This is a genomic window from Pseudomonas putida, from assembly GCF_050989985.1.
Taxonomy (GTDB): domain Bacteria; phylum Pseudomonadota; class Gammaproteobacteria; order Pseudomonadales; family Pseudomonadaceae; genus Aquipseudomonas; species Aquipseudomonas putida_AI.
The window spans coordinates 4,502,860-4,558,563 of the sequence record NZ_CP158815.1; the positions used below are offsets into that span (position 1 = coordinate 4,502,860).

Genomic DNA, 55,704 nt, shown 5'->3' on the forward strand with positions numbered 1-55,704 from the left:
CCCCGCCCGGTTCAGGCGGTTGAGCAACTCGGTCATGTCCTGCTCCAGCGCCTGGGCACCGTCGGGTGGCAGCGCGGCGAAGGCCTTGTGCACCGGGCCGTACCAGGTGCGGAAGGTGTCGATGAAATGCCCGGCATCGCGATAGCGGAAGGTGAACAGCTTGCGCGTCACCTGGACCAGGAAATCACGCTCGTCGAACTGTGAGTGCAGCCAGGCTTCGGTGCCCCACTGCGAAGGTGGCTGGGCGCCGGGTGGCGGTGGCATGTGTTTGCCCAGTGTCTTGAACATCTGTCCTACGAAGCCTTCAGGCGTCCAGTTGGCCAGGCCGATCCGCCCTCCGGGCCGGCAGACCCGCGCCAGCTCGGCGGCAGCCTTGGGCTGGTCCGGGGTGAACATCACGCCGAAGGTCGACAGCACGGCATCGAAGCTGGCATCGGCGAATGGCAGCGCTTCGGCATCGGCTACCTGGAACGTGACGTTGAGGCGTTCGGCTTTCGCCCGCTCCTGGCCGCGCTCCAGCAGTGCGCCGACATAATCGGTCGAGGTCACCAGGCAGCCCCGGCGAGCGGCGGCCAATGTGGCATTGCCGTTGCCGGCGGCGACATCGAGCACCTGCTCATCGCACAGCAGGTCGCAGGCCTCGGCCAGTTGCTCGCCAACGATCTGCAGGGTGGTACCGATCACGGCGTAATCACCGCTGGCCCAGGCGGCCATTTGACGGTTTTTCAAGGCATTGAGATCAATGGGTGTACTCATGAATTCCGCTCCGTTGCGGGTTGGAATGCCGCCCGGCTTATTCTGCCGTGGTCGGGTCGATGATGGACGTGACCTGTGACACGCGGTTGGCCGGGAACCCGCTCTGCCGGGCATGTTCCTGGATCTGTGCTTCGCTCGGTGCGATGTACACGCAGTACAACTTGTCACCGGTGACATAGCTTTGCAGCCACTGTACTTCCGGCAACTCGCGCAGTGTCCTGCAGGACTTTTGCGCAGCGGCTTTCAAATCCCTTTCTGACAGTGTTCCAGCACCTGGAATCTCGCGCTCAATGACGAACTTGGGCATGACAACCTCTCATTCTTGTTATTGATGACAGGGCCGTCAGTGACCCTGTGGGCAAACTATCGCGCTGGTGCACCCCCTGCGTCCTGCCCGATCGTCGCTCAGGCCTGTCCGATCGTCCGGAGATTTCATGCCGGGCCGCGACAGGCTCACAATCAAGCTCACAATCAGAACCATGACCCAGCATTTGCGCACGGGAAATCACCATGGATGCCCTGTCACAGACCCTTCGCGTCGTGCGCCTGTCCGGCGCCATTTTCATCAATGCGCGGTTCACCGCGCCCTGGTGCTACCAGTCGCCGAGGGCCGACACCGCCGCCCCCTTTCTGGAGCCGAACGCCGAGCAGGTGGTGATCTTTCACCTGATCACCGAAGGCGAGTGCTACGTCGAACTGGGCGACGATCCGCCCCTGCTACTGACCGCAGGCGACGTCGTGCTTTTCCCCCAGGGCGACGGGCATCGCATGACCTCCAAACCGGGACTGCCCCCCGCCACCGGCGGACGGCTGGATAAAATCCTCGCCCGGCGCCCGCAGCAGTTGCGATATGGCGGCGGTGGCGCGGTCACCCGCCTGGTGTGCGGCTACATGGCTTGCGATTCGCGGCTGGCCGGCATGTTGCTGGCGGGATTGCCGCCGGTGGTGCGCGTCAATGTGCGTGGTTCGAGTGCCGGGATCTGGCTCGAGTCGTCGGTCCGCTATGCCCTGGCCGAAGCCCGCTCGCCAAGGCCCGGCGGCGAAGGCGTGCTGGCGAAACTGGCCGAGGTGCTGTTCATCGAAGTGCTGCGCCTGTACATGCACGAACACGGCAAGGGCCGTACCGGCTGGCTGGCGGGGGTCGGTGACCGCATCGTCGGCGCCGCCCTCAACGCGTTGCACAACAAACCCTGCCATTGCTGGACGCTGGATGAGCTGGCACGCACGGCCGGCACCTCCAGATCGGTATTGGCCGAACGCTTCCAGCAATTGGTGGGGGTGTCACCGATGCAGTACCTGACGCAATGGCGCATGTTGCTGGCAGCCAACCTGTTGCGCAGCAGCAACAGTTCATTGCTGCGCATCGCCGAGGAAGTGGGTTACCAGACGGATACAGCCTTCAGCCGGGCGTTTCGCCGCGAGTACGGAACGCCCCCGGCGGCATGGCGGCGTACGCAGGCGGCGGCCGTACATTGAGCCCCTGTAGGAGCTGCCGCAGGCTGCGATCTTTTGATTTTGTTTTTTAAGAGCAAGATCAAAAGATCGCAGCCTGCGGCAGCTCCTACACAGAGCGATTTATGCCGCGGGAGCGGTGGCCTTGGCCTCTTCCAGCAACTGCTGGATCATCTTCTCCTGATCATCGTAACGGCCTTCACCGAAGTGGGTGAAGCGGACCTGACCCTTGGCGTCGATCAGGTAGTGTGCCGGCCAGTACTGGTTATCGAAGTTGCGCCAGATCATGTAGTTGTTGTCGATCGCCACCGGGTAGGTGATGCCGTACTCCTTCACCTTGGCCTTGACGTTATCGATGATGCGTTCGAAGCCGTACTCAGGGGTGTGCACGCCAATCACCACCAGGCCGTCCTTCTCGTATTTCTTCGCCCAGTCCTTCACGTAAGGCAGGGTGTGCTTGCAGTTGATGCAGTCGAAGGTCCAGAAATCCACCAGCACCACTTTGCCCTTGAGCGACTCGTTGGTCAGGGCCGGCGAGTTGATCCACTCCACGGCGCCCGACAGCGACGGCATGGCCTCCGAGGTCTCGGCCTTGGCCTTGCTGACGAAGTAGTCGACGACTTTAGGCACGGTTTCCAGCACGCCTTTCTCGACCTTGCCTACGGTTTCCGACGAGGTACTGGCCAACAGCAGGTTATCGGCACCCGTGGAAATCACCGCTGCACCGGCCAGCACCGCAACACCTGCGCCGCGACGCAGCCAGCCGGTGACCGGAATCGACGGTTTCAGGCGGTTGACCAGGCCACGACCGGCGAAGATCAGGACGCCCAGGGACAACGCGCTACCCAGGCCGTAGGCCACCAGCAACAGGCTGGTACCGGCGTTCGCACCTTGCAGCATGGCACCGGTGAGGATCACGCCAAGGATCGGCCCGGCGCACGGCGCCCAGAGCAAACCGGTGGCGACGCCGATCAACAGCGAACCCAGGGGACCCGAGACCTTGCGGCTGTTGGGATCGATACGGTTGCCCAGCGCCACGAACGGCCGCGCCAGCCAGTCGCCGACCCGGGCGGAAATCAGCGACAGGGCGAACAACACCATCACGATCAGGGCTACATGGCGGCCGGCGTTGCTGGCTTGAATCACCCACTCGCTGCTGACCACGGCCAGGCTGGAGATGAGGGCGAAGGTCAGGGCCATGCCACCGAGGGTTAGCAGGATCGACGAGCGCTTGCGGTCGGCGCCGGCGAACAGGAACGGCACCACCGGCAGGATGCACGGGCTGAGGACGGTCAAAATGCCGCCCAGGAAAGCGATGAGAAACATGGGATCACCTTGAATAAAGAGGGAGGCAATTCACACCGTCCCCCTGTAGGAGCGAGCCTGCTCGCGAAAGCGGTCTGACTGTCACATTGATGCCGGCTGACACTCAGCCATCGCGAGCAGGCTCGCTCCCACAGTGGATTGTTGGTGTTTATGAAATCGTGTTCGGCGCTTAGGCGCTTTGCTCATCCAGCCACTTGCCCTGCGGCGTATGGCTGGAGCCGTTCTCGGCCAGCAAGGCATCGGCGCCCTGCTTCGCCACCGGCGTCAGTTGGAAGCAGGTGCTGCTGCCACAGGCGTTTTGCTCGACAGCGGCGTTGGCATGGGCCGCGGCACCGGCGACGGAGAAGGCAATGGCGGTCAGGAACCGGCTGACGTTGATCATGGTGTTATTCCTCGCTTCAAAAGGGTTGTGATCGAAGGACTCAGTTGTCCGAGCCGCAGTTGTCGGCAATTTTCCGGTAGTCCAGGACCTGGGTTTTGTTGTGCGAATCCAGGTAGGTCAACTGCGCATCCACCACCCCGCAGGAAGCTGAAGAGTCTTGTTTGAGCGACACCACTTTCTTGATGTCCAGTTGCGTGCCGTAGTCGTAGGTCTTGGCGCTGACATCGGCTTCGGCACGGGCCGACAGGGTGCAGATGTTCAGGGCGGCAAACAGGCAGGCGGCGTAGATGGCTTTGGTGTTCATGGCGGATTCCTCAAGGCTTGGACAGGTCAGTGTGTGTTTGGGCCGAGGCGGTTGGGTTTGCCTCGATGGGACCTATTTAAAGCTCGCGAGGTATCCCGCATGTGTCGGGAAACTGCCTGTGTAAATCGGTACGTATCAGAACCGGGCCTGGATACAGAGCGATACAAACCGCCGGAAATTTCGCGTTTTTTTGTCCATGTGTATCCTTGGGCAAGCCGGATACACTGCAATACAAACGCTTGAAGGCATGTAGTCCAAGGCTCGATAGACTGTGCGCCATCCCCCATTTTCAGAGGCAGCCCCATGGAACACGTTGATCACATCCTCATCGTCGACGATGACCGCGAGATCCGCGAACTGGTGGGTAACTATCTGAAGAAAAACGGCCTGCGTACCACGGTTGTGGCAGATGGTCGGCAGATGCGCACCTTCCTCGAATCCACCCCGGTGGACCTCATCGTGATGGACATCATGATGCCGGGCGACGACGGCCTGACGCTGTGCCGCGAATTGCGCTCGGGCAAGCACAAGGCCACGCCGATCCTGATGCTCACCGCGCGCAACGATGAAACCGACCGCATCATCGGCCTGGAAATGGGCGCCGACGATTACCTGGTCAAGCCATTCGCCGCCCGCGAACTGCTGGCGCGCATCAACGCCGTGCTGCGCCGCACGCGGATGCTGCCACCGAACCTGGTGGTCACCGAAACCAGCCGGTTGCTGGCCTTCGGACGATGGAAGCTGGATACCTCGGCCCGGCACCTGCTCGACAGCGACGGCACCATGGTCGCCCTCAGCGGCGCGGAATATCGCCTGCTGCGGGTATTCCTCGACCACCCGCAACGGGTGCTCAACCGCGATCAATTGCTCAACCTGACCCAGGGCCGCGATGCCGATCTGTTCGACCGCTCCATCGACCTGCTGGTGAGCCGCCTGCGCCAGCGCCTGCTGGACGATGCCCGGGAACCGGCCTACATCAAGACCGTGCGCAGCGAGGGTTACGTGTTTTCTCTGCCGGTAGAAGTCGTGGGGGCGCCAGCATGAACCTCTCGCTGCGCTGGCCCCGCACCCTGGCCTCACGACTGTCGCTGATTTTCCTGGTCTGCCTGCTTCTCGCCCAGGCGCTGTCCTTCGGCGCGCAGTATTACGAGCGCTACGAAACCGCGAAAAACACCATGCTGGGCAACCTCGAAACCGACGTCTCGACCTCCATCGCCATCCTTGACCGCTTGCCTGCCGAGGAACGCATGAGCTGGCTGCGTCAGTTGCAGCGCAACAACTACGGTTATCTGTTGAGTGCCGGCGAAAGCGGTACGCCGATGACCATGGACATGCCCGATGCCCCCATTGCCATGGGCTCGATCATGGACGCCCTGGGCAAGGAACATGCGCTGACCTTCACTGATATTCCGGGGCCGAGAAAACACTTTCAGGTGCATCTGAAACTGTCCGACGGCAGCCCGCTGACCATCGACGTGTGGCCCGCCATGATGCCGTTGTCGCCCTGGTTGCCCATGGTATTGCTCGGGCAACTGGCGCTGATGATCTTCTGCACCTGGCTGGCCGTGCGCATCGCCGTCCGCCCGCTGACCCGTCTGGTCGACGCCGTGGACAACCTCGATCCCAACGCTCACCCGGTACGTCTGGACGAGAAAGGCCCGACCGAAGTCGCCCACGCGGCCAAGGCCTTCAACGCCATGCAAATGCGGATCGCCGCCTACCTGAAAGAACGCATGCAATTGCTGGCGGCGATCTCCCACGACCTGCAGACGCCGATCACCCGAATGAAACTGCGCGCCGAATTCATGGACGACTCGGTGGAGAAAGACAAACTCTGGACCGACCTGAGCGAGATCGAGCACCTGGTACGCGAAGGCGTGGCCTATGCCCGCAGCGTCCATGGCGCCACCGAAGAAAGTCGCCGCACCGACCTGGATTCCTTCCTCGACAGCCTGGTGTTCGATTATCAGGACATGGGCAAGGAGGTTCAGTTGAACGGCAAGAGCACCACCGTCATCGACACTCGCCCCCATGCCTTGCGCCGGGTGCTGGTGAACCTGACAGACAACGCCCTCAAATTCGCCGGCGCCGCCGAGTTGCTGGTCGAGAAAAAGAACGATGGCAGCGTGTCGGTGAAAGTCATGGACCGCGGTCCCGGCATTGCCGAAGAGGAACTGGCCCAGGTCATGCAGCCGTTCTACCGCGTGGAAAACTCGCGCAACCGCAGCACCGGCGGCACCGGCCTGGGCCTGGCGATCGCGCAACAACTGGCGTTGGCGATCGGGGGATCGCTGACCTTGAGCAATCGTGAAGGCGGCGGGTTGTGCGCCGAGCTCAAGCTGAAACCGTAAAAAACCTGACACCCACGATTCACTGTAGGAGCGAGCCTGCTCGCGATGAACCTGAGAACGCCGCGGGGTGACAGGCCTCTAGCGTCATCGTTGACGACCATCGCGAGCAAGCTCGCTCCCACAGATGAAAAACCTGTGCCGCCATTTTTTGCATATACGCTTAGTAAAACCCTGCAACCGGGATACTGAGTGTATGGATGACAACAGAAGACCCATCAAGGCGCGCTCTACAGGCTGGGCCAAACGCACCACCGAGCTGTTGGTCAAACGCGACATTTCACCCAACCAGATCTCCGTCGCCAGCATCTTCTTTGCCCTGGCCGGCGCGATTGCCCTGAACCTCAGCAGCGGCGTCGCGGGCTCGGTCTGCTGTGCCATCGCCATTCAACTGCGCCTGCTGTGCAATCTGTTCGACGGCATGGTGGCAGTCGAGGGCGGCAAGCAATCGGCCATTGGCAGTCTGTACAACGAATTCCCCGACCGTATCGCCGACAGCCTGCTGATCGTCGGTCTCGGCTATGCCCTGTATCAGCCCGAACTCGGCTGGTTTGCCGCGCTGGCCGCCGCACTCACAGCCTATGTCCGGGTGTTCGGCGGCTCCATCGGCCTGAAACAGAACTTCATGGGGCCAATGGCCAAGCAACACCGCATGGCGGTGATGACGGTTGGCCTGTTGCTCAATGCCGTCGAGTTTCACCTGCGTGGCAGCCACTACCTGTTGTTGCTGACCCTGGTCATCATTGCCATCGGCGCGGCCGCCACGTGCTTCACCCGCACGATGGCCATCGCCAGGCAACTGCAGGAGGCTGGCCATGTGGATCAGTAATGCCCTGATTGCGGTACTGCGATTCGTGATCGGCGTCACCGCCCGCTGGGAAGGCCCGCCGGACCTCACGCGCCAGCGCATCTACTTCGCCAACCACACCAGCCACATGGACACCCTGGCGATCATGGCCGCCCTGCCCCCCGAAGCCCGGGTCAATGTGAAGCCGGTCGCCGCCGCCGACTACTGGGGCAAGAACCGGTTTCTTTCGTACATCTCGCAGCAAGGCCTCAATGCGGTGCTGATCGAACGCAATCCGGCGCCCGGCAGCAATGTGCTGGAGCCGATTTTCGATGTGGTGCGCGCCGGCCATTCGATCATCATCTTCCCCGAGGGCACGCGCTCCAGTCAGGCACTGCCGGGGGAATTCAAATCCGGATTGTTTCGCCTCGGCGAGACCTTTCCCGATGTCGACCTGGTGCCCATCTACCTGGAAAACCTGCATCGCTCCATGCCCAAGGGCAAACACGTCCCGCTGCCGATCATCTGCACGATCCGTATCGGCAACCCGCTGCCACGGGTGGCGGGCGAGGACAAACAGGTGTTCCTGGAGCGGGCGCGTGACGCCATCGTGAGGCTGTCGAAATGAGTCTTGAACAAAAATTCCTGTGGTTCTTTGCCGCCATCGCCTGCCTGCTGGCCGTCGCCTCGGTGATTGGCCGGGTATTGGCCAGGCGAGCCACCACCGAGGGTTCGATCTCGACCATCGAAAACCTCAACCAGCGCGTGAATGCCTGGTGGGGCATGGTGATCATCTTTTTCGTGTCCTGGCTGCTGGGGCCGAATGCGACGGTGGTGCTGTTCGGCTTCATTTCCCTGTTCGCGCTCCGGGAGTTCATCACCCTGACTCCGACGACACTGGGCGATCACAACGCGCTGTTCTGCGCGTTCTTTATCCTGATTCCGCTGCAATACCTGCTGATCGGCACCCATTGGTACTCGATGTTCACCTTGCTGGTTCCGGTGTATGCCTTCCTCCTGCTGCCGGCGATTGCAGTGCTGAGCCAGGACACCGAGGCCTTCCTCGAACGCACGGCCAAGATCCAGTGGGGCGTGATGATCTGCGTCTACTGCATCAGCCACGCGCCGGCCCTGCTGCTCCTGGATCTGCAGGGGTTCAGCGGACAGAACGCGCTGCTGCTGTTCTACCTGGTGTTCGTCGTGCAGATGAGCGATGTCTTGCAGTACGTCTTCGGCAAACTATTCGGCAAGCACAAGGTCGCGCCCCTGGTGAGCCCGTCTAAAACCGTGGAAGGCCTGGTGGGTGGCGGGCTGTCCGCCACGCTGATCGGCGGCTGCATGTACTGGATGACGCCCTTCAATTTCTGGCAGTCGCTGCTGTTGTCGCTGGTGATCGTGGTGATGGGGTTTCTGGGCGGGCTGGTGATGTCGGCGATCAAGCGCAGCCTGAGTGCCAAGGACTGGGGGACCATGATCAAGGGGCATGGCGGGATGCTGGACCGGATGGATTCGATTTGCTTTGCCGCGCCGATCTTTTTTCACCTGACGCGGTATTTCTTTTCCGCCTGACCTGCAAATGATGATCCCCTGTAGGAGCGAGCCTGCTCGCGATTGCGGTATGTCAGCCAAATCATCTCTGGCAGATAGACCATCGCGAGCAGGCTCGCTCCTACAGGGGGCTGTGGTGGTCAGGGAAATTCCACCACCCTTTCTTTAGATGACAAACCGCGAAACCAGCGCATTCAGCGCCACCGCCAGGCTCGACAGCTCGTGGGTGGCGGCGCTGGTCTGGTTGGCGCCGGCGGCGGACTGGGTGGCGAGATCGCGAATGTTCACCAGGTTGCGGTCCACTTCGCGAGACACCTGAGCCTGCTCCTCCGATGCACTGGCGATCACCAGGTTACGTTCGTTGATCAGATGGATCGATTGGGTGATCTGCTCCAGTGCCACACCCGCGGCACGGGCCATTTCCAGGGTGCTTTGGGTGCGCTCGTTACTCTGCTGCATCGAAGCCACCGCTTCACCGGTGCCATTCTGAATACCGGCGACCATCTTCTCGATTTCCTGGGTCGACTGCGCCGTGCGATGGGCCAGTGCCCGAACCTCGTCCGCCACCACCGCAAAACCCCGTCCGGCCTCACCGGCACGGGCGGCTTCGATAGCAGCGTTCAGCGCCAGCAGGTTGGTTTGTTCGGCGATGGCGCGGATCACGTCCAGCACTTTGCCGATATCACGGCCCTGGGCTGCCAGGCCTTCGATCAACAGCGAGGTGCTATGCACATCGTGGGTCATGGTCTGGATTGCGTCGACGGTTTCCACCACGCGATCGCGGCCTTCGCGGGCGGCCTGGGTCGACTGGTTCGACGCTTCCGACGTCGACACCGCGTTGCGCGCCACTTCCTCTACGGCGGCAGTCATTTCGTTGACGGCGGTGGCCGCCTGTTCGATTTCATTGTTCTGCTGTTGCAGGCCTCGGGAGGCGTCTTGAGTCACCGCACTGAGTTCTTCGGCGGCGGCGCCCAGTTGCGTGGCGGAACCGGCAATCTGCTCGATGGTTTTGCGCAGGTTGTCTTGCATGGTGGACAAGGCGCCGAGCAAGCGGGCCGGCTCGTCCTTGCCATCGACCTCAATGGTTTTGGTCAAGTTGCCGCCCGCGATGGTTTGCGCGGCCTGCACTGCACGGTTCAAGGGCGTGACGATGCTGCGGGTCAGCAGCCAGGCCAGCAGCACAGTCATCAGCGCCGCCACCACGGCCACCGCGATGATTCCGTTCACGGCGGTGTTGTAGTTCTCTTCGGCGACAACCCCGGCGGCCTTGGCGCCGTCGGTGTTGTATGCCACCAGCCGGCCCAGTTGCTCGCCCATCAGGTCGGTGCCGTCCTTGATCCGGGTGTTGATCAAGGTGCGCATCTCGTCAATTTTGTTCTGGCGTGACAAGTCCAGCATTTCGCGCTGGGCCTGCATGTAGCTATCCAGGGTCGCGCTGAAAACCTTGTACAGCGCCGCCTCATCCGGGCCCGCCGGCAACTCGGCATAGCTGGCCTGGGCCTTGCGCGCCTTGTCGGTCAGCACACCGATACGGGTTTCGGCTTCCTGCAAACTGGCCGGATCGCGGTTGACCAGAATCCGGAAAGAAAGGATGCGCATGCGCAGGATGTTTTCGGTGACGTTACCCAGGAAGCCGACGCTGGGCAGCTGGGTGCTGCCCATGTCGATCGAGGACTGGCGAATGATCGACATGCGGTTGACCGCAAACACCCCCAGCACGATGACCAGCAGTGCAATGAAGGCAAAACCCAGGAATGCGCGAGGCGCGATGCTCAGATTACGCAGTGACATAGGATGACTCTCGGGTGATTGAGGCGACGAGCATCCTTGCCGAGATCACTGAAGAGCTGGCGTGGGCGCGCAGCTTTTCAGCCTGGCGCCACGGTCGTAACTGCCTGTGCGCGCCTGTTAGTTGTATCGGCCAGGCTTTAGATTTTTTGCGGGGTCTGAGCAAATAAATTTCAATGGGTTACGGGTGTTTCGTGGGCGATACAGATGGAACAAACGTACACATTTTCCTGCGTCACTGAGAACCACTGTGGGAGCGAGCCTGCTCGCGAAGGCGTTGTGTCAGGCGACATAGATGCTGAATGTTCAGGCCTCTTCGCGAGCAGGCTCGCTCCCACAGGGGATGTGTCGCATCAACTGACTGCGCCCACCACTTGCTCCCGGTGAAGCTGTCGCAACAACGCCAAGCCGTTATCGAAGAATTCCTGCGCCCCACTCGCCCCTGCCTCCTGCGCCAACCCTTGCAGCTGCGCGCGCCCATCCAGCCCAGGAAACTCATCAATACGCTGCAACAACCGCCACGCCAGCGGCGTCAGTGCGGAAAACTTCACACTCCAGTCTTCAGCCCGACGCACAAGCAGCAACGTCGGTTGCTCCGGCGCCTCGTCCGGCTGGTAATCCGGTCCGACCAACTGCACCGGCCAGGCATACGCCAACGGCCAGGCCAAGGGCGAAACCTGTAACGGGCGATCCAGCAACAGGTTGGCGTCGCCGGGTGGCAATGGCTCGGCTTCGGATTGCTGCAAAGCCATTTCCACCCATTCGTAGTGCGCCAGTTCCACCATGAATGGCGGCCACGAACCCTCGGCCAGTGCCTCGGGTTGGGAGGCGAGAAACTCGACGAATTCCTCGGCGATTTCACCGAATTTCGGGGTGTGGGCGCGATAGTCGCGCAGGAAGATCCGCACCAGTGCGCGCCAGCGTTTGTCGCCGAGAATCTGCACCAGCACCGGAAAGGTGCCGCTGATCAAGGTCGACAGGTTGGCAAACACCAGGTCGCGATACACCTGGGCCCGCTTCGGGTCCATTTCCACTGGCGGCGCGCAATGCTCGGGATCGCGCAGGTACAGGCCCATGTTGCTTTGCTGGTCAAACAGCGAGCGCTTGGCCACGGTCCACCTCCTGGGTCTGCAAGCGGCGAATGGTCTGCAATTCGGCGACCAGATCGGAAAACGCCGGGAAGTTGAAATCCCGCTCCAGCAGGGTCGGTTGCACGCCGAACCGGGCATAGGCCTCGGCCAGCAACTTCCACACCGCCGGTTTGACCGATGCGCCATGGGTGTCGATTTTCAGGGTGTCGGACTCATCGAAGTGCCCGGCGATGTGCATGGCCACCACACGGTTCGCGTCGATACCGGCCAGGAAGGTGCGCGGATCGAAACCATGGTTGATCGAGTTGACGTAAACGTTGTTGACGTCCAGCAACAAGTCGCAGTCGGCTTCGCGCAGCACGGCATTGGTGAAGGTCACTTCGTCCATGTCCTGCTGCGGCGCGGCATAGTAAGAAACGTTTTCCACCGCCAGGCGCCGACCGAGAATGTCCTGGGCCTGACGGATGCGCGCGGCGACGTGGTGCACCGCTTCTTCGGTAAAGGGCAGCGGCAACAGATCGTAGAGATGACCGTCATCGCTGCAGTAACTCAGGTGCTCGCTGTACAGCGGCACGTTGTAGTGATCGAGGAACGCCCGCACTTCGCGCAAGAACCCGACATCCAGCGGCGACGGCCCACCCAGGGACAGCGACAGGCCGTGGCAGGACAACGGATAGCGCTCGGCCAGCGAACGCAATGCCGCGCCATGGGCACCGCCGATGCCGATCCAGTTCTCCGGGGCGACTTCCAGAAAGTCGAAATGGCCAACCGGGGCGGCCTGGAGGTCTTTCATTAAACCGCGACGCAAGCCGAGCCCGGCACTGGCCTTGGCGTATGGGATGGGAGTCTGCATGGTGTCGATCTCAAGGGTTGTCAGAACGTGCTCACAGTTAACCGAAGCGGTGTATCGGCTCTGTGTTGCGCGTCGACGGAAAACGGCAGGACTTGTATCGGCAACGGGTCTGTACACATTGGGGTACAAACCCGTTGGAAAAGGCATTACGCCAGGTCGTACTTCTCACGCACCAGATGGCCGATACCCATGCGATCAAGCACGTTCATCGGGCACAGGAAGGTCACGCGCACGGTGCCCGGCAGGCGGCTGATGTCGATGGAGCCGGTGATGGTCGCGCGGTTGAGCACTTCGTCATACGGCAGGCCGGTGACGGCGGCGGCGCGCTGCAAGCCGTTCTCCACTGCCAGGTTAAGGTTTTCGCCGCTGCCGATGAAGGTGATCGGGCCACTCTGCTCGATCTCGTGCTGGCCCCAACGCTCGCCCAGTGCGCGAACGCTGGCCCGCTGTTGGGCATTCATGGGGCGCGCCATCGGTGGCAGGTCGTCGAGGTTTTGCAGGAGGATCGGGCCTTCCAGCGTGAGGTTCTTCACCACCTCCACCACCACTTCGGTTTCCCCGGAGCAGTCGGTGGCGTGCCCGGCGATCTCGCCGTTGCCCTGCTGGGCATGCATGTCGCCCATGTACACCCCGGCGCCCGGGACTTTCACCGGGCAGATCAACACGCAACCTTCGCGGATCGAGTTTGTGTCCATGTGGCCGTCGGTCTTGGCCGCGTGCAGCTCTTCGCGGGTCATGCCGAAACGGTGCGGGGCGTTGATCAGGTACTGGCCGAAATCGGCGCAGTTATGCGAGTCGGGCAAGTCGCGGGACGGCATGGTGCCGATGTTGCCGAGGAACGGCCGCATGTGCGCGGCAACGCCGGGGATGTCGGCGCGGGCCAGGGACAGGATCGAGTGCTGGGCCGCGAACTCCGGCAGTGCCGACATTTCGGACGCCTTGCCGGCCAGTTGATTGGCGATGTCCTGATTGACTGTCAGGCTGACCTGGTTCTGCGCATCGAACACGATCACATACCCGTGGCTGAAGCGGAACGCGCTGACTTCGGCGCCACAGTGGTTGCAGCGAATCGCATCCTCGCCAATGCCTTCGACATGGCTGGCCGGGTGTTCGGTACCGCACTTGGAGCAGAACTTGGCAACGAACGGGTCGCCGTTGTAGCGCCCCTCGACGAAGGCCATGACCCCGGACGAAGTGGCCAGCGACGTGACCCGCATGCTTTTGATCTTGATCGCCACCGCATCGCCAATTTCCGCGCCGGCGACGTACACCGGCTGCGTCACTTCATGGCCGCCTTCGAAGGCCGGGGTGATCATCGGTCCCCAGCAGCCTGGCGGTGTGCCGGTGATCAGGGTGCCGCCATCGGCCAACGGGCCGAGCATCGGCTGGCTCGGGCCGATGATGCCGTGGGTGTAGTGATCGACTCGCAGGCGATCGACCGGCGTGGCGTTGAGCGTGGATTCAGGAACAAGCGTTGTCATTATGGTCCCCTTGACCGCATCAGGCGCGGAACAGAGTCAGGAGCGAACGGCCGCCGGCGAAGGCGTCCAGGAAAAGGGTTCTGGCCGCCACGGTTCAGGGCGCCAGAACGGCCTGAACAGTTCATCGCAGGTTTGTGTCTGGTCTGTGTTCTGAGGGGGTCGGTAATTGCCGGGGACTGTATCGGGAGGGCTGTTAGATACATTGGGATACATGCAAATCTTGTGGGCGCCAATGATCCCTGTGGGAGCGGGCTTGCCCGCGATGGCGTTGTGTCAGACAACAAATATGCTGGATCTAGCGGCCTCATCGCGGGCAAGCCCGCTCCCACAGGGACTTTCGTCGTTCCAAGCAGCGCCGTTTAGCCCCCGAACTAAACTTACTGCACGCAGGACGTGCCTTTCGCCCTGCCCATTCACACGACCACCGCCCAGCGGCGAATACCCAAGCAATGCCTCTGGACCGTGATCCTCTTGAAGGAGCACACGTGATGGACGAGGCCAGACTCAATGACTTCATGGGCAAACTGGTCAATGACATGGGCGGCGCGGCGATGCTGGCCAATGTCATCCTTGGCGAAGAGCTTGGCCTGTACCGGGCCATGGCCGACAGCCAGTTGATCAGCCCCGAAGCTCTCGCCGAAAAGACCGGCTGCAACGCCCGGCTGGTGCGCGAGTGGCTCAGCGCCCATGCCGCCTCCGGCTATATGGAACACTCAGGCGGCCAGTTTCGCCTTCCCGAAGAACAGGCCCTGGCCCTGGCCATCGAAGACTCGCCGGTCTACATCGCGGCGGGTGTCGGGGTGGTCGCGGCGCTTTTCCATGACAAGGACAAACTGGTCAAAGCCATGCGCGGCGACGGCGGCCTGCCCTGGGGCGATCACCATCCATGCATGTTCAGCGGCACCGAACGGTTCTTCCGCCCCGGCTACAAGGCACACCTGATCAGTGAATGGCTACCCGCACTCGACGGTGTGGTGGCAAAACTTACAGCGGGAGCCAAGGTAGCGGACATCGGCTGCGGACACGGCGCCTCCACGGTGATCATGGCCCAGGCGTTTCCGGAATCACGGTTCGTCGGTTTCGACTACCACGCCCCTTCCGTCACCGTCGCTACCCAGCGGGCCGAGGAAGGCGGTGTCTCCGGGCGCGCGCGATTCTTCCAGGGCACGGCGAAAAGTTACCCCGGCGACGACTATGACCTGATTTGCTACTTCGATTGCCTGCACGACATGGGCGATCCGGTAGGGGCGGCCAAACATGCCTACGAGTCGCTGAAACCGGACGGCACGGTATTGCTGGTGGAACCCTTCGCCAACGATGCCCTCGACGACAACATCAATCCGGTGGGCCGGCTGTTCTATGCGGCCTCGACATTCATCTGCACACCCAACTCGCTGTCCCAGGAAGTTGGTCTCGGCCTCGGCGCCCAGGCCGGCGAGGCGCGATTGCGCAAGGTGTTCACCGAGGCGGGATTCAGCACATTCCGTCGGGCCACGGAGACGCCGTTCAACCTGATTCTGGAAGCTCGTAAGTAGGCATCGCATTCCGTCTGTAGGAGCGAGCTTGCTCGCGATGGTGTATCAGATAGATTGATTTTGACTGACACACCATCGCGAGCAAGCTCGCTCCTACAGGGTCCACGGAGTGTTGAAGATGATCGACAGCCTCATCCACGAACAGCTCGACCGCCTCCGGCAACTCATGGCCGACGAGCCGTTCGCGGTCCTGACCGGCGCGGGTATCAGTACCCCGTCAGGCATTCCCGACTATCGCGACAACCAGGGCGTACGCCGTGGCCGGCAGCCGATGATGTACCAGGAATTTCTCTCGGCACCCGAATCCCGGCGGCGCTATTGGGCACGGGCGATGCTCGGCTGGCCGCGAGTGCGCCAGGCCCGGCCGAATGTCGCCCACGACACCCTCGCCCGCCTGCAAAGCACCCGCCGGATCAGCGCCTTGATCACCCAGAACGTCGACACCCTGCACGACCAGGCCGGCAGCCATGACGTGATCGAACTGCACGGCAGCCTGCACCGGGTGTTGTGCCTGGACTGCGGCCAACGCAGCGAACGCGATTCGATCCAGCAATTGATGGAAGCGCAGAATCCATACCTGGCCGGTGTCGACGCGGTGCAGGCGCCGGACGGCGATACGTTGCTGGATGCCGCTTTCGAAGCGCGCTTTCAGGTCCCGCAGTGCCCGCACTGTACGGGCCAGCGCATGAAGCCGGACGTGGTGTTCTTTGGCGAGAACGTTGCCCAGCCAACCGCGGCAAAAGCCATGGCTTCGGTGGAAAAGGCCGCGGGGTTGCTGGTGGTCGGCTCGTCGCTGATGGCGTATTCGGCGTTTCGCCTGTGCCGGGCGGTGGTGGATCAGGGCAAGCCGCTGCTGGCGATCAACTTGGGCAAGACTCGGGCGGACGAGATTCTGGATCTAAAGATCGAAGGGTCGTGCGAACAGCTTTTGCCGCTGTTGGCGCAACGCCTCAACAACTGACGGAACCCAACCCCCTGTAGGAGCGAGCCTGCTCGCGATGAAGCCGGCACGTCTGGCATAAGTATCGACTGACCCACCGCCATCGCGAGCAGGCTCGCTCCCACAGTGGATGGTGATCAGGTCATGAAAGTTGCTGGCCGAAATTCTCTTCTTTCAGCACATCAAACAACGCCTGCGCCGCCGCCGACAGCTCTGCCCCCGGCAAGGTCAGCACACCAATGGCCCGCTCCACCACCGGATCGCGCAGGGTGATGCAGCGCGCCCCCAGTTCGCGCATCTGCCCGGCGCACAAGGCCGGCACCGCGCTCACGCCCAATCCGCTGGCGACCATGCGCCCGACGGTCGCCAATTGATGGCTTTCAAACTCCACCGGCAGTTTCATGCCCCGGGCCTGCAAGTGTTCTTCCAGCATCACCCGCAACGTCGATGGCCGCTGCAAAGTAATGAACGGTTCCCTGAGCAAGGCCTGCCAATCGATTTCATCCCGCTCGACCAGCGGCGAATCCTGAGGCACCACGGCCACGAACCGGTCGATGTACAGCGGGGTAAAGTGCAGCGATGTACTCTGGGTCGGCTCGAACGCCACGCCCAGTTCCACCTGGCGGTCGCGGACCATTTCCAGCACCTGCTCGTTGATCACGTCGTTGACCGTGACATTCACGTTCGGATAGCGGGCGCGGAAGGTCTTGAGCATCGGCGGCAGCAGGTTGCCGGCAAAAGATGGCATCGCCGCCAGGGTCACGCGGCCGCGTTGCAAGGTGAAACGCTGGCGCAATTCATCCTCGGCGTTATCCCAGTCGGCAATCAAGCGGCGCGCCAGCGGCACCAGGGCTTCGCCCTCGGCGGTCAGCGCGACATTGCGCGTGTTGCGGGTGAACAAGCGCCCGCCAAGGCCGTCCTCCAGCGCCTTGATGGTCAGGCTCAAGGCCGATTGCGACAGGTGAAGGCGCTCGCAAGCCACGGCGAAACTCAGGCTCTGGGCCACGGCGAGGAAGGCACGGATCTGCTTAACGGTCATACACGACCTCTTCAGGCTAACTACATTAATTCGACATCACACAGGCCCACTGTAGGAGCTGCCACAGGCTGCGATCTTTTGATCTTGATCTTCAGCGATCTCGATGCAGTCAAAAACAAGATCAAAAGATCGCAGCCTTCGGCAGCTCCTACAGGAGTGAATTCGCTCAGACCAGCATTGGTCGCTACATTATTGAGTATTACCAATCAATCAACCTTAAAAATCAACTTAACAAATAAATCCGACAGCGAGACACTCAACCCCATACGGCTAGCCAGCCGCCCACAAAGAATAAAAGAGGTGCATATGGCAGGTTTCGACAAGCGCGTGAGTTCCTACGAGGAAGCACTGGCAGGTCTTGAAGACGGCATGACCGTGATCGCTGGCGGCTTCGGCCTGTGCGGCATTCCGGAAAACCTGATTGCCGAGATCAAGCGCAAGGGCACTCGCAACCTCACCGTGGTCTCCAACAACTGCGGCGTCGATGGTTTCGGCCTGGGCGTACTGCTGACAGACCGCCAGATCAGCAAGGTGGTGGCCTCCTACGTCGGCGAGAACAAGCTGTTCGAAGAGCAACTGCTCAAGGGCGAAATCGAAGTCATCCTGACCCCGCAAGGCACCCTCGCCGAAAAAATGCGCGCAGGCGGCGCCGGTATCCCGGCCTTCTTTACCGCCACCGGCGTCGGCACCCCGGTTGCCGAAGGCAAGGAAGTGCGCGAATTCCATGGCCGCAAGTACCTGATGGAAGAATCCATCACCGGCGACTTCGCCATCGTCAAAGGCTGGAAAGCCGACCATTTCGGTAACGTCATCTACCGCCACACCGCCCAGAACTTCAACCCGCTGGCCGCCACCGCCGGCAAGATCACCGTGGTCGAAGTCGAAGAAATCGTCGAACCCGGCGAGCTGGACCCGGCGCAGATCCACACCCCTGGCATCTACGTCGACCGGATCATCTGCGGCACGTTCGAGAAGCGCATCGAACAGCGCACCGTACGCAAGTGATCCCCTGCCCCCGGACCGAATGAAGGAATAACAACAATGGCACTTTCCCGCGAACAAATGGCTCAACGCGTCGCCCGTGAAATGCAGGACGGCTTCTACGTGAACCTGGGCATCGGCATTCCGACCCTGGTTGCCAACTACATCCCCGAAGGCATGGAAGTCATGCTGCAGTCGGAAAACGGCCTGCTGGGCATGGGTCCGTTTCCTACCGAAGAAACCATCGATGCCGACATGATCAACGCCGGCAAGCAAACCGTGACCGCGCGCATCGGCGCGTCGATCTTCTCCTCGGCCGAGTCCTTCGCGATGATTCGCGGCGGCCATGTCGACCTGACCGTGCTGGGCGCCTTTGAAGTGGATGTGCAAGGCAACATCGCTTCGTGGATGATTCCCGGCAAGCTGGTCAAGGGCATGGGCGGTGCGATGGACCTGGTGGCCGGCGCCGACAACATCATCGTGATCATGACCCACGCGTCCAAGGACGGTGAGTCCAAGCTCCTGTCCCAGTGCAGCCTGCCGCTGACCGGCGCCGGCTGCATCAAGCGCGTGCTGACGGACCTGGCCTACCTGGAAATCGAAAATGGCGCATTTGTCCTCAAGGAACGCGCACCTGGCGTCAGCGTTGAAGAGATCGTCGCCAAAACCGCCGGTAAACTGATCGTCCCGGACCACGTTCCGGAAATGCAGTTCGCTGACCAGTGAGGAATCATTCCATGCAAGAAGTCGTCATTGTTGCCGCCACGCGTACCGCGATCGGCAGCTTCCAGGGTGCCCTGGCCAATGTGTCCGCCGTGGACCTGGGCGCAGCGGTTATCCGTCAGTTGTTGGCGCAAACCGGTCTGAACCCTGCCGAAGTCGATGAAGTCATCATGGGCCAGGTATTGACCGCCGGCGCCGGGCAGAACCCTGCCCGCCAGGCCTCGATCAAGGCCGGCCTGCCTGTCGCCGTTCCGGCCATGACCCTGAACAAGGTCTGCGGCTCGGGCCTCAAGGCCCTGCACCTGGCCACCCAGGCGATCCGTTGCGGCGACGCCGACGTGATCATCGCCGGCGGCCAGGAAAGCATGAGCCTGGCCAACTACGTGATCCCCGGCGCCCGCACCGGCCTACGCATGGGTCACTCGCAAATCGTCGACACCATGATCAGCGACGGCCTGTGGGATGCGTTCAACGATTACCACATGGGCATCACCGCCGAGAACCTGGTGGATAAGTACGGCATCAGTCGCGAACAGCAGGACGCCTTCGCCGCCGCCTCGCAGCAGAAAGCCACGGCCGCCATCGAAGCCGGGCGGTTTGTCGAGGAGATCACGCCGATCCTGATCCCGCAGCGCAAGGGCGACCCGTTGTCCTTCGCCACCGACGAGCAACCACGGGCCGGCACCACCGCCGAATCCCTGGGCAAGCTCAAGCCGGCCTTTAAAAAGGACGGTTCGGTGACCGCCGGCAACGCTTCGTCGCTGAACGACGGTGCCGCCGCGGTGATCCTGATGAGCGCCGAAAAAGCCAAGGCCCTGGGCCTGCCGGTACTGGCAAAAATCGCCGCCTACGCCAACGCGGGCGTGGACCCGGCGATCATGGGCATCGGCCCGGTGTCGGCGACCCGCCGCTGCCTCGACAAGGCTGGCTGGTCCATCGATCAGCTGGACCTGATCGAAGCCAACGAAGCCTTCGCCGCACAATCGCTGGCCGTGGCCAAGGACCTGGAATGGGACTTGAACAAGGTCAACGTCAACGGCGGCGCCATCGCCCTGGGCCACCCGATCGGTGCCTCGGGCTGCCGCGTGCTGGTGACCTTGCTGCATGAAATGATCAAGCGCGACGCCAAGAAAGGCCTGGCTACCCTGTGCATTGGTGGTGGTCAGGGCGTGGCCCTGGCGATCGAACGAGCGTAAAGCGTTCAACAGACTGCGCGGGGACCCACGAAGAGCCGCGCAGGCTGGAAAAACACCCGGTGTAACTTCGGTTACACCGGGTTATTTTTTGTTCTCCTGTAGGAGCGAGCATGCTCGCGATGGAGGTTCGGATAAAGCGGGCTGTCAGGCAGCACGCGTTATCGTTGGCGTCCATCGCGAGCATGCTCGCTCCTACAGGGTGCAGATGTCGTTTCAGGCAAACTTCACCAGATTCAACGCCGGCAACGGCCCTCCCGGAAACTGCACCAGCCGCCCGCCGACATTCAACGACCCCAGATCAACGCCGAAGAACCCCAGGCGCTCGATCAACGCCGCCACTTCAACCTTGGCCTGTGCCGAATCCCCCGAAAAGAACAGCACCCTGCGACCGCCCTCCGCCGCCGGATCGCCATCGACCAGATGCGCCTGAAGGTGATTGAACGCCTTCACCACCCGCGCCCCCGGCACCCACTCGGCAAACACTTCACTGGACACCCGGCCCTGCAGATCCACCGCCTTGAACAGCGGCGCCTCGATCGGGTTGTTCGCATCGATCACGATCTGCCCGCCGAAATCCGGCAACCCGGCCAGCGCGGTCGGCAACTTCGACCAGTTCACCGCGACCAGCACGATGGCTTGCGCTGCGGCTTCTTCGCGGGTGCCGGCCCGTGCGGTCGGCCCCAATTCGGCGACCAGATCAGCCAGGGACTGCGGCCCGCGGCTGTTGGCGATGACCACTTCAATGCCCTGGCGCGACAGTGCCCGGGCGAAGGCTGCACCGATGGCGCCGGCGCCGATGATTCCAATCGTACTCATGCTGCTTTCCTCGGTTGATCAGGCGGTAAAGCCGCCGTCGGCAATGATGTCGGCGGCCGTGACGAACGCCGCGTCAGGGCTGGCCAGAAAGGCCACGACGCTGGCGATGTCTTCGGGTTTGCCATAACGGCCGATGGCGATGCCGGGGCCGACGATTTCGCTGACGGGACCGCCGTCCGGGTTCATGTCGGTGTCGGTCGGGCCCGGGTGAACCGTGTTGACGGTGATGCCCTTGGGTCCCAGATCACGGGCCAGGCTGCGGTTGAAACCGGCGATGGCGCCCTTGGTCAGGGTGTAGAGCGACGCGGTGGGGAACGCGGCGTAATGGGTCATCGACGAACCGATGTGAATGATCCGCCCTCCCGCCTTCATGGTGCGCGCCGCTTCCTGGGTGGCGACAAACACACCGGTGACGTTGACCGCGATCATGCGTTGGTAGTCATCGAAGCTGATGTCTTCGATCGGCCCGCCAAGGGCAATGCCGGCGTTGTTGACCAGGATGTCGAGGCTGCCGAACGCTTCGAGGGTGCGCGTCACCGCCCCGCGCACCGCCACCGGATCACCAGCGTCGGCGGCAATCGCCAGGGCGCGGCCGCCAGCGGCTTCGATGGCCTGTACCACCTCGAAGGCTTTGGCCGGCGATGCGCTGAAGGTCAGCACGACGCTGGCACCGTCGGCGGCCAGGCGCTTGGCAATGGCCGCACCGATGGAACGGGAACCGCCGGTGACCAATGCGGTTTTGCCGGCAAGGGGAAGATGAGACGTCATGGTGCTTTTCACTCCGTGGGTTGGGGATGGAGTGAATACTGCACTTGCCATTGGCACGTGATTAGTCGGTAATGGCTTGAATGATTTTCAAGCATTACTAGCAGGTAGCGTCATGGAAACCCTCGCCAACCTCGAATCCTTTGTGCGTAGCGCCGAAACCGGGAGCTTTTCCGCAGCCGCCCGTTTGCTCGCCCTGACCCCGGCCGCCGTCAGCCGCAACGTGGCGGCCCTCGAGCGCAATATCGGCGTGCGCCTGTTCCAGCGCTCGACCCGCAAGTTGTCCCTGACCGAGGCCGGCGAAAGCTTCCTGGCCAACATCGGCGGCAATCTGGAGGCGTTGCAGGCGGCGATCAATGCGGTCACCACCGACCAGGGCGAACCGGCTGGAGTACTCAAGGTCAGCCTGGCGCCCACCTTCGGCATCGGCCAGATCCTGCCGTTGCTGCCGGCATTCCTGGCGCGCTACCCGCTGATCCGCCCGGAATGGCATTTCGAGAACCGCGCCGTGGACCTGATCGCCGAAGGTTACGACGCCGCCATCGGCGGTGGTTTCGAACTGACGCCGGGGGTCATCTCCAGAACCCTGGCGCCAGCGCAGGTGGTGGCGGTGGCATCCCCGGCCTATCTGGCTTCAACCACCGCACCTGCCAGTCCGGCGGATTTGTCCCGGCATCAAGGCATCGTGATGCGCGGCACCCGCACCGGGCGCATTCGCCAGTGGCTCATGCGCGATGCTGCGGGCAATGAAATGCCGGCCAACATGAACGAAAACATCGTGCTCAACGATCCGGCGGCCATGCGCGAAGCCGCGGTTCTTGGGCTGGGGGTGACGTTGCTGGTGCTGTCCGATGTCTTGCCGAACATCCAGCGCGGCGAGCTGGTGCGCCTGTTGCCTGACTGGCATGGGGATGCGGGGGTGATTTCGTTGTACTACCCGAGCCGGACGTTGATGCCGGCCAAGACCCGGGTGTTTATTGAGTTTGTGGTTGAGGCGTTTCAGAGGGGGACCGCGTAATCGTTCATCGCGAGCAGGCTCGCTCCTACAGGGAAATGCATTCCAACTGTGGGAGCGAGCCTGCTCGCGAAGAGGCCGGTACATTCACCCAAAAAGCTGCAGGATCAACCAGCTGTTAGCCCCGCTGATCACCACAAAAAGCCCCCAGGCCAACACCCGCGTCGGCAGCCAATTCACAAAGGGCCCCATCAGTTTCTGATCATTGGTCATGCGAATCAGCGGATACAGCGCAAACGGCAACTGCAGGCTCAGCACCACCTGGCTCAACACCAACAGCTTGCCCACCGCATCGTCACCCATCAGCCACACGCCAATGAATGCCGGGATCAGCGCCAGCCCACGGGTGATCAGGCGCCGTTGCCAGCACGGCAAGCGCAGGTTCAGGAAGCCTTCCATGATCACCTGGCCGGCAATGGTGCCGGTGAAGGTCGAGCTCTGCCCCGACGCCAGCAACGCAACGCCAAACAGCACACTGGCCAACGCGCCACCCACCAGCGGATCGAGCAAGTGATAGGCGTCCTGGATGTCGACCACGTCGGTATGCCCGCTCTGGTGAAACGCAGCGGCAGCGAGGATCAGGATCGCCGCGTTGACCAGCAGCGCCAGGGCCAGGGAGCCGATGGTGTCGATACGCGCCAGCTTCACCGCGTCCTGCTTGCTCGCCTGATCCTTGCCGATCAACCGTGTCTGCACGATCGAGGTGTGCAGGTAGAGGTTATGCGGCATCACCGTGGCGCCGAGAATGCCGATGGCCAGGTACAGCGGCGCGGCATCGGCGATGGCGGACAATGACGGGCTGAAGCCCTGGGCCACATCCGGCCAGTAGGGTTTGATCAGCAGCAGTTCGACGAAGAAACACGCGCCGATGGTCGCCACCAGCACCAGCATGATCGCCTCCAGACGGCGGAAGCCACGGTTTTGCAGGGCCAGGACCAACAAGGTGTCGAACGCCGTGAGGGCAATGCCGAAAGTCAGCGAACACCCCAGCAACAAATGGAACGCCAGGGCACAACCCAGCACTTCGGCCAGGTCGGTGGCGATGATCGAGATCTCCGCCAGCACCCATTGGGTGCGTGCCGTTCCCGTGCTGTAGCGTTCGCGGCACAGCTGCGCCAGATCACGCCCGGTGGCAATGCCCAACCGCGAGCACAGACACTGCACCACCATCCCCGCCAGGCTGGCCAGCAGCACCACGAACAACAGGCTGTAGCCAAACCGCGACCCGGCCTCGATGGCCGTCGCCCAGTTGCCCGGGTCCATGTAGCCGATGGACACCAGCAAGCCGGGGCCGGCGAAGCGCAGGACACGTTTGAAAAATGACGCACGGGGATCGACGGCGACGCTGCCCGCGACTTCGGGCGGGCAGAACGGCGCGGTACCGACTTTGGGCAAACTGAAATTCACGCGATGGTCCGTCAGCAGGTGGGAAGGTGCCCAGCTTAGACGTTCCGAAGCACGCGCAACACCTGTAGGAGCGAGCCCTGCTCGCGATGAACGTCAACGATGACGCGGGCTGCCTGGATGACTGCGTTGCCAGGACGTTTTTCGCGAGCGAGCTCGCTCCTACAAGAGGGCTTTTTTGTATACAAAAATTGTATTCAACAAAGACAATCCTGTTAATGTTTCAGCCTGACACAAGTTGGAGACGTTCCCGTGCTGATGCTCAAACTGCTGGTGATTCCAGGATTCCTGCTGCTGATTTCCCTGGCGGGCAAACGCTGGGGGCCGAGCGTGGCGGGCTGGTTGTCGGGATTGCCGGTGGTGGTCGGGCCGATTCTGTTCTTCCTCGCCATCGAACAGGGCGAACTGTTTGCGGCGCAATCGGCATTGGCGGCGCTGTCGGCGATGTTCGCGATGATTTCTTTCTGCGTGACCTATGCCCAGGTCGCGCAACGCACGGGATGGCCGCTGGCGTTGAGCGTTTCGCTGTCGGTGTGGGCGCTGGTCGCCGTGGTGCTGTCGCTGATCCCGCCATCGCTAACGGTCTCGGTAATTGCCGCCGCCACCGCCCTCCTGGCCTCGCCCTACCTGTTTCCCTCGGTGCAGCCGATCGTTTCCGGCCCCGCGCCGAAGTCCGACAAACTGCTGCTGCGCATGATTGCCGGCGCCCTGCTGACCCTGGCCGTCACCTTGCTCGCCAGTACCGTGGGCGACCGCTGGAGCGGACTGCTTGCGGTGTTCCCGGTGCTGGGCAGCGTGATGGCGGTGTTCTCCCAGCAAACCCGCGGCCCGGCCTTTACCGCGGCGCTGCTGCGGGCGACCGCCACTGGCATGTATTCGTTCTCGGCGTTCTGCCTGGTATTGGCATTGACCCTGCCCAGCATGGGGATGAGCGCGTTTGTCGTCAGTGTCGCGGTGTCGGTGGCGATGCTGGGCGTGACCAAACGCCTGCTTAAAAGCACTGCCAATAGCAGCGCAACACGTTCGATACCTTCGCACGAATAGCCCAACAACTCCGTACGTCATTCGAACAGGTTTCCCTCAACATCAGCCTCAGTTCACAACCCCTACCGACTGAGGCCTTCACCATGAAATTCTTTTTCCACCCTTCGCCCAACCCAATGAAAGTCGCCCTGCTGCTCGAAGAACTGCAAACGCCTTACGAGCTGATTGGCGTCGACACCTTCAAGGGCGAGCAGCATCTGCCGGCCTTCCTGGCCATCAATCCGAACGCCAAGGTACCGGCGCTGGTCGATGGCGACGCCACGGTCTTCGACTCCCAGGCGATCCTGCTGCACCTGGCGCAAAAACATCAGCGCTTCCTTCCGACCAGCGCCGCCGGCAATGCCGAACTGCTGTCGTGGCTGATGTTCATCGCCACCGGCCTGTCGCCGTTCTCCGGCCAGGCCGTGCACTTCCTGCATCACGCACCCGAAGACCTGCCGTACGCCAAGAACCGTTACTTCAAGGAAGTCGAACGCCATTACCGTGTGCTCGACCAGCGTCTGGCCGACCATCAATACCTGGCAGGCGACACCTACAGCATCGCCGACATGGCCCTCTGGGGCTGGGCCAACTACGCGCCGTACATCCTCGGCGAGAACGGCCTGGCGGCCTACCCTAACGTCAAGCGGCTGTTCGATGAGATCAGCGCCCGCCCGGCCGCCCAGCGCGCTCTGGGCCTGAAAGAGAAACTGGTGCTGAAGGCCGAATTCGACGAAGAAACCCGTCGCAACCTGTTCCCGCAAAACCAGGCCTAATCGCCGATTACCCTGTTCAGAGGTGATGAAATGAGTGATCAAGTCGCGTTTATCGTTTACCTGCCGTCCAGACCGGAACGCTTCGCCGAAACCAGGGAACGCCTGCTGGACGTCGTGCACCAGATGTCGGCCGAGCCGGACTTCGTCAACACCTGGGTACACCAGCTCCAGGATGATCCAAACACCCTGGTGTTGTACGAAACCTGGAACTGCAGCAAGGAAGACTTCATCACTCGTCACCTGAACAAGCCGTATCGCCAGGAATACGAACGGTTGCTGCCGGAGCTGCTGGCCAGCGAACGCCGGATCGAGTTCCTGGAGGTGATCAAGAGCTATCCGGTACGGCGGGAAGTGTGATCGCACAAGCTCTTGCGGCGAGGGATGTCCCTCGTCGCGAGGGCTGCATGTGTTTTTGAAGTCCTACAAGGTCTGACAAGCATCGAAAATCGAGGATTTGTCCCACGGGATTTTCGGGTTGGGCGTCGGAAGCGGGCTGTTTACGATTCGGTCCGTTGTTCGCTCCGGGGGCGCTTCATCCACCCGGAGGCGACAGCCCGCCACATCCTCATTAGACTGATGCACATTGATCCTGGAGGTCACCATGAGCACCCCGCTTTCCCCACTGGTTTCCGAGTTCGAAACTGAAGAACAGGCCGCCAGCTATGACCGCTGGTTCCGCGCCAAGGTACAGGCTTCGCTGGATGATCCGCGCCCGAGCATCCCGCACGATCAAGTGATGGCTGAAATGCGCGCCCTTCTCGAGGCAAAGCGCAACAAGCGCAATGGTTGAATGGCGGCCCGAAGCTCGGGCCGAACTACGGAAAATCCTCAGTTACATTCGCGATCTCAACCCAGAAGCAGCTATTGAGCTGTTCCAGAGCATTGAGACTTCTACAACAGCACTGCTCGAACACCCCTATCTCTATCGACTCGGTCGGGTACCCGGAACCAGGGAAATCGTGGTTCATCCCAACTATCTGGTGATTTACCAAGTGACGGATCGAATCGAGATTGTGAGTGTTGTGCACGCAAGACAGGAATATCCCTCGACCTGAGCATCAATGACCGTCCGTTAGCCCACACTGGAATGCCTTCCAGCCTCCATGGGATGATCGCGCCCCACCGCGCAACCATCCCTGGAGATTCCGAATGTCACTGTTGAGTAAAAAAGCCGTCGCCCTGCTGCTGGCGGCAGCTGCCACTTTTGGAGCTCTGAATGCGCACGCGGCCACGGCCAAGAAAGAGGCGCCGGTGCAAAAGGTCTCGATGCTCGACGGCAAGTTCACCTTCACGCTGCCCAAGGGCTTCGTTGCCAATGCGCTGCCGAGCAACAATGGCGCGAGCGGCACCATGTACGCCAACGAGACCACCAAGACCGTGATCATCGCCGCGCAGAACAGTCTGCCGGAGGGCACCACGGTCAAGGACAATGACGGCGCATTCCTTGATGGCACCGCGGCCGACTTCGACGCCGCACAACGCAAGGCGTTGCCGGACTACAACAAACTCAGCGAAAAGAGCCTGACCCTCAAAAGCAGCGGCCTGGGCGTGCGTCAGGTGGACAGCACCGCCACTCAGGGTGGCGGCATGACCCTCAACACCACCCTGATGGCCGCGTCCGGCAGCCACATGACGGTGATTCAGGTGATTTCCCGTCCCGGCGACATGGCGGCCCACGAAACACTGATCAAGCAGATCGTCAGCGGCAAATAAGCTTCAGGGATTGAGGCGTTGCAACCAGGCGCTCAAGTCCTGCAATTCTTCGGCACTGATGTTATGGCCGACACCCTGATAGGCGTGAAACTCAGGTTCCAGTGACACGCTCTGCAACAGGCTGTTGGCCTCGGTGCCGTCGCTGTACGGCAGGCGTTTGTCCGCCGTGCCATGACCGATGAAAATCGCCAGCGACTGGCGTTTTTCATCCGGCTTCAGCTCGGACCTGAGCACCGGCAGAATCCGCCCGCTCAAGGCCGCGATCCCGCCCACCGCCTCGGGATGGCGCAGGGCGACTTCGTAGGACATGATCGCGCCCTGGCTGAACCCCACCAGATACACCTTGTCCGGTTCGGTGTGATATTTCTGCGCGGCCTTCGCGATGAAATCCAACAGCAACTGGCCACTGCTCTTCAGATCATCGGTCTCACCGTTGTAGGCGCCTTCGCCCTTCTTGCGAAACCACTGGTAACTGCCCTCCTCCATCACCATCGGCGCCCGCACCGACAGGTAGGTGTATGACGCGGGCAATTCATCCTTCATGCCGAACAGGTCCTGCTCGTTACTGCCGTAACCATGCAGGAAAATCACCAGGGGCTGATCGTGGGAATCGGGGGTGGCCTGCTCCAGATACTTGAGCGGCAGATCGGTTTGCAGCGGGGTTTGAGCGTGGACAGCGGCGGATGCCAGCAAGGTGAGCAGAGCAAGAAATTTCAGCATGAGTCTTCCTTCACAGAGCGCAGGATTCGAGGTGAGCCTAACATCTCTTTCCGGCCAGACGCGCCCCCTGTAGGAGCTGCCGCAGGCTGCGATCTTTTGATCTTTACTCTTGAAAGATCGCAGCCTCGTTGCACTCGACAGCTCCTACAGGGATTCAGCGTCAGTCGTTGATCAGCTTGCCAGCCCGAATCGGCTCGCGCCCCGCCACCTTCGCCTGCCAGGTTCCCGGCTGGGTATAACGCCCGCGATCAATGGCAAACAGCACACCGCTGGTCCCGGCGCGCACGGTGGTGACCTTGTCGTTCAGCGGGTCGACCACCTCGAACAGAGCATCGCCCTTCTCCACCCACTCTCCGGCCTCGCGCAGGAAACTGACCACGCCATGATGAGGTGCGAACAGGTACTGGGTGCCCTCGAACGGCATGCCTTCGCAGCACTCCGCGGGGGCCGCCGGCCAGGTGCCCGTGATGAATCCCTGCTCGGCAAGAAAACCCAGAATCGCTTCGCAATTGGCCTGCGCCTGGTCGACCCGGGTGTCGCCCATGCTCCCCAGCTCCAGGGTGGTCGCCAGGTTGGCCGGTGGGATTGCCGCATCGGGGAAGGCTCGGGCCAGACGCAGCCATGGCGAGGAACAGGATTCGTCGAAAGAACTGCCGCCGGAATCTTCACACAGCAGTGCCACGCCGGCCTTCAGGCGCGCCGCCAGGGATTGCCATTGCGGCCAATGCTGGGGCAAGGCGTAGATATGAATCGCTGCATCGAAGTCGCAATGCAGATCGAGGGTGATATCGGCATCGCAGGCATGGCGCAGCAGCAGGCGATGCATGGCTTCCAGCTGTGAAGCCGGTGCCGGCAGGTCGTCGAGTACCTGGCCCATGGTCTTACGGATCAGCGCGATATTGGCCTCGGCATCGTTGCCCAGGCGATCACCGATCAACTGCGCCACCGGCGCGCTGAGCTCGACGAACGCACGATTGAAATTCTTGCCGCTGCCCAGCTCGAAACGGCCCATGTGGCTGCCTTGCAGGTGCTGATCGAGGCCGATGGGATTGGCCACCGGCACCAATTCGATCACACCCTGCAAATGGCCCTGGCTCTCCAGTTCGGCCAGGCGCTTTTTCAGTTCCCAGGCGGTACGCATGCCCGGCAGCTCATCGGCGTGCAGGCTGGCCTGGATGTAGACCTTGCGAGTGCCTGTGCCGTAGCGAAACACACTCAGCGTGCGCTCGGTGCCGAGGTGACTCCAGGGAAGCGGGTGGTCGATGCGTTGCATGGGGGAACTCCTGAATACTGGAAAACGGCGAGATCACCTGTGGGAGCGAGCCTGCTCGCGATAGCGCTTTGTCAGGCACTGATGCACTGACTGATCAATCGCCATCGCGAGCAGGCTCGCTCCCACAGGACTCTCTTTTCAATAGATATCAAGCATAAAAAAAGTGGCCACCGCGTCAACGGGGCCACCTTTTTCTACAGCGTATTAATGGCCGTACACGTCAAAGTTGAAGTACTTGTCCTGCACTTGCTTGTACTTGCCATTGGCGCGGATTTCGGTGATGGCGGTGTTGAATTTGTCCGCCAGCTCCTTGTCGCCCTTGCGCACTGCAATGCCGGCGCCGCCGCCGAAGTATTTCGGATCTTCATAGGTCGGGCCTACGAAAGCGAAGCCTTTGCCCGCGTCGGTCTTCAGGAAACCTTCGTCCAGGTTGACCGAGTCTGCCAGCAGCGCGTCGATGCGACCGGAAACCATGTCCAGGTTGGCTTCCTGCTGGGAGCCGTAACGCACCAGCTCGATACCGGCCGGCACCAGTACGTCGGTGGCGAAGCGGTCGTGGGTACTGGCGCGCAGCACACCGACTTTCTTGCCCTTGAGTTCGGTCAGCGGGTCCTTGATATCGGAGCCTTCCTTCATCACGAAGCGCGCCGGGGTGTGGTAGTACTTGATGGTGAAATCGACGTTCTTCTTGCGATCGTCAGTGATGGTCATGGACGACAGGATGGCGTCGATTTTCTTGACCTTCAGTGCCGGGATCAGGCCATCGAACTCTTGCTCGACCCAGGTGCACTTCACTTTCATCTGCTCGCACAGCGCGTCGCCGATATCGACGTCGAAACCGGTGAGTTTGCCGTCAGGGGTTTTCATCGAGAACGGCGGGTAACCGGCTTCGATACCGATGCGGATCGGCTTGGTGTCGTCGGCCACGGCGGTCAGGGACAACATCGACAGTGCCAGGGCACCGAACATCACTAGCTTCTTCATTTATAACTCCTGTGTGCGGAGGCTCTTATTAGCAGCTTCGATTGGCAGCTTTCGGTCATTCGCTTGTGGCGAGTAAGGACCGAAGTGGCCGGCAGTCTAGAGCGGCTTGTGCGGTGGCACAAGATTTCGCCAGCGTAGGCGCTGAACAGACTGGCTGGTGGCGCCCCCGGTTTTGCGGCACATTGAGCGCCCATCTGCAGGCACAAGAGTAGCGTGATGACCGAACTCAACCTTATCCAGCATCACCCCGCCGAAGGGCCGGGTGCCATTGCCGACTGGGCAGCCTCCCGCGGCGTGACGCTGAACGTGTTTCGCGCCGACCTCGGCCAGCTACCGCCCGTCAGCGCGGCGCCAGCGATTCTGTTGGGCGGGCCTTATGAGTCCAACGCCGGGCCGGCATGGCTGGAAGCCGAACGCCAGTGGCTGGCGGGCAGCCTGGAGCAAGGTGCGGCGGTGTTTGCCATCTGCCTCGGCGCGCAATTGCTGGCGCTGAGCCTGGGCGGCAACGTGCGGCGCATGGAGCGGACTGAAACCGGCTGGACCGAGGTGTCGTTCACCGATGGTCGGCAGCTTCGGGTCCTGGAGTGGCATGAAGACGCCTTCGACCTGCCGCCGGGTGCGCAATTGCTGGCCAGTAGCGGGCAGTGTGAACAGCAGATGTATTGCGTCGGGCCGACGCGGGTGGGGTTGCAGTTTCATCCGGAGTGGAATGCCGAATCCGTGGCGGTGCTGAATCAGCACTTTGCCGAGGAGTCGCCGCTGCCCCGGGGGGAGCAGGACAGTGCTGCATATGCTGCTGTTTTTGAATGGTTGCAGGTGACGCTGGATGAGTGGTGGACTGTTTCTAACTCGTCACTGATGCTTTTCGTGGCGAGGGAGCTTGCTCCCGTCCGGCTGCAAAGCAGTCGTAGCTCCCGCCATTGAGACGCATCTGTATGAATGCACAGGGCTGCTTCGCAACCCGGCGGGAGCAAGCTCCCTCGCCACAGTTGATCCGGGTTAATTGAAGATCAACACTCGCAACCAACCACAGCCTTGGCCGGCTTTTGCAGTGACACACTCAACTCAAACCCCTCATCCAGCCACCCGGTCACGCCGCCGATCATTTCCTTGACCGGGTAACCCAGCGCCGCCAGTTTCACCGCGGCCTTGTTCGCGCCGTTGCAGTGCGGGCCTGCGCAATAGACCACGAACAGGCTGCTTTTCGGGTAATCCGCCAGCGCCTGGGCAGTGAGCATGCGCCCCGGAATGTTGATGGCGCCGGGCACATGCCCGCGTTCGAAGGCCAGTGGGCCACGTACGTCGACCAGGACAAAATCGACCTCGCCCGCCAGTTGGCTGCCGTGGACGTCGGAACAGTCGGTTTCGAATGTCAGGCGGTTGCTGAAGTGCATCAGGGCGATGGCCGACGGGGCGGCGGGGATTTCGCGGACCAGACTGGTCATGGGGTTTTCTCCGAATCTTTGGTGTGAGTATCGAGGGGTGTGAACAGACTTTATCTGCCCGCCTCTTGCCGCTACAGTGGCGGACAAGACACTCACCGGGAACTTTCCGCCAAATGCAACCTGCCCCTGGATTGGTCGCCATCCTGGCCTACGACGGCCTCTGTACCTTTGAGTTCGGCATCGCCGTCGAGGTCTTCGGCCTGGCGCGGCCGGAGTTTGAGTTTCCCTGGTACGAACACCAGATCGTCGCGGTCGACCAGGGCCCGATGCGCGCCATGGGCGGCATCCAGGTACTGGCCGACGGTGGCCTGGAACTGCTCGCAGAAGCCCGGACCATCATCATTCCCGGCTGGCGCGATCGCAACGCGGCGGTGCCCGAGGCGCTGATCAAAGCCTTGCGCCAGGCCCATGCCCGGGGCGCGCGGTTATTGTCGATCTGTTCGGGGGTCTTCGTGCTGGCGGCCACCGGCCTGCTCGACGGCCACGGCGCCACGACGCACTGGCGCTACGCCACGGAACTGGCCGAGCGCTTCCCCAACATTCTGGTGGACCCGGACGTGCTGTATGTCGATTCGGGCCAGTTGATCACGTCCGCCGGCAGCGCCGCCGGCATCGATGCCTGCCTGCATCTGGTGGCGCGGGACTTCGGCACCCAGGTGGCCAATGCCGTGGCCCGGCGGCTGGTGATGTCGCCGCAACGCACCGGTGGCCAGGCGCAGTTCATTCCAACGCCGGTCAGTCCCACGCCACGCAGCGATCTGTCCCGCGTCATGCAGTGGGCACGGGAGCGCCTGCATGAACCCCTGGAGGTACGCGATCTGGCCAGCGAAGCGGCGATGAGCGAGCGCACCTTCCTGCGGCGCTTCACCGAAGCCAGCGGCCAGTCGCCCAAGACCTGGCTGCAACACGAACGCCTGGGCCGCGCCCGGGAGCTGCTGGAAAGCACCCACCAGAACACCGAGCAGATTGCCCAGCATTGCGGTTATCGGTCGGTGGAAAGTTTCCGGGTGGCGTTTCGTACTGTGGTCGGGGTGCCGCCGTCGGTGTATCGGGAGCGGTTTGGGCGTGGGGTCAAGGTCATTTCCTGAGTCGCCCTTGAGGGCCTCATCGCGAGCAAGCTCGGCTCCTACAGGATCACTGCCAAACCTGTGGGAGCGAGCTTGCTCGCGATGGGGCCAGTCGGAACAATCAATGACTCAAGGCTTACGCAGCAGATAGGTATCCATGATCCACCCATTGGCCAACCGCGCCGCCTTGCGCACCCGCTCGATCTCATCCGCCACATCCCCAAGCCGGCCGCTGATCAGGATCTCGTCCGGCGTGCCCAGGTAGGCCCCCCAGTAAATCTCGGTGTCCTTGTCCGCCACATGGTGATAGGAATCCTGCGCGTCGAGCATCACCACCAGGCAATCCGCATCGCTCACCTGCCCCGCCGCCAGTCGCCGGCCGGTGGTGATTTCCACCGAGCGCCCGATCTGGTTGAGCGGCACCTTGTGCTGCGCGGCAAGGGCCTGGACGCTGGTGATGCCGGGGATCACCTCGAACTCGAAGGCACAGGTGCCTGACGCCAGAATCGCCTGCAGGATGCGAATGGTGCTGTCGTACAGCGCCGGATCGCCCCACACCAGGAAACCGCCGCACTGGCCATCGGCCAATTGCTCGTTGATCAGTTGCTCAAAGGTGCGCTGCTTGGCCAAGTTCAAGTCATCAACGCTGGACGTGTAGTCCACATCCCCACGCTCGCGCTCCGGACTCTGGGCTTCGACGAAGCGGTAGTCGTGACCTGCGATGTAGCGCTCGCAGATTTCACGGCGCAGATCGATCAGTTTGTCCTTGCTCTGGCCCTTGTCCATGAGGAAAAACACGTCGGCCTGATTCAGCGCCTTCACCGCCTGCATGGTGATGTAGTCGGGATTGCCGGCGCCAATGCCGATGACCAGGATTTTTTTCATCAAAGCGTTCCTTCGGGTTTAGTGCCCAGGCGTAGCCGCCAGCAACCATTGAACTGCAGTTCGATGGCCGACAACGGCTCCACATCAATCAGATTAAACGCCGAACTGTGCAGCACATGGGTCAGCGCGGCGCGGATGATAAACGGATGGGTGACGGCGACGACATGCCCGGGCGTCGATTGCAGTGTCGTCAGCCAGGCGTCCACTCGCGCGATGACCTGCGTGACCGACTCGCCATTGTGGGGTGCAGCATCCTGGTCGACGAGCCAGTACTGGAGTTGTTCGGGTTCGTTCTTTTGCAGGTCTTTGATACGCACGCCCTTCCAGCGCCCGAAATCGCAATCCCTGAGCGCCTCGACAATCTCCATGTCACTGCCGAACAGCTCGGCGGTCTGCCGCGTGCGCAGTTCCGGCGCGCTCAACAGCCTTGGAGAACCCTCGAACCGAGCGCGGCGCGAACCCGTGGCCGACTGCCAATCCATCTCCAATGGCTCGTTTGTAGGAAATCTCGCCAATTTTTGTGCGACGGTTCGAGCGTGGCAGATCAGGGTCAAACGGGTCGCCTGCACGAAAGTTCTCTCTGTTGATCACGGTGAAAAACGGCGTCGGGCCGCGCAATAGTGGGCAATTGTGCCGGAACACAGGGATCAGGGGGTGTTTTGTTTCAGCCAATGACCCGCACGCCTTCAGGCATTTCTTTACACAACAACAGCTTTGTCCGACAGCCATTTAGGCCAAGGCCTACAAGGTCAATCGACATCCGCGTAGCCCTTCGCCGCAAGAGCCTCCCCTTCATGATCGAGCGCTCGGAACGGCGCCAAAATTAACTAGACATGCAATAGCCATTAACTAAATACTGATTTCAAAGGATTACCAAAATCTCATCCAGCAGGAGCCCGGATGCCCTCACTCAAAGACCCGATCTTCGATCCTGGTCTGGACATCAATGTCTGGACGTAGCCTTGTCCGAACACCGTGCCGTACCCGCCTGATGACCCGTTTCGATTCACCAGGCCGTGGGCGCCACTTGTGGCCATGAAACCGTAAAGAACAAAAAAGAGCGGAGCCGACAACGCGCCCGCCGTTTCAATGCGTGGAAACCGACAGTGATAGTCCGGTCCGGTGCCCGACACCGAGCCCTTTGATACAAGGAGTGCATCCATGCTGGTCTTGCGTCCAGTGCAGTTAACCGACCTGCCTCAAATGCAGCGCCTTGCCCGGGAAAGCCTGGTGGGCGTCACGTCCTTGCCGGACGATGGCGAACGCCTGCGCGACAAGATTCTCGATTCCTGCACCTCGTTCGAGCACGACGTCTTCAGCCCGGGGCCCGAGAGTTATTGTTTCGTGCTGGAAGACCTGGCGACCCGCAACCTTGTGGGTTGCTCGGAAATCCTCGCCACCGCCGGTTTCAGCGAGCCGTTCTACAGCCTGCGTAACCGGCACTTCAACAGCGCCTCGCGGGAGCTGAACATCGAGCATGAAGTGCCGGCGCTGTCGGTCTGCCAGGACCTCAGCGCCCACACCTTGCTGCGCGGGTTTCATATCGATGCAGCCCTGGAGCGCACGGCGTTCTCCGAACTTCTGTCACGGGCCCGGCTGTTGTTCATTGCCGCTTATCCCCGGCGTTTTGCCGATGCGGTCATCACCGAGATCGTCGGCTACAGCAGCGAAGACGGCCATTCGCCGTTCTGGGATGCGGTGGGCAAGCACTTCTTCGACCTGCCCTATGTCGAGGCCGAACGGCTGTGCGGCCTGGAAAGCCGCACGTTTCTCGCAGAATTGATGCCGCAATACCCGATCTACGTGCCGATGCTGCCCCAGTCCGCGCAAGACTGCATCGGCCGTATCCATCCCGATGGCCAGGATGCCTTCGATATCCTGGCGCGGGAGGGTTTCGAGACCAACAGCTACGTCGATCTGTTCGACGGTGGCCCGACCCTTTTTGCCCGCACCCATGGCATTCGTTCGATTGCCGAAAGCCGCACCAGCGTGGCCCGACCAGGTTCCAGCATCGATGCCCGCGGCCGCTATCTGGTGAGCAATGACTCGCTGGAGAACTATCGGGCCATTGTCGCCGATCTCGACTACATCGCCGGCCAACCGGTGGCACTGGACGCCAGCATGTGCGCCGCGCTGAAAGTCAGCGAAGGCAGCCCGATCCGGCTGGTCGCCCTGTGAGCCGCAACCTGCGCGGTGCCAGGCGCCCGGACGGGTGCGAAAAAGGAGTTGCAGCATGATTGTCCGCCCCGTGGAGGTCACCGACCTGCCCGCCTTGCGTGCACTGGTCCGCCAGGCCGGTCGCGGACTGAACAGCCTGCCGGCCAACGAGGATCGCCTGCAACACCGGCTGCGCTGGGCAAAACGGACATTCGCCGAACAGGTCGAGCGTGCCGACGCCGATTACCTGTTCGTGCTCGAAGACGACGATCAGCAAGTCATCGGTGTCAGCGCCATGACCGGCGCCATCGGCCTGCGTGAGCCCTGGTACAACTACCGGGTCGGGCTGACGGTCAGTTCGTCGGCGGACCTGGGTATCCAGCGGCAGATCCCGACCTTGTTCCTGAACAATGAAATGACCGGCCAATCGGAACTCTGCTCGTTGTTCCTGCGCCCGGATCAACGCCTGGAGGGCCGCGGCCGGTTGTTGTCACTGGGGCGCCTGCTGTTTGTCGCCGAATTCCCGCACCTGTTCGGCGACAAACTCATCGCCGAACTGCGCGGCACTGCCGATGAACGAGGCTGCTCGCCGTTCTGGGACAGCGTCGGCCGGCACTTTTTCAAGAAGGATTTCAGCCAGGCCGACCACCTGTCGTGGCTGGGCAACAAGGCGTTCATCGCCGAACTGATGCCGCGCCAGCCGCTCTACACCTGCCTGCTCACCGAACAGGCCCAGGCGGCAATCGGCAAGCCCCATGCGAACAGCGAACCGGCGCTGAAAATCCTCACCGCCGAGGGTTTTGCCCATAAGGGTTACGTCGATATCTTCGACGCCGGCCCGGTCATCGAGGCGCCGGTGTCGAATATCCGCACCGTGCGTGACAGCCAGTTGCTGGATTTGTCCATTGGCACCCCCGACGAGCAGGCGCCGATGTGGCTGATCCACAACCGACGCCTGGAAAACTGCCGCATCACCATCGCCCCGGCGCGACGCACGGGCCATTGCCTGACGGTCGACCGCCTGACCGCCAAACGCCTGCAATTACAGCCCGGCGACTCAGTACGCTGCGTACTGCTGCACCATCGACAGCGCCAGGCCGTGGCGGCCTGATCGCTGCCAACCGGGCCTGATCCTCAGGGGTAAATACCCGGTCTGGGCCAAGCACAAACGGTTGCGCACCGGACAAATTGGCTGTATTCACGCTAAATTCGTCATCATTCTCGGCTTGCACCCGTGATAGCCTTTAACACTTTCGGCGTTGACACTTTTGCTCAAGCCCTTCCATTTCCATTGGTGGAACTCATATGTCCAGGCTGTCTCATCAAGATTTGCGCCGCAATTTTCGTCAACTGTTCGCGTCCAACACCTGCTACCACACCGCGTCGGTCTTCGATCCGATGTCGGCACGCATTGCCGCGGACCTGGGGTTCGAAGTAGGGATTCTCGGCGGTTCGGTCGCCTCGTTGCAGGTACTGGCCGCCCCTGACTTTGCGCTGATCAGCCTCAGCGAATTCGCCGAGCAGGCCACCCGCATCGGCCGCGTCGCCCAGTTGCCGGTGATTGCCGACGCTGACCATGGCTACGGCAACGCGCTCAACGTCATGCGCACCATCGTCGAACTGGAACGCGCCGGCATCGCCGCACTGACCATCGAAGACACCCTGCTGCCGGCGCAATTCGGCCGCAAATCCACCGACCTGATCACCGTCGCCGAAGGCGTCGGCAAGATCCGCGCCGCACTGGAAGCGCGCTGCGACTCGGAAATGGCGATCATCGCCCGCACCCATGCCGGGATCCTGCCGGTTCAGGAAATCATCAGCCGCACCAAGCAATACCAGGCCGCCGGCGCGGACGGCATCTGCATGGTGGGCGTGAAGGATTTCGACCACCTGGAAAAAATCGCCGAACACCTGAGCGTGCCACTGATGCTGGTGACCTACGGCAACCCGCTGCTGCGCGACGACAAACGCCTGGCCGAACTGGGCGTGCGAGTGGTGATCGACGGCCACGGCGCCTACTTCGCCGCCATCAAGGCCACCTACGACAGCCTGCGCGAACAACGCCAGATCTTCACCCAGGCCTCGGACCTGAGCGCCACCGAACTGACCCACACCTACACCCAGCCGGAGGAATACATTCGCTGGGCCGAGGAGTTCATGAGCGTCAAGGAGTAACCGCTTAAGGATTCGCGCAGGTCACAAAATCCGGCAACGCCAAAACCACTGTGGGAGCGGGCTTGCTCGCGAAGGCGTTTGATCAGTCAACACTGATGTCGCCCGACACGCCGCCTTCGCTGGCAAGCCAGCTTCCACAGGGGACGGCGTGCACCTGACCTGCTTCTCACCACTCAACAGGCCGAGCGTTAGCTCGCCTGCAAGCTCTTGATCTTGATCCACCCGCCCCTTCGGGAGGCTGAGTGGAGGCGTTCATCCGGGGGTAAGGCGCGTAGCGCCGTGCGGCGCAGCCGCACACATCGAGAGGAGGTGCAGCGAAGCAAACCGGAGGCGATGCCCCCGGATGAATGCCGGAGCGAAGGTACGCCGAGCCTCAGCGAGGGGCCGGACGCCGGGGCGAGCGCTTTTGGTTACTTTTAACTGGGCCGGCACTCCGGGCGTTTGTTAAAAGTGACTCGCCGTAAGGGCGAAACCATAAGCGGCCGTTACCGCAGCAATGGATATGTACACGATCACGCGATCAGCTCAGTTCCCACAAGATCAAAGCAATACCCCTCAATTTGGCTATACATGAAGGATAAGGGTCCAACCCGTATCCCTCAGGAAGCCCATGCAGACCTTCCATGTATTGATCATCGGTAGCGGTTTTGGCGGCCAGTGCGCCGCGGTGAATTTGCTCAAGGCCGGTATCACCGACTTTCGAATGCTTGAGCGGCGGGACTTTTTCGGGGGCACCTGGCGCCAGAACACCTACCCGGGGGCGGCGGTCGATGTGCCCTCGCCGCTTTACTCGCTGTCCTTCGCCCCTTACCGCTGGACGCAGATGTTCGCCGAACAGGCCGAACTGCATCGCTACACCCGCCATGTGGTGGAGCGTTTCGGCCTGCGTGACCGGGTGGAACTGCAGGCCAATGTCGAACGCGTGGAATGGGACGAGTCCAACCTGCGCTGGGCGGTTCACACCGCCAAAGGCACCTTTCATGCGCAGTTCTTGATCAATGCCACCGGGCCCCTGAGTCAACCGGTGGTGCCGCACTTTCCCGGCCAGGAGCGCTTCAAGGGCAAGACCTTTCACACCAATAACTGGGACCACTCCTTCGATTACCGGCAAAAACGCGTGGCGATCGTCGGCAGCGGTGCCAGCGCGGCCCAGGTGATTCCGGCGATTGCCCCGGATGTCGGGCACCTGCATGTGTTCCAGCGCACGCCGCATTGGGTATTGCCCCGGGCCGACCGCACCTTCGGGCGCTTCCAGCGCTGGCTGCTGGGGCTCAAGCCGGCCTACAAACTGCTGCGCTGGATGATCTACTGGCAGTTCGAAACCCGGGTCATCGCCTTCAAATACTCGAAACCGGCGGTGCGCATGGTCCAGCACCAGGCCCTGCGCTTCATCAAACGCCAGGTACCCGACGCCGAACTGCGGCGAAAACTGACGCCGGACTACACCATCGGCTGCAAGCGGGTCATTCTCTCCAGCACGCTGTACCCGGCGCTGGCCCGGCCCAATGTGACGCTGCACAGCCGCGAACAAGGCATCAAGGAGATCGACGAAACCGGCATCGTCATGCAGGACGGCCAGCACATCGACCTCGACCTGATCGTCTGGTCCACCGGCTACGACGCCACCGACGGGGTGATTTCCTACCCGGTCACCGGCAGAAACGGCACACAACTGCGCAATGTCTGGGCCGAATATCCCCGGGCGTACCTGGGCACCAGCCTGCCTGACTTTCCCAACCTGTTTATCGTCACCGGTCCCAACACCGGCATCGGCCATACATCGGCGCTGTTCATCATCGAATCGCAGATGAACTACATCCTCGACTGCATTCGCACGCTAAAAACTCAAGGTTTGCGCAGCATCGAAGTGCGCCCCGAGGCAGAACGTACCTACACTGAAATGATCCATAGAGAAATGGAGCGTACGGTGTGGAAGTCCGGAGGCTGCCACAGTTGGTATCAAAGCAAGAGCGGTCATGTGGTTGCGATGTTTCCGGGGTTCAGTTTCAGCTTTCATCGATTGACCCGCGCCCTGAAACCCGCTGACCACATATTGTCCTGATCCGTCAGAAGGAAGACGACAGATGCTTTTACTGGTAGTCGCTATCGCGGTGTTTGCGGCCTGGTGCTGGTTGAGCTACCCGGCGGTCGGGTACTGGCTGTACGACTTGAGCGTGGCTGCCGAAGCCAAGTTGTACAAACTGCACAAGATTGTCGTGCCCATCAACGAAATGACCGTCTCGACCTGGCAGGGCGGGCCGTATGAAGCATCAAGCAATGTGTTGATGCTGCACGGCTTCAGCGCCGATAAAAACCTCTGGCTGCGCTTTGCCCGGCACTTTGTCGGCAATTACCGGGTGATCATCCCCGACATCGCTGGCCACGGTGAAACCGGCTTCAAGGCCGGTGGCGGTTATGACATCCCTCTGCAGGCCAAACGAATGATTCAGTTGCTGGATGTCTGCGGGGTCGAGAAGGTCCATGTAATCGGCAACTCGATGGGCGGCTGGATCGCGGCCTGGCTGGCGGCGCATTACCCGGAACGCATTGCCTCGGTCGCCCTGTTCGACCCGGCGGGCGTGACCTCGCCCGAGCCCAGCGATCTGGAACGGCACCTGGCCAAGGGGCACAACCCCTTCCTGATCGAATCGCGGGAAGAGTTCAGGCACTTCTATGCCATGACCATGGCCGATCCACCGTGGATGCCGCGCGTGGTGCTGGACGCCTTCGCCCATCGTTACGAACAGTCGCGCGACGAACTGGAAGAAATCTTCCGCGACTTCCGCGCCAGCCCGCCGATGGAGCCGGAACTGCCGGCCATCAATGCCCCGGCGCTGTTGCTGTGGGGGCGCAAGGATCGCCTGATCGATGTCAGCAGCGTGGCTGTCTGGAGCAAGGGCATCCTGGACCTGCGGGTGGAAATCTGGGAAGGCATCGGCCACATGCCGATGGTCGAAGCGCCTGCCGGTTCGGCTCGCCTGTATCGGGAGTTTTTGGCATCCCTGCGCTCGGAAAGCCCTCAGGATCAACGGCTGCATTGAGGATGCAGTCCTTTGCAGAATGAAGTTCGTCAGAAACTTCGTTTGTCGGCGGCGCTGAAGGCTGCGATCTTTTCTCCCATCCTTCACGTCACCGCGCCAGGAACCCTGTTCATGACTCACCCGAACTTCGTCAGCCCCGACCTGATCCGTCAACGCTTCTCCAAAGCGATGTCCGACATGTACCGCGAAGAAGTGCCGCTGTACGGCGCGCTGATGGAGCTGGTGGAACAGACCAACCGCCACGTGCTCGAAAGCGACCCGCAGGTGGCGAGCCAGTTGAACAGCACCGGCGAGATCGAGCGCCTGGACCTGGAGCGCCATGGCGCAATTCGTGTCGGCACGGCGGGCGAACTGGCCACCCTCGCCCGCCTGTTCGCGGTCATGGGCATGCAGCCGGTGGGTTATTACGACCTGACGCCGGCCGGGGTGCCGGTGCATTCCACGGCGTTCCGGGCGGTGCATGAGGCCTCGTTGCAGGTCAGCCCGTTCCGCGTGTTCACCTCGCTGTTGCGCCTGGAACTGATCGAAGACCCGGAACTGCGGGCGTTTGCCCAATCGATGCTGGACAAGCGTTCGATCTTCACTCCGCTCGCGCTGACCCTCATCGAGCGCGCCGAAACCCAGGGCGGCCTCACCGAACAGGAGGCGCAGGAATTCGTCAAACAGACGCTGGAGACCTTCCGCTGGCATCACAGCGCTACCGTGACCGCCGAGCAGTACCGCCAACTCAGCGCCCAGCATCGCCTGATCGCCGATGTGGTGGCGTTCAAGGGCCCGCACATCAATCACCTGACACCACGTACTCTGGACATCGACATCGTCCAGGCGCAAATGCCGGTGCATGGCATCACCCCCAAAGCGGTGATCGAAGGCCCGCCCCGTCGCCAGTGCCCGATCCTGCTGCGCCAGACCAGTTTCAAGGCCCTCGACGAACCGGTGGCCTTCACCGATCAAGCCGATACCCGGGGCAGCCACAGCGCCCGTTTCGGCGAGATCGAGCAACGCGGCGCCGCCCTCACCCCCAAAGGCCGGGCGCTGTATGACCGCCTGCTCAATGCCGCCCGGGACGAGCTCAAGGACTTCCCGAACGAAGCCAACGCCGCCCGCTACAACGCGCTGATGACCCAGCACTTCAGCGAATTTCCCGACACCTACGACGGCATGCGCCGCGAGGAACTGGCGTACTTCCGCTACTTCGTGACGGAAAAAGGCCAGGCGGCGGCCGAGCTGAAAACCCTGCCCCTGGAAGAACTGGTCAGCGGTGGCTATCTGCGGGTTGAACCCCTGGTGTACGAAGATTTCCTGCCGGTCAGCGCCGCGGGGATTTTCCAGTCAAACCTGGGCGATGCCGCGCAAACCCACTATGGCGTGCACTCCAATCAGCAGGCATTTGAAAAGGCGCTGGGCCGGCCGACGATTGATGAGCTGGAGCTGTATGCACAGACGCAACGGCGCTCGATAGAGCAGTGTTTCGCCTCATTGCACGGCTAACACCGAACAACCAAACACTGTAGGAGCGAGCTTGCTCGCGATAGCGTCAGTTCAGCCACCCGCGATGTTGAATGCAAGGCCGCTATCGCGAGCAGGCTCGCTCCCACAGTGGTTCTTCCGCGTACACAAAACCTGTGTTCGACAATGATCTAAACGTGGGAGCGAGCCTGCTCGCGATGGCGTCAGTCCAGCCGCCAGCGATGTTGAATGCAAGACCGCCATCGCGAGCAGGCTCGCTCCCACAGTGGTTCTTCCGCGTACACAAAACCTGTGTTCGACAATGATCTAAATGTGGGAGCGAGCCTGCTCGCGATGGCCTCAGTCCAGCCGCCAGCGATGTTGAATGCAAGACCGCCATCGCGAGCAGGCTCGCTCCTACAGGTTTTGTGTCTATTTCAATTTCGCCAGCAACGCTTCAGCCCCCGCCTGTGAGGACGCCGGATTCTGCCCGGTGATCAGCAGACCATCGGTCAACACATAGCTCGCCCAATCAGGCCCTTTGGAAAAGATCCCGCCCTTGGCCTTGAGTTCGTCCTCCACCAGGAACGGCACGACATTGGTCAGCTGCACGGCGTCTTCTTCGCTGTTGGTAAATCCCGTGACCTTCTTGCCCTTGACCAGCGGCTGGCCGTTCACGTCCTTGGCATGGCGCAATACGCCAGGGGCATGGCAAACGGTCGCAACCGGTTTACCGGCGTTGTAGAACGCTTCGATCAGGGCGATCGAGTGCTTGTCTTCGGCCAGGTCCCAGAGCGGGCCATGCCCACCGGGATAGAAGACCGCGTCGTAATCCCCGGCATTCACAGAGCTGAGCAGGACGGTCGAGGCCAGGGCGGCCTGGGCCGCAGAATCCTTGCGAAAACGCTCGGTGGCCTCGGTCTGAAAATCGGGCTCGTCGCTTTTCGGGTCCAGTGGTGGCTGACCACCCTTGGGCGAGGCCAGGGTCAACTGCACGCCGGTATCCTTGAAGGCGAAATAGGGTGCCGCGAATTCTTCCAGCCAGAAACCGGTTTTCTTGCCGGTGTTACCCAGTTGATCGTGGGACGTTAGAACCATCAGGATTTTCATGTCGTCATCACTCCATCTCGGGACTGCGGGAATGCGCAAGACGCTGCGCGTTGAGCCTGGCATATGACCGTTGCGCGGGACTGCCGGTTCGGCCTGCAAGGCGATTGACCACGGTGCGCCCAAAGCTGCTTTTTGTCGCGCTGTTTTCCATGCCGGGCGTCGTGAAGACGGTGGACATCGCTCGCGCCAAAGACGCCCCGCACAAATGCCGGACCCCGGCAAATACCATGCAGGCCGTACATGTCATCTATCAGAAAATCAGCGGCTGGCGACAACTTAAGGGGTTAATGACGGGTGTAAAACAACTAGCCGATTATTGTCGGACAATCTTCCCACGCACCACATCCGGGTAATCCACGCGCAATAAAAAAGGGTGATCAAAATGAGCACCCTTTCTTGTCTGGAGTCGCTGGAAGTTCACAGGAAAACTCCACGGTGGTGTTCGCCCAGTGCAATGGCCTCGGCATTCCATGCACTGGTAAAGAGCCGTAACACTGGGCGAACGGGGCGCATTTTAATGGAACTTGTTGAAGAAGTCCGCGACTTAAATGCGAAATTTGCAGATACATATTTCAACAGTCGCCCGCTCTGAAGTGCTTCAACCGTGGTAGTTAAAATTCACCAGTCAGTTCAAAAAAGTCACTATTCCTATACAAAAAGTTGTACAGGATTAACCACGCCCTTCTCAACTTCCGCTTTTGCTGGTCACCGTCAGTATGTCGATATCGACAACATTGACGCGCTGTCCAACTTTCAGTTCCTTCAACTTGACCTGTACTTCCGGCCGTACACCATCGGTGGTTTTGAGGCGGCCTCATGGGCACTCTCCTCAGGCGTGGGGATCGTCGACTTCCCGCGTCACGTTGATGGCCGGCGAGTCCCTGAGAGATTGCGCCGCCCTGGCGTTCAGGTCCTGCCACTGATCGAGGTCAATGGCGCCCATCCCCAACAAATCGTCGGCCAGGCGCAGCAGTTCGATGTAATACGCGTCGGGAGACTGTTGCCAGTAGGCCCGGTCATTGAACACGCGCCGCCATGTGTTGAGATCGGGTGGTGTGAGGTCTTCACGCATGGCGGGCTCCGATGGAAGAATTCCCACAGTAGAGTGTCGGAATGCCATCAGAGTTCAACACGATTGCATTTGATTCTTCCTCTCAAATCCCTGCGCCCTGTAGGAGCGAGCTCGCTCGCGATGAACGCAAGAACACTGCGCAGTGTCAGGCATCCAGCGTTATCGTTGACGACCATCGCGAGCAAGCTCGCTCCTACAGGTCAATAGCCGGTCATTTCCAGGTAGCCCTGCCCGCCATGGCTGCCGCTCAGGCGCACGGGGCCTTCCCAGTAGGGAATGCGCAAATCCATCCAGGCGTTGGGGTTGAGGGCGTTGATGACGATGTCTAGTTGCTTGACCGGGATCTGGATCGCCCAGCGTACCGGCATCGAACGCCCGGCGACGCGTACGGTGTCCTGCGGGATGAGGCGAATGTCGGCGCCGCGCAGCATCTGCGTCTGCCCCCCGGCATCAATCCAGGTCCCCGTGAGGTAGGGTGCGCCGTCCTTTTGCCTCATTCGGTAGAGCATCACCTGCTCGCCGCTGTCCAGGTGCAGGGACAACCAGTCCCAACCGGTCTGATTGGCGGTCAGCGGCTGACTGCTCCATTCGCGGTCGAGCCACGCCGGGCCACTGACTTGATAGCGCTTGCCGTCGATCTCCAGCGTGCCGCTGGCCTGGAAAAACGGCTGGCTGTAGTAATACGACGCCTGGCCCTGCTCGGATTTCTGGCTGAACCCCGCGTCCCCCTGCAGCACCAGCGGACGCTTCGCCGTCAGCCGCAGCTGATAGCCGAACGACTTGTCCCGGGCACTCAGTAGCAGATCCGCCAGCGGGTCGGCGTCGCCCGACTGGCTGGCGAATTGCCAATCGTCGATCCACGCCTTGAACGGCGCCAGGCTCACCCCGGCCTGCCCCACACCGCCACGGGCATAACGTTCGGCGGCATGGTGGACCGTCGCCGAGGTGACGGCCGCATGGCCGAGCCAGAGTGTCTGGTTCTCCCAACCCGCCGTCTCGGGTGTGGCTTTCAAGGCACTGCGAAACAGCGTCCACTGCGCGCCAAATTCATTGCCCTGCTCGTCCTTGAGATTGGCGGTGACGTACCACCACTCGATGCGAAACCCGTCATGGGGGCCGTGATCCGAAGGGAAGCTGAACACCCGACCGGGTACTACAGGGGTGAATGCAGCCGCCTGATTGCCCAGCCCGGCGAAGCCTTTTTCCTCGCTCGCCGGTTGATCGCAGCCGCCCACCAGCAGCGCCAACAGCAGCGCCAATAGAAACATCGCGGGCTTAATCCTCATGGGAAAAAGTCCTCAGAAGGTCCGCCGGTTGCGTGCGATACAAGGCGTACAGTGGCCAAGCCGAGGCCAGCAAGGTCGCCACCACCGCCAACCCCATCAATTGCAGCAATTGCACTGGAAATACCCGCAACGGCAGACGCCAGCCGAAGGCCTGGACATTGATCACGGCGTCCAGGCACCAGGCCAGGGCGATGCCCAATGGCAGCGCCAGCACCAGCGTCAACAGCGCCAGCAGCCAGGTCTGCCCGAGATTGAGCAGCATCAATTGCCGGCGCGTCACCCCCAACGCCCACAGCGGCGCCAGTTGCCCGAGACGGCTCTGGCTTTGCGTCAGCAGACTGATGAACAACGCCACGCCAGCCACGCAGAGCGTCAGGCTGTTGAGCGCGGCGGTAGCGGCAAAGGTGCGTTCGAAGACTTGCGTGGACCAGCCCTTGAGCCTGGCCTGATCGACGATGCGACTGTCCTCCAGGGCGAAGCGTGCCTGCAAGGCGCTGACGAATGGGCTGATCAACGTCGGCTCGATCCGCAGATTGAAACGATTGGGCGTCAGTTGCGGCCAGCCACGCAGCAGGTGATTCACGTTGACCAGTATGTGGCCCTTGGGATTGCCGTAGTCGGCATAGATCCCGACGATGCGCGGCGACCACGGGCCATTGGGCGTGGCAATCGTCAGGCGATCGCCCAGTTGCACGCGCAAGCGCCGGGCCAGTTGTTCGCTGAGCATCACGGCATCGTCGGTGGCGAGGCGCTCCCAAGGGGCGTCGCCCAGGGCTTCAAGCAGCGGCCAGTGCTGACGGTAGGTCGGGTGATCGATCACACCGAAGATATCCGTCGGCCAGCCTTGCACCTGGATCGATACCTGCCAGTTGGGCAACACCGCCGTGGGCTGCGGCTGTTGCTTGAGCCAGCTGTACAGTTCCCGAGCCTGGGCCGGGTTTTGCGGATTGAGGTAGAGCTCAGCGGTCAGCCGCTGCTCGAGCCAGTTGCTGAAGGTTTCGCGAAAACCGGCGGTCATGCTGCTGGCGCCGATGTTCGCCGCCAGGGCCAGCAGCAGCGCCATCAACGCCAGGCTCAGGGCCGGCAGTTGCTGGCGGCAATCGGCGACGAACCATTGGCCCAGCACCGAACGACTGCGCCCCAACAAACCGTCGAGTACCGCATTGAGCACCACCGGCAACGCCAGGGCGGCGCCCAGCAACAGCGCGGCCATCAGCACGAAACCGCTGGCCAGGCTGTCACCGCGCAACAACGCCAGCAATGCGATCGCCAGGGCCAGCGCCGCCACCCAGGCCTGTCGCCGCAACCAGCGCGCGTGGGCCTGATGCCAGGCCTGCGGATCGGCCAGGGCCAATAAGGGCAAGCGCGCCGCACGCCACAAACTGTTGGCCCCGGCGAGCAAGGCACCGAGCAGGCCCAGGCCGACGCCACCGAGCCACCACAGCGGGCTCAGGGTCAACTGCCCCGCCACTTCGGCACCGTACAAGCCGCGCAGACTGGCGGCGACATCCGGCAGCAGCACGCTGGCCAGCAGATAGCCGCTGACCACGCCCGCCACGCCGCCGATCAAGGCCAGAACGGCCAATTCCACCGCCAGACAGCCGATCAACATCCGCGCACTGACCCCGCAGGCACGCAAGGTTCGCAGCAGGCCTCGCCGCTGTTCCAGCGCCAGCCCGATGGCGGCATGCACGATGAACAGGCCGACCACGAACGACAGAAACCCCAGGGCGTCGAGGTTCAGGTGGAAGCTTTCGGTCAGGCGCGCCAGATTGTTTTCTTCACCGCTGCTCTTGAACTGCAGTTGGCCGCTCAGCGCATCGGGCAAGGTCGCGGTGAAATCCCTGGGCAGCAGCAAGCGCGAGATCTGCCCCGGCAATTCGAGGATCTGCTGGGCAAAGCCGATGTCCACCAGCAACACGCCGGGGGCCATGTCCGTCTGCACCTGCAAGGGCGGCAGCGCCTGGCCGTTGAGCGCCTGCGGGCGGTCTCCTTCCTTCAGCCCCAAGGCCTGCAAGGTCTGCGGCGAAATCCAGGTGCTGCCCGGCGGGGTGAAGAACTCGACGACCTGTTCGATGGCCATCGCCCGCCCGGCCACCACGCCTCCCGCCGGCAGCGACACCGGCTCGATACCCATCAGTTGCAGACGCTGTTCTTCATGGCCCTTGAGCGTCAGCCTCCCCTGCAACACCGGCGACACCGGCCAACCGGCGCGACGCAGGTCGACAAACCATTGTTGGGGGAACGTCGCGCCAGCGGGAGCGCTGAGACTGGCCTGGGCTTCGCCGCCGATCAATTGGCTGGCCCTTGCATAGCTGTCCCGCGCCTGACTGTTCAGCGCCTGTACGCCGATCAGCAGGCTGGTGGCCAGCCACAGCCCGGTCAGCACGCTGAAAAACTGCACCGGATGCTGCCGCCAGTGGCTGAGCAACGCCCGCAGGGTCTGGCGGAAAATGCGCATCTCAGTGCCCGTCCACACTGGCCAGGCGACCGCCGTGCAGCACCACTTTCTCCGCCAGCCGCGCGGCGACGCTGGGGCTGTGGGTGACCATCAACAAAGTCGTCGGGCTGTCGTCGAGCAGTTCCAGCAACAGCTTGAGCACCTCGGCGCTGGTGGCTTCATCGAGGCTGCCGGTGGGCTCGTCGGCCAACAGCAGTTTCGGTTGCGAGGCCAGCGCCCGGCCCAGCGCCACCCGTTGCTGCTGGCCGCCGGAAAGTTGTTCCGGGTAACGCCGCAGCACATCGGCCAAGCCCAGGCGCTGCACCAGATGCGCCTGCCAGCGCGGATCATGACGCCCGGCAAGCTGTGCCTGAAACGCCAGGTTGTCCTCCACGCGCAAACTGCCAATGAGGTTGAACTGCTGGAACACCAGGCCGATTTCCGTGCGCCGCCAGTTCGCCAGTTGCCCTTCGTTCATCTGCTCCAGCCGATGTTCGCCGCTGCGGATGCTGCCACGATCCACTTTGTCCAGCCCGGCAATCAGGTGCAGCAAGGTGCTTTTGCCACTGCCCGACTCGCCCATCAGCGCCAGGCTGCTGCCGGGCTTGAGGCGCAGGTCGACACCCTGCAGCACCGGCAACGGGCCTTGCGGGGTGGCGTAGCTTTTGAAGACGCCTTGCACTTCAAGCATGGGAAAAAACCCGTTCGATACGCGTGGGCCAAGAATAGCGGCCCAGACTGGTTTTTGTCGGTTGCCGGCTGCGGCCCTGCCTGAACGTGCGTCAAAAATTGCCGGCGGCGCTGGGTTTTTTCCAACGAGGAACTACTGTGGATGGAGCGCGTTCGGGTCCGCCCGAGGCTTTCGGTAACCGCACCCATCGACATACTCATGGAGGGCGAACATGCCACAGCAAGTCATAGTCAACGCTGACGATTTTGGCCTAAGCGCCTGTGAAAATGCCGTGATCCTGGGAGCCTTCCAGGCCGGGATCATCAGTTCCGCCACCGCCATGGCCAACACGCCGGCCTTCGCCGCCGCCTGTTCCCTGGCGCAGCATCCGTTGCTGGAAGGACGCATCGGCCTGCACTTCAACCTCACCTACGGCCGCCCGCTGAGTCGGCGCATCCTGACCCGCCCGACCTTCTGCGACCGCAGCGGCGTGTTCGATTTCAACCTGCGCCGCAGCCGTCTCTGGCTCGGTCATCAGGATCGCCTCGCGGTACAGGAAGAACTCGAAGCGCAGTGGCAGCATTTTGTGGATCACGGCGTGCGGCCCAGCCATCTGGATTCCCATCATCAAGTGCACAACGTCTGGCCCATCGGCGAGATCGTCGCGCGCTTCGCCGCCCGGCAGAGGGTTCCGGTGCGACTGGCGCGCAATCTGGGGCAGAACCAGAGCCTGCGCAAACGCCTGTACAAGCAGTTGCTCAACCATCGTTTGAACAGCCTGGCCGGTGCGACGGCCGACTACGTCTGCACCCCGATGGATTTGCGCAACGCCGCACCGCCCAGCGAAGGCCTGCTGGAAATCGTCGCCCACCCCAGCCAGCTCGGCGCCGATTTCGGCGATGCCTGCCTGGACCAGGGAGAGTCCTTGAGCGCACTCCTGGAGCAAAGATTGCCCGGTGTGCCGAGGGTCCCCTATAGCGCGGTCGGCCGCGTAGAGACAGTGATGGAACAGCAGTGAACTGTAGGAGCGAGCTTGCTCGCGATGGCTTCAGCCCAGCCACCCGCGATGTTGAATGCAGGACCGCTATCGCGAGCAGGCTCGCTCCTACAGTGGTTCTTCCGCGTGCACAAAAACCTGTGTTCGACAGTGATCAAAATGTTGGAGCGAGCTTGCTCGCGATGGCGTCAGCCCAGCCACCTGCGATGTTGAATGCAAGACCGCTATCGCGAGCAGGCTCGCTCCTACAGTGGTTTTTCCGGACGCACAAAACCTGTGTTCGACAGCGATCAAAATGTAGGAGCGAGCCTGCTCGCGATGGCGTCAGCCCAGCCACCCGCGATGTTGAATGCAGGACCGCTATCGCGAGCAGGCTCGCTCCTACAGTGGTTTGTCTGCGCACACAAAACCTGTGTTCGACAGTGATCAAAATGTGGGAGCGAGCCTGCTCGCGATGGCGTCAGTCCAGCCTCCTGCGATGTTGAATGCTCCACCGCTATCGCGAGCAAGCTCGCTCCTACAGTGGTTTTTCCGCACACACAAAACCCGTGTTCGACAGTGATCAAAATGTGGGAGCGAGCCTGCTCGCGATGGCGTCAGTCCAGCCATCTGTGATGTTGAATGCAAGACCGCTATCGCGAGCAGGCTCGCTCCTACAATGGTTTGTCTGCGCGCACAAAACCCGTGTTCGACAGTGATCAAAATGTAGGAGCGAGCCTGCTCGCGATGGCGTCAGTCCAGCCACCTGCGATGTTGAATGCAATAGGGCTTCGCCAGCCGCGAAAAATCGAGCTGTCCCAAGGCGCGCTATAGTTAATGTCCTTGGGGAAATGCGCGAAAAACAATGCCGCAGGTGCTGCCATGAACAAAATCGAACAGACGCTAATACTTGCCCTTTGCCTGACCGCCGCCACCTGCGTACAGGCCGACGACAGCCTGATGCAAACCGAGCAGTCGAGCAGTGAATTCAACTATTACGGGGCCGACCAACCCTTCGCCCACCCCGCTCCGCCCTCTCTGAGCACCATACCGCCGGGGGCGTATATCCCGACTTCGCCTCAGACGTTCATTCCGGTGTCGAGCCAACACGTGTTTTCCGACTCCCAGTTGCCCACGGTGGCCGATGCCACCGTACGCGTGTTCATTCGCACCTATGACGAAGAACGCGGTGTCTACGTGAACCAGGAAGTGGAAAACCCCGAGTGCACGCTGTCTTGCCTCAGAGGGCAGCACGTCCCGACGTTGTAGGCTTTCAGCTGTAGGAGCAAAGCTTGCTCGCGATGACGGCAGTCCAGTCAGTCATCATGGCGCCTGACAAACCGCTATCGCGAGCAAGCTTTGCTCCTGCACTCCTACAGGCCTACCACTGTCGCTTGTCCGGCCGCGCAAGACCGAGTTTCTCGATCCGGTAACGCAGCATGTCGCGGCTCAGGCCCAGCAGCCGTGCCGACTTGGTAACGTTCCAGTCGGTCTTGTCGAGCATCTTGCGCACCATATCGCGCTCGACCTCCGGCAGGTTCATCGACTCGGTGTCGTTGTAGGCCGAGCGTGACTCTGCGGCGGCGGGCACCTCGTGCTGGAACATCGGCGGCTCATCCACCAGGCTCATGCACACATTCAATTGATGGGCGGCGATGACATCGCTTTGCGCCAGCAACACGGTCTGCTCGAGCATGTTGCGCAACTCACGCACGTTGCCCGGCCAGCTGTAGTTGAGCAGCAGCTCTTCGGCCTGCTCACTGAAGCGCAGGTGGGGTTTGCCATAGCGTTTGCCGTGGGCGGCGAGGAAGTGCCGGGCCAGCAACAGGATGTCTTCACCGCGGGCATACAGGCGCGGCACCTTGATCGAAATGATGCGCAGGCGGAAGAACAGGTCACGGCGGAACTTGCCCTGCTGGACCATCTGTTCGAGGTTGCAGTTGGTGGCGCTGATCACCCGCAGATCGACCTTGCGCTCCTTGACCGAACCGACCCGGCGAATGCTCCGATCCTCCAGCAGCTTGAGCAGCTTGGCCTGCAGGATCAGGTCCATCTCCCCCACTTCGTCCAGAAACAGCGTGCCGCCATCGGCCGCTTCCACCAGCCCGAGACGACGGTCCTTGGCATCGGTAAACGCGCCCTTCTCGTGACCGAACAGCTCCGCTTCCACCAGGTTGGCCGGAATCGAGGCGCAGTTGAATTCAATGAAAGGCCCCTTGGCGCGCGGACCGTCGAAATGCAGGGCCCGGGCCACGAGTTCCTTGCCGGTACCGGTCTCGCCTTCGACCAGTACCGGAGGCAGATCGGTGTTGGCCATCCGGCGCTCGGCATCGAGCAACTGGGTGATGGTGCTCTTGAGGTAAACCATCGGCGCCGATTCGCCGATCAGCGCCTGCACCCCGGCCTTCTGTGCTTCGCGCTCCTGATAGAACGACAGCGTGCGCTCCATCCGGTCGGTGGCCAGGGCCTTGTCCAGCAGCACCTTGAGTTCCGGCAGCGCCACCGGCTTGGTCACGTAGTGGAACGCCCCTTCCTTCATCGCTACCACGGCATCTTCGACGTTGCCGTAGCCGGTCATCATGATCACCTTCAGATCCGGCGCGCTGACGCGCAGCTTCTGGATCAGGTCGTGACCACTCATGCCCGGCAACGAGTTGTCAGTCAGCACCACGTCGGGAACGAAGGTCTTCAATTGCTCCAATGCATTTTCAGCCGAGTGGCAGACCGTCACCTCGAAGTCTTTGCGCTCCAGGTAGGTCTGAATATTCTCGGCGAGGAGTTCATCATCCTCGACCAGCAGTATGCTGTGTTCCATATTCCCCTCCCGTTGCCACTTTAAAGTTCAAACAAACGCGAGTTCCTTCCCGCTCCTGGCTGGTCAGTTCTACCGAGCCTTCGAAACGCTCCATTATTCGTTTGACCAGGGCCAGGCCTACGCCCAGCCCTCCCTGTTTGGTGGTGAAAAATGGCTTGAAGACCATTTGCTGCTGCTGCTTGGTCATGCCCTTGCCGGTGTCAGTGAGAATCATGCTCACCTGGTCTGCCGCCGGTGTTTCAATCTCGATACTCAACACGCCCCCCGTGGGCATCGCTTCCAGGGCATTGGCAAACAGGCTATTGAGAATTTGCGTCAACAGCACCTGTTGGCTGACGACCGGTGGCACGCTTTTGGGAGTGAAACGCACTTCGACATTCGAGCGTTTGATCAACGCCTCGAAGGCTCCCAGGGTGTCATCGATGGTCAGCACCAGATCGACCTCATCGAAGTCGTCGTTGACCGGTCGCAACGACACAAGCAATTCGCGTACCCAGCGCGACATGCGGTCGACCTGGCTGATGATGTCGCCAATGTTTTTCTGTGCACCATGGCTGGCGATTTCCTGGGCCAGTTCGGCACTGGTACGGATATTGGCCAACGGATTGCGCAGGCTGTGGGCGACCGCCGATGACATCTCGCCCAGGGCCACGAAGGTTTCGTTGGCCACCAGTTGTTTTTGCTGGCTCTGCAACAGCATCGCAGCGCGCCGAACGATCCAGAACAGTCCCAGGTAAATCGCCGCCCCGCCCAGCAGGGTCGCCAGCCAGATCGCCTTGAACCCGCGCTGGATGCGTTCCACCAGATCCGTCGGCTCCTTGTAGATCTCCACCATGGCGATCACTTTGGTTCGGTCGGCGTTAAACATCGGGATGTAGTTTTCGATGAACAGGTATTGGGGTTCACGCACCAGGCGTTGCTCGGGACGCTCCTCATCGATTTCGTGGTAGCTGGTGGACACCGGTTCCTTCATTTCGAAAGACTCGTCCAGTTCATCGTCATCGTCGATGCGCATGCCGATCAGCTCGGGGTTGGTCGACCAGACCACTGTACGATCAAGGGCATAGACGTTGGCCAGCAGCAGGTCCGGCAGGTGCTCCACATGATCGAGAAACTCGACGCGCGCGTTGGCACGGGCGCCAGGTTCGACATCGGCGTAGGCGTTGTCCAGCCGTGGATCGAGCATCTCGCCCATGGTGCGCGTCGGGGTAATCAAGGCGTGGCGAATTTCCGCATCGCCGATGGCCTGGATGAATTGCGCTGTCAGCATCGAATCGCGCTCGATGCTCTCCTCCACCACAAAACGCGTGGAAATGTACCCCAGCCCCAACGCCACGGCGGCGATGATGAAAAAGCTCGCCAGTGAGAACCAGCGCACCAGGTTGAAGGGCGGTCGCCAATCCCTGGCTTGCGTGGCCGGAGTAGTCGGCGCAGTTATTTTTTGTTCTTCGAGTATCTGCATGGGACTGTCCTGGTCGCGGCTCAACTAGCCTTTTCAGCCGTGTTTCGCATCAGTGTAGGTGGCATTCGTCGTCACGGGTGTCGCAATGCAAGTATTTAGCCACTATTGCATCTGTGCCTGCCCTTGGGGACCGGCGGGCGGCGCAATGGAGTGATGGTGTTCGGGTTCTTCGTTCTCGGCAGTCAGCGGTGCTTGCACCGGATGCTGGCGATCGGTTTCCTCCTGCAGAAACTCGATGATCGACTGCGCGGACTTCTCATCCATGCGCAGGTTGGGCATCGGAATCTTGTTGAAGCGATCAAACAGTTCCATCGCAATCGGATCCTTTTCCGCCAGCATGCGATCCGGCTCGCGGATCCAGCGATTGAGCCAGGCCGGATCACGCTGGCGGGTCACGCCAATCAGGTCCGGGCCGATGCTGCGCAAACCGATGCCCTGCCCATCCTGCGGACCGAGGCTGTGGCACGAGGCGCAACGGGTGCGAAACAGTTCTTCCCCGTTGCTCGGCGGGCGAATTTCCGGTGCATTGGCATAGCTTTGCTCAACGCTCGGCTGCTTCCAGTTATGCAAGGTGTTGGCCAACTGATCGGCCAGAATCCACGGGTTCTCGAACGGCGAGGCTTTCATCCAGCGAC

The 55,704-nt window shown here is 61.7% G+C and carries 56 protein-coding genes and 1 pseudogene (2 of these 57 cut by a window edge); 28 read left to right on the plus strand and 29 right to left on the minus strand.

Annotated elements, in window-relative coordinates:
• Together ABTV29_RS20495 and ABTV29_RS20500 are read right to left on the minus strand one after the other, a co-directional pair.
• Positions 1-756: the 5' portion of a class I SAM-dependent methyltransferase gene (locus ABTV29_RS20495; RefSeq protein ID WP_433766504.1), read on the minus strand. It extends 57 nt beyond the left edge of the window; only the first 756 of its 813 coding nucleotides appear in the window; its start codon is at positions 754-756; its stop codon lies off the left edge, out of view.
• A 37-nt stretch (positions 757-793) separates the two neighbouring features.
• Positions 794-1,063, minus strand: a complete 270-nt coding sequence (locus ABTV29_RS20500) for a DUF4242 domain-containing protein (protein WP_433766505.1) — start codon at positions 1,061-1,063, stop codon at positions 794-796.
• 203 nt (positions 1,064-1,266) lie between these two features.
• On the opposite strand from ABTV29_RS20500, the gene ABTV29_RS20505 reads away from it, so the two are divergent.
• Positions 1,267-2,232, plus strand: coding sequence for an AraC family transcriptional regulator (locus ABTV29_RS20505; RefSeq protein ID WP_433766506.1), 966 nt, complete (start codon positions 1,267-1,269; stop codon positions 2,230-2,232).
• Positions 2,233-2,331: 99 nt separating this feature from the next.
• On the opposite strand, the gene ABTV29_RS20510 is transcribed toward ABTV29_RS20505, so the two are convergent.
• The 3 genes from ABTV29_RS20510 to ABTV29_RS20520 all read right to left on the minus strand — a co-directional run bounded on the left by ABTV29_RS20510 (position 2,332) and on the right by ABTV29_RS20520 (position 4,220).
• The gene (locus ABTV29_RS20510; protein WP_433766507.1) at positions 2,332-3,534 is read right to left on the minus strand and encodes a cytochrome c biogenesis protein DipZ; all 1,203 of its coding nucleotides are present in this window, start codon (positions 3,532-3,534) and stop codon (positions 2,332-2,334) included.
• A gap of 169 nt (positions 3,535-3,703) precedes the next feature.
• Positions 3,704-3,916: a hypothetical protein gene (locus ABTV29_RS20515; protein WP_433766508.1), complete on the minus strand. Its 213-nt coding sequence runs from the start codon at positions 3,914-3,916 to the stop codon at positions 3,704-3,706.
• A 40-nt stretch (positions 3,917-3,956) separates the two neighbouring features.
• Positions 3,957-4,220 (minus strand): DUF2790 domain-containing protein, encoded by a 264-nt coding sequence (locus ABTV29_RS20520; protein WP_433766509.1) that lies wholly within the window; start codon positions 4,218-4,220, stop codon positions 3,957-3,959.
• A 303-nt stretch (positions 4,221-4,523) separates the two neighbouring features.
• On the opposite strand from ABTV29_RS20520, the gene ABTV29_RS20525 reads away from it, so the two are divergent.
• From ABTV29_RS20525 to ABTV29_RS20545, 5 genes are all read left to right on the plus strand, one after another.
• Entirely contained in the window at positions 4,524-5,264 is a 741-nt protein-coding gene (locus tag ABTV29_RS20525; protein WP_433766510.1) for a response regulator, read from the plus strand.
• A complete protein-coding gene (locus ABTV29_RS20530; protein WP_433766511.1) occupies positions 5,261-6,571 on the plus strand; it encodes an ATP-binding protein in 1,311 nt (436 codons plus the stop codon). The genes ABTV29_RS20525 and ABTV29_RS20530 overlap by 4 nt, the downstream gene beginning before the upstream one ends.
• Positions 6,572-6,764: 193 nt before the next feature.
• A complete protein-coding gene (locus ABTV29_RS20535; RefSeq protein WP_433766512.1) occupies positions 6,765-7,397 on the plus strand; it encodes a CDP-alcohol phosphatidyltransferase family protein in 633 nt (210 codons plus the stop codon).
• On the plus strand, positions 7,384-7,983 hold the full coding sequence (locus tag ABTV29_RS20540) for a lysophospholipid acyltransferase family protein (RefSeq protein ID WP_433766513.1): 600 nt from the start codon (positions 7,384-7,386) through the stop codon (positions 7,981-7,983). The genes ABTV29_RS20535 and ABTV29_RS20540 overlap by 14 nt, the downstream gene beginning before the upstream one ends.
• Positions 7,980-8,924 (plus strand): phosphatidate cytidylyltransferase, encoded by a 945-nt coding sequence (locus ABTV29_RS20545; protein ID WP_433766514.1) that lies wholly within the window; start codon positions 7,980-7,982, stop codon positions 8,922-8,924. The genes ABTV29_RS20540 and ABTV29_RS20545 overlap by 4 nt, the downstream gene beginning before the upstream one ends.
• 144 nt (positions 8,925-9,068) lie before the next feature.
• Here ABTV29_RS20545 and ABTV29_RS20550 read toward each other — a convergent pair whose 3' ends face one another.
• From ABTV29_RS20550 to ABTV29_RS20570, 5 genes and pseudogenes are all read right to left on the minus strand, one after another.
• Positions 9,069-9,932, minus strand: coding sequence for a methyl-accepting chemotaxis protein (locus tag ABTV29_RS20550; protein ID WP_433771957.1), 864 nt, complete (start codon positions 9,930-9,932; stop codon positions 9,069-9,071).
• A gap of 42 nt (positions 9,933-9,974) precedes the next feature.
• A pseudogene (locus ABTV29_RS20555) lies at positions 9,975-10,694 on the minus strand (MCP four helix bundle domain-containing protein); the annotation flags it as partial.
• 350 nt (positions 10,695-11,044) lie between these two features.
• Entirely contained in the window at positions 11,045-11,803 is a 759-nt protein-coding gene (locus ABTV29_RS20560; RefSeq protein ID WP_433766515.1) for an HvfC family RiPP maturation protein, read from the minus strand.
• Entirely contained in the window at positions 11,781-12,635 is an 855-nt protein-coding gene (locus ABTV29_RS20565) for an HvfB family MNIO-type RiPP peptide maturase (protein WP_433766516.1), read from the minus strand. The genes ABTV29_RS20560 and ABTV29_RS20565 overlap by 23 nt, the downstream gene beginning before the upstream one ends.
• 146 nt (positions 12,636-12,781) lie before the next feature.
• Complete coding sequence (locus ABTV29_RS20570; protein WP_433766517.1) at positions 12,782-14,116, minus strand: acetamidase/formamidase family protein; 1,335 nt, start codon at positions 14,114-14,116, stop codon at positions 12,782-12,784.
• A 488-nt stretch (positions 14,117-14,604) separates the two neighbouring features.
• On the opposite strand from ABTV29_RS20570, the gene ABTV29_RS20575 reads away from it, so the two are divergent.
• Both ABTV29_RS20575 and ABTV29_RS20580 read left to right on the plus strand, forming a co-directional pair.
• Positions 14,605-15,651 (plus strand): class I SAM-dependent methyltransferase, encoded by a 1,047-nt coding sequence (locus ABTV29_RS20575; RefSeq protein WP_433766518.1) that lies wholly within the window; start codon positions 14,605-14,607, stop codon positions 15,649-15,651.
• A 118-nt stretch (positions 15,652-15,769) separates the two neighbouring features.
• Positions 15,770-16,612, plus strand: coding sequence for an NAD-dependent protein deacetylase (locus tag ABTV29_RS20580; protein ID WP_433766519.1), 843 nt, complete (start codon positions 15,770-15,772; stop codon positions 16,610-16,612).
• A 121-nt stretch (positions 16,613-16,733) separates the two neighbouring features.
• Here the strand turns inward: ABTV29_RS20580 and ABTV29_RS20585 are convergent, their stop codons facing one another.
• A complete protein-coding gene (locus ABTV29_RS20585; protein WP_433766520.1) occupies positions 16,734-17,630 on the minus strand; it encodes a LysR substrate-binding domain-containing protein in 897 nt (298 codons plus the stop codon).
• Positions 17,631-17,936: 306 nt separating this feature from the next.
• Here ABTV29_RS20585 and ABTV29_RS20590 point away from each other — a divergent pair, with 306 nt between their 5' ends.
• The 3 genes from ABTV29_RS20590 to ABTV29_RS20600 are packed head-to-tail and all read left to right on the plus strand — an operon-like array spanning position 17,937 to position 20,530.
• Entirely contained in the window at positions 17,937-18,635 is a 699-nt protein-coding gene (locus tag ABTV29_RS20590) for a CoA transferase subunit A (RefSeq protein WP_056854522.1), read from the plus strand.
• A 36-nt stretch (positions 18,636-18,671) separates the two neighbouring features.
• Positions 18,672-19,337, plus strand: coding sequence for a CoA transferase subunit B (locus tag ABTV29_RS20595; RefSeq protein ID WP_033042175.1), 666 nt, complete (start codon positions 18,672-18,674; stop codon positions 19,335-19,337).
• An 11-nt stretch (positions 19,338-19,348) separates the two neighbouring features.
• Positions 19,349-20,530 carry an acetyl-CoA C-acetyltransferase gene (locus ABTV29_RS20600; protein WP_433766521.1) on the plus strand — a complete coding sequence of 394 codons (1,182 nt, stop codon included), beginning with the start codon at positions 19,349-19,351 and terminating at the stop codon, positions 20,528-20,530.
• 213 nt (positions 20,531-20,743) lie between these two features.
• On the opposite strand, the gene ABTV29_RS20605 is transcribed toward ABTV29_RS20600, so the two are convergent.
• A complete protein-coding gene (locus ABTV29_RS20605; protein ID WP_433766522.1) occupies positions 20,744-21,346 on the minus strand; it encodes an NADPH-dependent F420 reductase in 603 nt (200 codons plus the stop codon).
• Between the two features lie 18 nt (positions 21,347-21,364).
• Positions 21,365-22,114, minus strand: a complete 750-nt coding sequence (locus tag ABTV29_RS20610; protein ID WP_433766523.1) for an SDR family NAD(P)-dependent oxidoreductase — start codon at positions 22,112-22,114, stop codon at positions 21,365-21,367.
• Positions 22,115-22,226: 112 nt separating this feature from the next.
• Here ABTV29_RS20610 and ABTV29_RS20615 point away from each other — a divergent pair, with 112 nt between their 5' ends.
• Positions 22,227-23,129, plus strand: a complete 903-nt coding sequence (locus tag ABTV29_RS20615) for a LysR substrate-binding domain-containing protein (RefSeq protein WP_433766524.1) — start codon at positions 22,227-22,229, stop codon at positions 23,127-23,129.
• Positions 23,130-23,213: 84 nt separating this feature from the next.
• On the opposite strand, the gene ABTV29_RS20620 is transcribed toward ABTV29_RS20615, so the two are convergent.
• On the minus strand, positions 23,214-24,533 hold the full coding sequence (locus ABTV29_RS20620; RefSeq protein ID WP_433766525.1) for an Nramp family divalent metal transporter: 1,320 nt from the start codon (positions 24,531-24,533) through the stop codon (positions 23,214-23,216).
• Positions 24,534-24,782: 249 nt separating this feature from the next.
• Between ABTV29_RS20620 and ABTV29_RS20625 the strand changes: the two genes are divergently transcribed.
• The 6 genes from ABTV29_RS20625 (at position 24,783) to ABTV29_RS20650 (ending at position 28,042) form a co-directional block, all read left to right on the plus strand.
• Entirely contained in the window at positions 24,783-25,574 is a 792-nt protein-coding gene (locus tag ABTV29_RS20625; protein ID WP_433766526.1) for a hypothetical protein, read from the plus strand.
• An 83-nt stretch (positions 25,575-25,657) separates the two neighbouring features.
• The gene (locus ABTV29_RS20630) at positions 25,658-26,329 is read left to right on the plus strand and encodes a glutathione S-transferase family protein (RefSeq protein ID WP_433766527.1); all 672 of its coding nucleotides are present in this window, start codon (positions 25,658-25,660) and stop codon (positions 26,327-26,329) included.
• Between the two features lie 30 nt (positions 26,330-26,359).
• The gene (locus tag ABTV29_RS20635) at positions 26,360-26,686 is read left to right on the plus strand and encodes a putative quinol monooxygenase (protein ID WP_433766528.1); all 327 of its coding nucleotides are present in this window, start codon (positions 26,360-26,362) and stop codon (positions 26,684-26,686) included.
• 244 nt (positions 26,687-26,930) lie between these two features.
• On the plus strand, positions 26,931-27,119 hold the full coding sequence (relB, locus tag ABTV29_RS20640) for a type II toxin-antitoxin system RelB family antitoxin (RefSeq protein ID WP_433766529.1): 189 nt from the start codon (positions 26,931-26,933) through the stop codon (positions 27,117-27,119).
• Positions 27,112-27,384 carry a type II toxin-antitoxin system RelE/ParE family toxin gene (locus tag ABTV29_RS20645; RefSeq protein ID WP_433766530.1) on the plus strand — a complete coding sequence of 91 codons (273 nt, stop codon included), beginning with the start codon at positions 27,112-27,114 and terminating at the stop codon, positions 27,382-27,384. The genes relB and ABTV29_RS20645 overlap by 8 nt, the downstream gene beginning before the upstream one ends.
• 94 nt (positions 27,385-27,478) lie before the next feature.
• Complete coding sequence (locus ABTV29_RS20650; RefSeq protein ID WP_433766531.1) at positions 27,479-28,042, plus strand: hypothetical protein; 564 nt, start codon at positions 27,479-27,481, stop codon at positions 28,040-28,042.
• A gap of 3 nt (positions 28,043-28,045) precedes the next feature.
• Here the strand turns inward: ABTV29_RS20650 and ABTV29_RS20655 are convergent, their stop codons facing one another.
• The 3 genes from ABTV29_RS20655 to ABTV29_RS20665 form a co-directional block, all read right to left on the minus strand.
• Complete coding sequence (locus ABTV29_RS20655) at positions 28,046-28,762, minus strand: alpha/beta hydrolase (protein ID WP_433766532.1); 717 nt, start codon at positions 28,760-28,762, stop codon at positions 28,046-28,048.
• 160 nt (positions 28,763-28,922) lie between these two features.
• Positions 28,923-30,035 carry a succinylglutamate desuccinylase/aspartoacylase family protein gene (locus ABTV29_RS20660; protein WP_433766533.1) on the minus strand — a complete coding sequence of 371 codons (1,113 nt, stop codon included), beginning with the start codon at positions 30,033-30,035 and terminating at the stop codon, positions 28,923-28,925.
• Between the two features lie 204 nt (positions 30,036-30,239).
• On the minus strand, positions 30,240-31,019 hold the full coding sequence (locus tag ABTV29_RS20665; RefSeq protein WP_433766534.1) for an ABC transporter substrate-binding protein: 780 nt from the start codon (positions 31,017-31,019) through the stop codon (positions 30,240-30,242).
• A 216-nt stretch (positions 31,020-31,235) separates the two neighbouring features.
• Here ABTV29_RS20665 and ABTV29_RS20670 point away from each other — a divergent pair, with 216 nt between their 5' ends.
• Positions 31,236-31,943: a type 1 glutamine amidotransferase gene (locus ABTV29_RS20670; RefSeq protein ID WP_433766535.1), complete on the plus strand. Its 708-nt coding sequence runs from the start codon at positions 31,236-31,238 to the stop codon at positions 31,941-31,943.
• Positions 31,944-32,029: 86 nt separating this feature from the next.
• Here the strand turns inward: ABTV29_RS20670 and ABTV29_RS20675 are convergent, their stop codons facing one another.
• Entirely contained in the window at positions 32,030-32,464 is a 435-nt protein-coding gene (locus tag ABTV29_RS20675; RefSeq protein ID WP_433766536.1) for a rhodanese-like domain-containing protein, read from the minus strand.
• Between the two features lie 113 nt (positions 32,465-32,577).
• On the opposite strand from ABTV29_RS20675, the gene ftrA reads away from it, so the two are divergent.
• A complete protein-coding gene (gene ftrA, locus ABTV29_RS20680; protein WP_433766537.1) occupies positions 32,578-33,552 on the plus strand; it encodes a transcriptional regulator FtrA in 975 nt (324 codons plus the stop codon).
• A 108-nt stretch (positions 33,553-33,660) separates the two neighbouring features.
• On the opposite strand, the gene cobF is transcribed toward ftrA, so the two are convergent.
• Positions 33,661-34,416 carry a precorrin-6A synthase (deacetylating) gene (gene cobF / locus ABTV29_RS20685; RefSeq protein WP_433766538.1) on the minus strand — a complete coding sequence of 252 codons (756 nt, stop codon included), beginning with the start codon at positions 34,414-34,416 and terminating at the stop codon, positions 33,661-33,663.
• Positions 34,416-34,985, minus strand: coding sequence for a histidine phosphatase family protein (locus tag ABTV29_RS20690; protein ID WP_433766539.1), 570 nt, complete (start codon positions 34,983-34,985; stop codon positions 34,416-34,418). The genes cobF and ABTV29_RS20690 overlap by 1 nt, the downstream gene beginning before the upstream one ends.
• 592 nt (positions 34,986-35,577) lie before the next feature.
• Between ABTV29_RS20690 and ABTV29_RS20695 the strand changes: the two genes are divergently transcribed.
• From ABTV29_RS20695 to hglS, 6 genes are all read left to right on the plus strand, one after another.
• Positions 35,578-36,594, plus strand: coding sequence for an arginine N-succinyltransferase (locus ABTV29_RS20695; protein ID WP_433766540.1), 1,017 nt, complete (start codon positions 35,578-35,580; stop codon positions 36,592-36,594).
• A gap of 55 nt (positions 36,595-36,649) precedes the next feature.
• Positions 36,650-37,684 carry an arginine N-succinyltransferase gene (astA, locus tag ABTV29_RS20700; RefSeq protein ID WP_433766541.1) on the plus strand — a complete coding sequence of 345 codons (1,035 nt, stop codon included), beginning with the start codon at positions 36,650-36,652 and terminating at the stop codon, positions 37,682-37,684.
• Between the two features lie 194 nt (positions 37,685-37,878).
• Positions 37,879-38,748 carry an isocitrate lyase/PEP mutase family protein gene (locus ABTV29_RS20705; protein ID WP_433766542.1) on the plus strand — a complete coding sequence of 290 codons (870 nt, stop codon included), beginning with the start codon at positions 37,879-37,881 and terminating at the stop codon, positions 38,746-38,748.
• A gap of 610 nt (positions 38,749-39,358) precedes the next feature.
• Positions 39,359-40,810, plus strand: a complete 1,452-nt coding sequence (locus ABTV29_RS20710; protein ID WP_433766543.1) for a flavin-containing monooxygenase — start codon at positions 39,359-39,361, stop codon at positions 40,808-40,810.
• Positions 40,811-40,832: 22 nt separating this feature from the next.
• Entirely contained in the window at positions 40,833-41,789 is a 957-nt protein-coding gene (locus tag ABTV29_RS20715; protein WP_433766544.1) for an alpha/beta fold hydrolase, read from the plus strand.
• 111 nt (positions 41,790-41,900) lie between these two features.
• Positions 41,901-43,280 (plus strand): 2-oxoadipate dioxygenase/decarboxylase HglS, encoded by a 1,380-nt coding sequence (gene hglS / locus ABTV29_RS20720; RefSeq protein WP_433766545.1) that lies wholly within the window; start codon positions 41,901-41,903, stop codon positions 43,278-43,280.
• A 390-nt stretch (positions 43,281-43,670) separates the two neighbouring features.
• Here the strand turns inward: hglS and ABTV29_RS20725 are convergent, their stop codons facing one another.
• The 6 genes from ABTV29_RS20725 to ABTV29_RS20750 form a co-directional block, all read right to left on the minus strand.
• Positions 43,671-44,348 (minus strand): type 1 glutamine amidotransferase domain-containing protein, encoded by a 678-nt coding sequence (locus ABTV29_RS20725; RefSeq protein ID WP_433766546.1) that lies wholly within the window; start codon positions 44,346-44,348, stop codon positions 43,671-43,673.
• Positions 44,349-44,355: 7 nt separating this feature from the next.
• Positions 44,356-44,526 (minus strand): hypothetical protein, encoded by a 171-nt coding sequence (locus ABTV29_RS20730; RefSeq protein ID WP_433766547.1) that lies wholly within the window; start codon positions 44,524-44,526, stop codon positions 44,356-44,358.
• A 651-nt stretch (positions 44,527-45,177) separates the two neighbouring features.
• Positions 45,178-45,420, minus strand: coding sequence for a hypothetical protein (locus ABTV29_RS20735; protein ID WP_433766548.1), 243 nt, complete (start codon positions 45,418-45,420; stop codon positions 45,178-45,180).
• Positions 45,421-45,620: 200 nt separating this feature from the next.
• Positions 45,621-46,706 carry a lipocalin-like domain-containing protein gene (locus tag ABTV29_RS20740; protein ID WP_433766549.1) on the minus strand — a complete coding sequence of 362 codons (1,086 nt, stop codon included), beginning with the start codon at positions 46,704-46,706 and terminating at the stop codon, positions 45,621-45,623.
• Positions 46,696-49,167, minus strand: coding sequence for an ABC transporter permease (locus tag ABTV29_RS20745; protein ID WP_433766550.1), 2,472 nt, complete (start codon positions 49,165-49,167; stop codon positions 46,696-46,698). Before ABTV29_RS20745 ends, ABTV29_RS20740 begins: the two co-directional genes overlap by 11 nt.
• 1 nt (position 49,168) lies before the next feature.
• Entirely contained in the window at positions 49,169-49,837 is a 669-nt protein-coding gene (locus ABTV29_RS20750) for an ABC transporter ATP-binding protein (RefSeq protein WP_433766551.1), read from the minus strand.
• Between the two features lie 211 nt (positions 49,838-50,048).
• Here ABTV29_RS20750 and ABTV29_RS20755 point away from each other — a divergent pair, with 211 nt between their 5' ends.
• Positions 50,049-50,834 (plus strand): ChbG/HpnK family deacetylase, encoded by a 786-nt coding sequence (locus ABTV29_RS20755; protein WP_433766552.1) that lies wholly within the window; start codon positions 50,049-50,051, stop codon positions 50,832-50,834.
• A gap of 840 nt (positions 50,835-51,674) precedes the next feature.
• A complete protein-coding gene (locus ABTV29_RS20760; RefSeq protein WP_433766553.1) occupies positions 51,675-52,061 on the plus strand; it encodes a hypothetical protein in 387 nt (128 codons plus the stop codon).
• Between the two features lie 112 nt (positions 52,062-52,173).
• Here ABTV29_RS20760 and ABTV29_RS20765 read toward each other — a convergent pair whose 3' ends face one another.
• The 3 genes from ABTV29_RS20765 to ABTV29_RS20775 form a co-directional block, all read right to left on the minus strand.
• Complete coding sequence (locus ABTV29_RS20765) at positions 52,174-53,607, minus strand: sigma-54-dependent transcriptional regulator (RefSeq protein WP_433766554.1); 1,434 nt, start codon at positions 53,605-53,607, stop codon at positions 52,174-52,176.
• Positions 53,576-55,069 carry a sensor histidine kinase gene (locus tag ABTV29_RS20770; RefSeq protein ID WP_433766555.1) on the minus strand — a complete coding sequence of 498 codons (1,494 nt, stop codon included), beginning with the start codon at positions 55,067-55,069 and terminating at the stop codon, positions 53,576-53,578. The genes ABTV29_RS20765 and ABTV29_RS20770 overlap by 32 nt, the downstream gene beginning before the upstream one ends.
• Before the next feature lie 102 nt (positions 55,070-55,171).
• Positions 55,172-55,704 carry the 3' portion of an SCO family protein gene (locus tag ABTV29_RS20775; RefSeq protein ID WP_433766556.1) on the minus strand. Its footprint extends 604 nt past the window's final position, so only the last 533 of its 1,137 coding nucleotides appear in the window; the start codon falls outside the window, past its right edge; its stop codon occupies positions 55,172-55,174.

Coding starts and splice junctions, on each gene's coding strand:
- ABTV29_RS20645 (WP_433766530.1), top strand. CDS start 27,112: ATGGTTGAATGGCGGCCCGAAGCTCGGGCCGAACTACGGAAAATCCTC.
- ABTV29_RS20655 (WP_433766532.1), bottom strand. CDS start 28,762: ATGCTGAAATTTCTTGCTCTGCTCACCTTGCTGGCATCCGCCGCTGTC.
- ABTV29_RS20635 (WP_433766528.1), top strand. CDS start 26,360: ATGAGTGATCAAGTCGCGTTTATCGTTTACCTGCCGTCCAGACCGGAA.
- ABTV29_RS20605 (WP_433766522.1), bottom strand. CDS start 21,346: ATGAGTACGATTGGAATCATCGGCGCCGGCGCCATCGGTGCAGCCTTC.
- relB (WP_433766529.1), top strand. CDS start 26,931: ATGAGCACCCCGCTTTCCCCACTGGTTTCCGAGTTCGAAACTGAAGAA.
- ABTV29_RS20505 (WP_433766506.1), top strand. CDS start 1,267: ATGGATGCCCTGTCACAGACCCTTCGCGTCGTGCGCCTGTCCGGCGCC.
- ABTV29_RS20610 (WP_433766523.1), bottom strand. CDS start 22,114: ATGACGTCTCATCTTCCCCTTGCCGGCAAAACCGCATTGGTCACCGGC.
- ABTV29_RS20540 (WP_433766513.1), top strand. CDS start 7,384: ATGTGGATCAGTAATGCCCTGATTGCGGTACTGCGATTCGTGATCGGC.
- ABTV29_RS20670 (WP_433766535.1), top strand. CDS start 31,236: ATGACCGAACTCAACCTTATCCAGCATCACCCCGCCGAAGGGCCGGGT.
- ABTV29_RS20715 (WP_433766544.1), top strand. CDS start 40,833: ATGCTTTTACTGGTAGTCGCTATCGCGGTGTTTGCGGCCTGGTGCTGG.
- ABTV29_RS20600 (WP_433766521.1), top strand. CDS start 19,349: ATGCAAGAAGTCGTCATTGTTGCCGCCACGCGTACCGCGATCGGCAGC.
- ftrA (WP_433766537.1), top strand. CDS start 32,578: ATGCAACCTGCCCCTGGATTGGTCGCCATCCTGGCCTACGACGGCCTC.
- ABTV29_RS20550 (WP_433771957.1), bottom strand. CDS start 9,932: ATGCAAGACAACCTGCGCAAAACCATCGAGCAGATTGCCGGTTCCGCC.
- ABTV29_RS20525 (WP_433766510.1), top strand. CDS start 4,524: ATGGAACACGTTGATCACATCCTCATCGTCGACGATGACCGCGAGATC.
- ABTV29_RS20660 (WP_433766533.1), bottom strand. CDS start 30,035: ATGCAACGCATCGACCACCCGCTTCCCTGGAGTCACCTCGGCACCGAG.
- ABTV29_RS20745 (WP_433766550.1), bottom strand. CDS start 49,167: ATGCGCATTTTCCGCCAGACCCTGCGGGCGTTGCTCAGCCACTGGCGG.
- ABTV29_RS20500 (WP_433766505.1), bottom strand. CDS start 1,063: ATGCCCAAGTTCGTCATTGAGCGCGAGATTCCAGGTGCTGGAACACTG.
- ABTV29_RS20575 (WP_433766518.1), top strand. CDS start 14,605: ATGGACGAGGCCAGACTCAATGACTTCATGGGCAAACTGGTCAATGAC.
- ABTV29_RS20530 (WP_433766511.1), top strand. CDS start 5,261: ATGAACCTCTCGCTGCGCTGGCCCCGCACCCTGGCCTCACGACTGTCG.
- ABTV29_RS20770 (WP_433766555.1), bottom strand. CDS start 55,069: ATGCAGATACTCGAAGAACAAAAAATAACTGCGCCGACTACTCCGGCC.
- ABTV29_RS20695 (WP_433766540.1), top strand. CDS start 35,578: ATGCTGGTCTTGCGTCCAGTGCAGTTAACCGACCTGCCTCAAATGCAG.
- ABTV29_RS20735 (WP_433766548.1), bottom strand. CDS start 45,420: ATGCGTGAAGACCTCACACCACCCGATCTCAACACATGGCGGCGCGTG.
- ABTV29_RS20585 (WP_433766520.1), bottom strand. CDS start 17,630: ATGACCGTTAAGCAGATCCGTGCCTTCCTCGCCGTGGCCCAGAGCCTG.
- ABTV29_RS20725 (WP_433766546.1), bottom strand. CDS start 44,348: ATGAAAATCCTGATGGTTCTAACGTCCCACGATCAACTGGGTAACACC.
- astA (WP_433766541.1), top strand. CDS start 36,650: ATGATTGTCCGCCCCGTGGAGGTCACCGACCTGCCCGCCTTGCGTGCA.
- ABTV29_RS20590 (WP_056854522.1), top strand. CDS start 17,937: ATGGCAGGTTTCGACAAGCGCGTGAGTTCCTACGAGGAAGCACTGGCA.
- ABTV29_RS20520 (WP_433766509.1), bottom strand. CDS start 4,220: ATGAACACCAAAGCCATCTACGCCGCCTGCCTGTTTGCCGCCCTGAAC.
- ABTV29_RS20535 (WP_433766512.1), top strand. CDS start 6,765: ATGGATGACAACAGAAGACCCATCAAGGCGCGCTCTACAGGCTGGGCC.
- ABTV29_RS20580 (WP_433766519.1), top strand. CDS start 15,770: ATGATCGACAGCCTCATCCACGAACAGCTCGACCGCCTCCGGCAACTC.
- ABTV29_RS20630 (WP_433766527.1), top strand. CDS start 25,658: ATGAAATTCTTTTTCCACCCTTCGCCCAACCCAATGAAAGTCGCCCTG.
- ABTV29_RS20595 (WP_033042175.1), top strand. CDS start 18,672: ATGGCACTTTCCCGCGAACAAATGGCTCAACGCGTCGCCCGTGAAATG.
- hglS (WP_433766545.1), top strand. CDS start 41,901: ATGACTCACCCGAACTTCGTCAGCCCCGACCTGATCCGTCAACGCTTC.
- ABTV29_RS20705 (WP_433766542.1), top strand. CDS start 37,879: ATGTCCAGGCTGTCTCATCAAGATTTGCGCCGCAATTTTCGTCAACTG.
- ABTV29_RS20510 (WP_433766507.1), bottom strand. CDS start 3,534: ATGTTTCTCATCGCTTTCCTGGGCGGCATTTTGACCGTCCTCAGCCCG.
- ABTV29_RS20565 (WP_433766516.1), bottom strand. CDS start 12,635: ATGCAGACTCCCATCCCATACGCCAAGGCCAGTGCCGGGCTCGGCTTG.
- ABTV29_RS20750 (WP_433766551.1), bottom strand. CDS start 49,837: ATGCTTGAAGTGCAAGGCGTCTTCAAAAGCTACGCCACCCCGCAAGGC.
- ABTV29_RS20710 (WP_433766543.1), top strand. CDS start 39,359: ATGCAGACCTTCCATGTATTGATCATCGGTAGCGGTTTTGGCGGCCAG.
- ABTV29_RS20650 (WP_433766531.1), top strand. CDS start 27,479: ATGTCACTGTTGAGTAAAAAAGCCGTCGCCCTGCTGCTGGCGGCAGCT.
- ABTV29_RS20615 (WP_433766524.1), top strand. CDS start 22,227: ATGGAAACCCTCGCCAACCTCGAATCCTTTGTGCGTAGCGCCGAAACC.
- ABTV29_RS20570 (WP_433766517.1), bottom strand. CDS start 14,116: ATGACAACGCTTGTTCCTGAATCCACGCTCAACGCCACGCCGGTCGAT.
- ABTV29_RS20740 (WP_433766549.1), bottom strand. CDS start 46,706: ATGAGGATTAAGCCCGCGATGTTTCTATTGGCGCTGCTGTTGGCGCTG.
- cobF (WP_433766538.1), bottom strand. CDS start 34,416: ATGAAAAAAATCCTGGTCATCGGCATTGGCGCCGGCAATCCCGACTAC.
- ABTV29_RS20765 (WP_433766554.1), bottom strand. CDS start 53,607: ATGGAACACAGCATACTGCTGGTCGAGGATGATGAACTCCTCGCCGAG.
- ABTV29_RS20760 (WP_433766553.1), top strand. CDS start 51,675: ATGAACAAAATCGAACAGACGCTAATACTTGCCCTTTGCCTGACCGCC.
- ABTV29_RS20545 (WP_433766514.1), top strand. CDS start 7,980: ATGAGTCTTGAACAAAAATTCCTGTGGTTCTTTGCCGCCATCGCCTGC.
- ABTV29_RS20665 (WP_433766534.1), bottom strand. CDS start 31,019: ATGAAGAAGCTAGTGATGTTCGGTGCCCTGGCACTGTCGATGTTGTCC.
- ABTV29_RS20755 (WP_433766552.1), top strand. CDS start 50,049: ATGCCACAGCAAGTCATAGTCAACGCTGACGATTTTGGCCTAAGCGCC.
- ABTV29_RS20515 (WP_433766508.1), bottom strand. CDS start 3,916: ATGATCAACGTCAGCCGGTTCCTGACCGCCATTGCCTTCTCCGTCGCC.
- ABTV29_RS20730 (WP_433766547.1), bottom strand. CDS start 44,526: ATGTCCACCGTCTTCACGACGCCCGGCATGGAAAACAGCGCGACAAAA.
- ABTV29_RS20675 (WP_433766536.1), bottom strand. CDS start 32,464: ATGACCAGTCTGGTCCGCGAAATCCCCGCCGCCCCGTCGGCCATCGCC.